Below are 54,212 nucleotides of genomic sequence, written 5' to 3' on the forward strand. Positions count from 1 at the left end.
GGTCTTCGTGACCGCGCGTCAGCGGGTCGAACGTGCCCGGGTACACGGCGACTACCATGAGACTTCTCCTCTATTCAGACAAAAGGGCACGGCAAAGCGTCCACGCGACGCATTTGACTCCGGACGCGCTGACGATAAACCGCCCGGCCCTTTTTTGGAACGCGCATTATTCCTGAATTTTGAGCGCGCCGTTCAGAGTTTTTAGTGCTCGTTGCCAAACCTGTGCCGCATCACCAACCTCAAGCGACGCCTCGACCTCTGCGACGGTCTTGAAGATTGGCAGTTCAGCTATCTCCGCAAGCTGCGCAATTTGTGTGGCGGTTGGTTTAAAGCGTCCACTGCGCCATTCCGACAGTCGGGTCTGATTCGGAAGTCCCATCTCTTTCGCGACGGTGCCGAGCGTGCGCTTTTTGCGCTTTGCAGCATCCAGAAGCTCGCCGATGTCCATTTCCACTCCTTGACTGAAATTTCTAGGCAATGTATAAATTCAGAAATTCCTACTTTTGCTAGAAATTTCTGGCAAAGCAGGTAGAGCGAAGTCTACCAGCATCACGTCGGGGGGCGATAGCGGTATGCGAATGCCGGAGCTGCTGTTTTTGTTGGTCACATCCTGCCTGGCTGCCCAAGCGGCCTTTTCTTTCTCCTACCTTTCAATCGATTTTTCGTTACCCATAACGGGAAATCCGATCTACATGGCGAGCGCTGAATGAGCCGTCGCCGACCAACTGCTACCCCGAAGGCTGGATGGGCGCCAGGCGGCTGCGAAGAGCCCGCCGCGCCGCAGCGCGTGTCGCGCGGAGCGCCGGGCGGCGCAGCCGCCCTCCCCCCGTCCGGTAATACGGGGGGAAAGTCTACCGACAGCGCAAAGGCAATCGTGGACTGGCTGCGTTTCACGTTCGAGCCGACGGGTTCGGTGCCTGACGGTTTGGAGCAGGTCCGGCGTTACCTGAAGCTATGGACGGCGATGCCGCTGAACATGGTTCCCGCGCACAAGGGCATTCAGGGCTATGCCGACAGCATGGACGTGATGACGTTCCTCGACGGCGAATGGATACGGGCGGGTATCGTCGCGTGGGGCGGGCGTAACGGCGGCGATCGGCGTATCTGTGTGGATTTCTCCGGGCGGGGCTGTGCGGTCGTAACGGACTGGCAGGCGGTCTACGCGACCATGCAGGACCTCGATGCTCGGGTGACGCGCTGCGACCTCGCTATGGACTTCCTGCACGGGGAAGTGACGGTCGAGCAGATCGACGCAATGTACGGCGCTGGGGAGTTTCACTGCGGCGGCCGGATTCCGGACTACCGGAAGATCGAGAGCGGGAATGCGTCGGCGCGTGGTTGCGGCGGTACGACGCTGGAGATCGGGTTGCGTACGAGCGGGAAGATGGTACGGGCCTACGAGAAGGGCCGTCAGCTTGGCAACGTTGATAGTGAATGGGTGCGGGTGGAAATCCAGTTCGGCAACAAGGACCGCGTGATACCGCATGAGATCGTACTCAAGACGGACCACTATTTCGTTGGCGCACACAAGGCGCTCGAGCAATTTATCGACGTGGCGGCCCTGCGGTGTCGCACAGACCAGACTGAACGCGAAACAACGCTCGAGACGGCGAAGCGGGCGATTCGGACACAGTACGGGAAGGTGATCAACCAGGCGTTGATCGAGAACGGCGAAGATTTTGCCGCGTTGGTGGTGGATGTGCGTCAGGAAGGCGTACCCCCGCGAATGCATCGTTCTGCGTTGGCAACGCACGTGCATGGCGCGCACGAACCTGCGTCGTATGTTAAGGAGTAGAAGTGATGGAAATGCTAGCGAAGGTAACGATTCGTGGTGCGAAGTATTTCACTGGAAATATCGATGGGAAGGATCTGGACAGTGCGGCGATTTTCGTTGACGTTGAGTTGCGCGGCGAGACGGCGAGCGGCGTGTGTACGAATGAATTGAAGGTTGAGAAGTCAGAGGTCGTGAAGAGCATCCTGCACAACCCGATGCCGTTTCTAGCGGAAGTGTCGATGATCCAGACGACGAACGGCAAGGCGAACGGCGACCGTAACGTCGTCACGTCGATCAGGCCGCTTGCGATGGAGCCGAAGGGCGCAAAGGTGCCGTCATGATTGAGGTTCTGGTGGCCGGCTGGCGTATCGGTGATGCAGTCAATCCTGATGAGGCACGATTGATGGTCGTTTCTCACCTGGAAGGGCTTGTGTTGAATGGTCAAGTTGAGTCGGGTCAGTGCGTCCGGGTGGTGTTCAACGGCTCTCGAAACGGCTTTGCTTCGGAATACGATGTAATTGCCAATGCTCCTTCTGGTAACGTTTTGGTGGGAGGGTAGCGTTATGTTCCAGGTCGTCGTGGCTGGCTATAACGCAGGTAAGGCACGTTCGTTCGAAGGTGCTGAGAATCTCGTTTTCGCCTACATGGAGTGGTTGGACGAGTCGGGCAAGTTCGACCTTGGCGTTACGGTTAGTGGCTTTGTCGTTGTGCCGTACGTGTTTAAGCGAAATGGGCGGGTTGTGTACGAGGGCGAGGCAAAGCTCGAAGCGGTCAGTTCGCCTGTTCCGCTCTTCATTGGTCAGGCTAACTAATTTTCGTTACGGGGGTGTGGGATGGTTGATCTCGCGGTTGTACGTCAGAGGTTCGAAGATGTGTCTGTCGCCGTTTCTGCGCTGCAGGGTTTGGCGAATGCGGCTGCGAGCGGTGCGTCTCGATTGAATGAGGGTGTCGCCGTCAGTGGGTTCGGTTACGGCGTTTCGTCGTATTGCGATTTCATCGGGGAACGTATGGAGCGGCTTTGGTCGGCACTATCCGATGTTGACAGCGGCATGCCACTTCAAACTACTAAGGCATCCGAAGTTTCGCATGCGAAATTGGCGCAGGTTCCATTGGAAGTTGGCGCGTCTGCGTGATTTTCGTTACGCGTAACGGCTTTCGTTCATGTGCTTTGTCCGTCCTCGCGACCGGCTTTTTTGTCGGTGCGATGACGCTGGAATCCGTCAAGGGCGCGCAGCGGCGAAGCGGACCCTTGACGGGCAATGAAGAGATACGCTGGTCAATGGGGAAGGGGCTGGCCTCATCTGCCCCTTCCCCATGCTGAACGCGGCCTACAGAAGCTTCGGTTGCTGGTCTAGTATCCAGCGATCTATTGCGCGCGTTACAGTGCTTCTATGGACCTTGTAGAGCTTTGCGATAGCTGTGTGGTTATAGCGATTCGTGCGCCAAAGCCTTATCGCTTCCTCCTCTTCCGGCTTTGTCAGTTTGCGTGGCCGTCCGAGCTGAATCCCGCGATCGCGCGCAGCCTGTATGCCCGCCATGCTCCTTTCTCTGATTAATTCGCGTTCGAACTCTGCGAACGCGCCTAGCATCTGTAGCATAAGGCGGCCGGCTGGACTGTTTGTATCGATTTTTTCCGTGAGGCTTTCGAAGTCGCATCCGCGGTCGTGAAGATGTTCGATGACCGTCAGTAGATTTTTTAGTGATCTGGCGATGCGGTCCAGTTTGTAGACAACTAGCGTGTCGCCTTGGCGGATGTTGCGGAGGATTTTTTCGAGAACCGGTCGGCGCAGCGTTGCGCCGGACCTTTTTTCTTCGTGGATTACGTCGACACCGGCTCTGTGAAGTGCATCAAGCTGCGCGTGTGTTTCTTGGTCCTGCGTTGACACTCTTGCGTAACCTATTCTCATTTTTGCTCACGTAACGGGTTGGCCCGCTACGGATTATGCAAATGTGAGTGTATTTCTGCTTTTTGCGCTAAACCCCTTATTTTCGCGCTGCAGCAAATGAAAGTGGACAGCGCCCGCCTTGCCTTGCCGCGTGACTTCCCAGCCCGCGAGCGGCTCGTGGGCAACCGTTTCGAGCGCCTCGCCCGCTTCGACATAGAGAAAACCGTTCGCGCCGACGAGCGGCGCCGCCACGGCCAGCGCCGGGCCGAGCAGATCGGCGCCGAACGGCGGATCGAGGAACACCACGTCGAACGAGCCGGGCGCGAGACTCGCGGCAAGACGTAGGCCGTCCGCCTCGGCGATTTCGATCGCGCGCGCCGCGAGGCGCTGCTGGTTCGCGCGCAACTGGCCGGCGGCGCGCGCATTGCGCTCCACCATCAGCACGCGCGCCGCGCCGCGCGACGCGGCCTCGAAGCCGAGCGCACCGCTGCCGGCGAACAGATCGAGGCAATGCTGGCCATCCAGACGCTGGCCGAGCCAGTTGAACAGCGTTTCGCGCACGCGGTCGGGCGTGGGGCGCAAGCCGTCCAGATCGAGCACGGGCAATGGCGTGCGCTTCCAGTCGCCGCCGATGATACGAATGGCGTGCGGCTTGCCGCCTTTGGACGAAGCGCCGGCGGCGCGTGAAGGTGCTAAACGGGGCATGCGGTTTCTTGCAGTTTCTATGACCTGGTGACGACGCCCGCGACGCGCAGGCGCGCGGACCGGAGCGCCCACGTTACCACAGGGGCGTCCCGCGTCCAGCCTGGCCGATCGGCCGATACGACGCGCCGCGGCTCGCCTGATAAAATGTGCGGCTGCCAGCGCCTTGCCTTTCGCATCGCGGCGCTGCCCTCCTTCGCCGGTCCCGTGCCGGCTGCGCGCATCGGCGCGCTCTCCAATACGCCAGATCATGTTCAGTTTTTTCAAACGATTCAAGGGTTCGAAAGAGTCCGATACCGCCGCAGACGAAGCGCAGGCGGCGCAAGACGGCGCGCAGTCCGAAGCCATCGCCCCGCTGCCCGAGGAAGCGGCGCTGCCGCCCGCGGCCGCGACCGTCTTCGAGCCGCAACCGCAGGAAGCGGCCGAGGCCGGCTTTGACGCCGAATTCGAAACCGAATTCGAAGCCGTCGAGGAAACCGTCGAAGTCGTCCCGCCGCCCGTGCAGGACGCGGGCGCGAAGCGCTCCTGGCTCACGCGCCTGAAAAGCGGGCTGTCGAAAACGAGTTCGAGCCTGACCGGCATCTTCGTTGGCACGAAGATCGACGAGGACCTGTACGAAGAACTCGAAACCGCGCTGCTGATGTCGGACGCCGGCGTCGAGGCCACCGAATTCCTGCTCGAATCGCTGCGCGAAAAAGTGCGCAGCGAGCGCCTCACCGACCCGCAGCAGGTCAAGACGGCGCTGCGCACGCTGCTCGTCGCGCTGCTCAAGCCGCTCGAAAAATCGCTGATGCTCGGCCGTGCGCAGCCGCTCGTCATGATGATCGCCGGCGTCAACGGCGCGGGCAAAACCACGAGCATCGGCAAGCTCGCCAAGCATCTGCAGAGCTTCGACCAGTCGGTGCTGCTCGCCGCCGGCGACACGTTCCGCGCCGCCGCGCGCGAACAGCTGGCGATCTGGGGCCAGCGCAACAACGTGACCGTGGTCGCGCAGGAAAGCGGCGACCCGGCCGCGGTGATCTTCGACGCGGTCGGCGCCGCGCGCGCGCGCAAGATCGACGTGATGATGGCCGACACGGCCGGCCGCCTGCCTACGCAACTGCATCTGATGGAAGAGCTGCGCAAGGTGAAGCGCGTGATCGGCAAGGCGCAGGACGGCGCGCCGCACGAGGTGCTGCTCGTGATCGACGCGAACACGGGCCAGAACGCACTCACCCAGGTCAAGGCGTTCGACGACGCGCTCGGCCTCACCGGCCTGATCGTCACCAAGCTCGACGGCACCGCGAAGGGCGGCATTCTCGCGGCCATCGCACGGCAGCGGCCGGTGCCGGTGTATTTCATCGGCGTCGGCGAAAAGGTCGAGGATTTGCAACCGTTCAGCGCCGAGGAGTTTTCGGACGCGTTGCTGGGTGTTTGAGTTGCGCTTGAGTTACGTTTGAGCCGCGCTTGATCCACACCTGATCCGCGCTCAACCCGTAGCGCGCGGGCGCTTGAGCCCGAAACCAGCAAGAGGGCACTCCACGGAGCGCCCTCTTTTCATTTCAACCCGCCGCCGATATGCCGATGCGTCGCTACGCGACATAGAGCCGAAAAGCCGCCGCGTCACTCGGCATCGGGTTGCGCACCCGGTGCCGCGCGCGCAAACGCATCGAGCTGCATCGCGTGATCGTAGATGCGCTGGATCGTCGGAAACTTCGCCGTGTCGACCTTGAAGCGGTGCGCGTTGAACACCTGCGGAATCAGACAGGCATCGGCGAGCGTCGGCGTGTCGCCGAAACACAGCGTGCCGGTACGCGCGTCGCCCGCCAGATGCGTCTCCAGCGTCGCGAAGCCCGCGTCGATCCAGTGCCGGTACCACGCGTCTTTCGCATCGTCGTCGACGCACAGCGTGTGCTTCAGATAGCGCAGCACGCGCAGATTGTTCAGCGGATGAATCTCGCACGCGACCTGTAGCGCCACCGAGCGCACATACGCGCGATCGACGGGCGTCTTCGGCAGCAGCGGCGGCTCGGGATGCGTCTCCTCCAGATACTCGATGATCGCGAGCGACTGCGGCAACACGTCGTTGCCGTCGACGAGCGTCGGCACGATACCGTCCGGATTGACTTTGCGGTATTCGGGCTTCAGTTGCTCGCCGCCGTCGCGCACGAGGTGCACGGGCACGTAGTCGTACGGCAGGTTCTTCACGTTCAGCGCAATACGCACGCGATACGCCGCCGAGCTACGGAAATAGCTATAGAGCTTCATGTTGTCTGTCTCCTCCAACCTGCCCGCGAATCGTCAGACGACGCGCACGCTGAACTCGCCGAGCCCGTCCACGCCGCCCTTCATCAGATCGCCCTGTACCACCGCGCCGACGCCCTCGGGCGTACCGGTGAAAATCAGGTCGCCCGGCTGCAACTCGAACAGCGTCGACAGATACGCCACCGTCTCGCCGACCGACCAGATCAGCTGCGACACGTCCGAGCGCTGCTTGTCCTCGCCGTTCACCGACAGCCAGATCGCGCCCTTGCCGATATGGCCGACCTTCGAAGCCGAATGGATCGGGCCGAGCGGCGCCGAATGATCGAAGCCCTTCGCGGTATCCCACGGACGGCCCAGCTTCTTCGCCTCGCCTTGCAGATCGCGGCGCGTCATGTCGAGGCCGAGCGCGTAGCCGTACACGTGATCGAGCGCGCTTTCGACGGGGATGTCCTTGCCGCTCCTGCCGATCGCCGCGACCATTTCCATTTCGAAGTGGACGTTCTTCGTTTGCGACGGATACGGAAATTCGCCGGTCACGCCTGGTGCGACATAGACGACGGCATCGGCCGGCTTCGAGAAGAAGAACGGCGGCTCGCGGTCCGGGTCATGCCCCATCTCGCGCGCGTGCGCCTCGTAATTGCGCCCCACGCAGTAGATGCGCCGCACCGCGAACTGCTCGCCCGACCCGACGACCGGCACCGCGACCTGCGGTGCCGGTGCAAATACGTAACTCATCCCGTTCTCCGTTTTCCGATTGGCTTACGATCCGCGCCGCCGACGCGGCGAGAAGCATCGAGTGTAACGCGCGGCACGGGCCAATGCGTCCAGGCGCGAGCGCCGAGGCACGGGCTCGGCGCCCCGTTCTTTCTCGCGCGAGCCCCATAGATGCGATACTCATACCGAATAGCATCCTTTGAATCAGCTGGCGACCCGCTCCAGTGCGACGCGCCACGCCGCCCGCCCCCTTACCCGATGACCGCCCCGACCGACACCGCTACCGCCGCCCCCTTCCCCTGCGCCCGCTTCATCAAGGAAATCGGCCGTGGCCCGAACGGCGCCCGCGCGCTGAGCGCCGACGACACCCGCGAACTCTACGCCGCGATGCTCGACGGCCGCGTGGCCGAACTCGAACTCGGCGCGGTGCTGCTCGCGTATCGCGTGAAAGGCGAGAGCGCCGACGAACTCGCCGCGATGCTGGCCGCCGCGCATGCGTCGTTCGAGCCGGTGCAATTGCCGCACGGCGCATATCGGCCCGTGTCGATCCCATCCTACAACGGCGCGCGCAAGCAGCCGAACCTCGTGCCGCTGCTCGCGCTGCTGCTCGCGCGCGAAGGTGTGCCGGTGCTCGTGCACGGCGTCACTGAAGATCCGGGCCGCGTGACGAGCGCCGAAATCTTCGCGGAGCTGCGGATTCCGCACGCGCAATCACTCGCCGAGATCGAAGACGGTCTCGCCGAGCGCCGCCTCGCATTTGCCTCGATCGACGTGCTCGCGCCGAAACTCGCGCATCTGCTCGCGCTGCGCCGGCGCATGGGCGTGCGCAATTCGACGCATACGCTCGTGAAAATCCTGCAGCCGTTCGCGCCCGCGGGGCTGCGCCTCGTCAACTACACGCATCCGCCATATCGCGACAGTCTCACGCAGCTGTTCAACTCGCATCCCGACGCTGCGCTCGGCGGCGCCCTGCTCGCGCGCGGCACCGAGGGCGAGGCGGTCGCGGATACGCGGCGCCAGGTGCAGGTCGACTGGCTGCACGACGGCATCTGCGAAACGCGTCTGCCGCACGAGCGTTCGTCGCCCGACGCGCCCGAAGTCGAATTGCCCGAAGCGCGCGACGCCGTCACCACGGCCGAGTGGATCGACGCAGTGCTGCGCGGCGAAGCGCCGGTGCCTGGCGCGATCGAGCGACAGGTCGAGCTGATCGTCGAGATCGCGAAAACGGCGCGCTGAAACTCGCCGAAACGTGGCAATCGCGCGCGAGGTCTGCGACGCCGTCGCGCAGACATGGCGGCCCACGCTCGCCGACAAGATGATCGTCAACCTGCCGGCGAGCGTCGAGGCGGCCACGCCGAACGTGTTCGCCGACCAGATCGAGTGGATGCACCGCAATCTCGGCTATCGCGACAGCATCGTGCTGTCGGTGCATCCGCACAACGACCGCGGCACCGCGATCGCCGCAGCGGAACTCGCGCTGCTCGCGGGCGCGGATCGCATCGAAGGCTGCCTGTTCGGCAATGGCGAGCGCACGGGCAATGTCGATCTCGTGCCGCTCGCGATGAATCTCGACGCGCAAGGCATCGATAGCGAACTCGATTTTTCCGATCTCGCGGCGATCCGGCGAGTGGTGGAGCGTTGCACGCGGATTCCGGTGCCGACACGGCATCCGTATGCGGGCGACGTGACGATGCGGATCGCCGGGGCAAGGAGCGGCGCGAACGGCGCCGCTACCGGTAATGGCAATGGCAACGACAACGCGACCGAGCGCGACGAGGCCGGCGAATGCGTCGCGGCCTGAAGCCGGGTCTCAAGCTGAGTGTGTCGTGAAAGAAGCGGAGTGAATCCGCAGCAGCAGAGCGCGTATCCCGTGCTTCGCTGTGGCCGCCGACGCGCTCACGAGGCGCATACCGCAAGCCGAGCCGGACCCGACGTGCATCCGACCCGAAGCCCACGCGAGTCCGCGGCATGAGTCCATGCGCGAATCAGACGCAAACCCAGCGCGCCCGCAAAACCTGCAAGCCGCTCGCCACATCATGCGAACAAGACGGACGTCGCCGAAAAACGCGTCACTCGATCGCGCAGCGCGTCGCCTGCCAGGCGATCAAACGCCACTGCCCATCTTCCTGCGTATGGATCGCCGTATAGGCAATCGGAAACAGCAGCGCGCCGTTGTTCGCTTCCATCTCGATCAGCGCGCGGCCCGTGACGACATACGTTTCGCGCCCGGCCGGCAGCACGTCCTGCGACTGCACCTCGATCTGCCGATAACGGCGGCGCCCCCCCGTAATCCCGTCGATGAACTGCCGCTTCGTCTCGCGTTTGCCGTTCGTGTGGACATAGCTCACGTTGTCCGCGAGCAGCGTGTCGAGCGACTGCCCGTCGCCGTCGACCATCGCACGAAAGCGCTCCCGCTCGAGCCCGCGAATCGCTTCGATCATCTTTGCCACCATTGCAGCCCCTTGCACACCGTAGGCCAAAGGCGGCCACGGTCGTCAGAAGTTATATTGCAAATATAGCTGGCTGAAATTTATACCAGGATTCGGCTCTTTGATACCGCCGTTGGAAATATGCTGGAAGCGGTAGCCCGCAACATATTGCTGATGCGTGCCGAATTGCAGCCCGACGCCCGCCATGTCGGCGAACTGAAACGCGCTGGAAAGCGTGAGGTCGGAAGAAATGCGGGGACTCGTCAGCAGCCGCACGCCGGCGCCCACCTCGACGAACGGCCGCACCGGGCCCGACATCTTGATGAAGCGGATCACAGGCGTCACGCCAACCTCCCCGATGTCGCCATGAACGTTGCCTTCGTTGGTGTGCCACCACGCGACGTGCGCCTCGCCGATCAACGCGAAGTGCCAGTCGCCGACCTGCCACCACGTCCAGTCCGGATCCCACACCATGCCCAGATCGAGCTTCTTGATGTGATGGTCGCCCACCCCGGCCGCCACCTGCACCCCGAACGGGTCGGCGAGCGCCGTACCCGCCGCCGACATCAGCAGCGCGGCCAGCGTGCCTTTTAGAGTAAACCCACGCAAAACAGTGTTTTTGTTCTTCACCTTGCACCCGCACTCACGAGCATTGAAACGATGCGTAACCGTCTGCTTATTCTAAATAAAAACTTAAGAGCGCGGATCGTATGAATAATTGTCTAAATTCGCAATTATTTACTGATAAATAGGAAAATATCAGTCGATTATGAGAACCAAGGCTATTGGGTCGGTAACTTCTACGTTCTCTGAACGACAGCGAAATAGGCTGTCTAATAGCTATTAGATAACGAATCTCAATAGGATTTCCGGGAACTCAGATGCCCCTACAGCCTCTAAGTATTAGCACTCGACAGATCAGAGTGCTAACATCCATCGCTGGAGTCCATCACTGAACACGCTATTGTCTGATTCCAAAGGAGTTTCACACGTGAGCCATGCAATGACCCTTCCGAGTACTCTGAGCCCGTCGTCGGCTAAGGCCGCTCCGGCAGGTGCACTGGCGCTCTCGCATTCCTCGCTGCTGCCCGGCCAACTGGGCAACATCGACGCCTACATCCAGGCCGTCAACCGCATTCCGATGCTGACGCCGACGGAAGAACGCCAGTTCGCCACCGAGTTTCGCGAGCACGACAACCTCGAATCGGCGCGTCGCCTCGTGCTGTCGCACCTACGCCTCGTCGTGTCGATCGCGCGCAACTACCTCGGTTACGGGTTGCCGCACGCCGACCTGATCCAGGAAGGCAACATCGGGCTGATGAAAGCCGTCAAGCGCTTCGACCCGGAGCAGAACGTGCGCCTCGTGTCGTACGCGATGCACTGGATCAAGGCCGAGATCCACGAATACATCCTGCGCAACTGGCGCATGGTGAAGGTCGCCACCACCAAGGCGCAGCGCAAGCTGTTCTTCAACCTTCGCAGCCACAAGCAGGGCCTCGGCGCGTTCACGCCGGACGAGATCGAAGGTCTCGCCAAGGAACTGAACGTGAAGCGCGAAGAAGTCGCGGAAATGGAAACGCGTCTGTCGGGCGGCGACATTGCGCTCGAAGGCCAGGTTGAAGACGGCGAAGAGTCGTACGCGCCGATCGCGTATCTCGCCGACTCGCACAGCGAGCCGACCGCCGTGCTGGCTTCGCGTCAGCGCGACCGGCTGCAAAGCGACGGCATCGCGAGCGCGCTCGAAGCACTCGATCCGCGCAGCCGTCGCATCATCGAGGCGCGCTGGCTGAAGGTCGAGGACGACGGCTCGGGCGGCTCGACGCTGCACGAACTGGCCGACGAATTCGGCGTATCGGCCGAGCGTATCCGCCAGATCGAAGCGAGCGCGATGAAGAAGATGCGCGGCGCACTCGCCGAATACACGTAAAGCCCGCCACGCCGCCGGCTGCGGCCAATACAGCCGATACAGGCTGATACAGCAGCCGGCGCCTCGCACGGGAATCACTTGCTAGTTCAAGCCCCGCCCTCGCAAGACGGCGGGGCTTTTTTCATCCTCACGCGTTCGCTCTCGCGGCGCGCCCATGCCCGCCGATTCACGATCGTGAACACTCACCGGCCGCCACGGCTTCCTTGACGTATCGCAAGTCAGATAGCAATACTGCTCAGACGCGGCGAGCTTCGCGACTCGATGCCGCACGGCCCAATTCAAGCGCGCGAGGTTCGGCTCCTACAATCGGCATGCATTCGCCAGATCTCCCGACGGCCCGGGCGGACTGGTCCAGCCGGGTTCACCGGCATGAAGTCGTCTTCGACCGAACATGACCCTAGCCCTCAATCGCCACAGCACACGCCGCTCACGCTGGCGCACCCGGTTCACCCGGTGGGTGCGCGGCCCGACACTGGCACGCGATATCGCCATCATCCTCGCCATCAAATTCGTCCTGCTGATGGCGCTCAAGTTCACCTTTTTCAATCATCCGCAGGCGCAGCACATGATGCTGCCGCCCGAGCAAGTCGCGCAGGCGCTGCTGTCGGTGCCTGTCCCGCATCCGTCCCGAGGTGATCAACATGCCCGTTAGCGAAGTCGTAGAACTATCGCGTCTTCAGTTCGCCATCACGGCGCTCTATCACTTTCTGTTCGTGCCGCTCACGCTCGGCCTCGCGTGGCTGCTCGTCATCATGGAGTCCGTCTACGTGATGACCGGCAAGCCGATCTACAAGGACATGACACAGTTCTGGGGCAAGCTCTTCGGCATCAACTTCGCGATGGGCGTCGCCACCGGTCTCACGCTCGAATTCCAGTTCGGCACCAACTGGGCGTACTACTCGCATTACGTCGGCGATATTTTCGGCGTGCCGCTCGCCGTCGAAGGGCTGATGGCGTTCTTCCTCGAATCGACCTTCGTCGGCCTGTTCTTCTTCGGCTGGAGCCGGCTCTCGAAGGTGCAGCACCTGATCGTCACGTTCTGCGTCGCGCTCGGCTCGAACCTCTCGGCGCTGTGGATTCTGATCGCCAATGGCTGGATGAACAATCCGGTCGGCGCGAAGTTCAACTACCAGACGATGCGCATGGAGCTCGACAGCATCTTCGCGGTGATCTTCAACCCGGTCGCGCAGGTCAAGTTCGTGCACACGGTATCGGCCGGTTACGTGACCGCGTCGATGTTCGTGCTCGGCGTGTCGTCGTGGTATCTGCTCAAGCGCCGCGACACCGAGTTCGCGCTGCGCTCGTTCGCGATCGCCGCCGGCTTCGGCCTCGCCTCGGCCTTGTGCGTGATCGTGCTCGGCGACGAATCGGGCTACCGCACCGGCGAAGTCCAGCAGGTCAAGCTCGCCGCCATCGAATCCGAATGGGAAACCGCGCCCGCGCCGGCACCGTTCACGATCTTCGGGATTCCGAACCAGCGCGAACAGCGCACCGATTACGCGATCCGCGTGCCGTACGCGCTCGGCATCATCGCGACGCGTTCGCTCGACGAGCCCGTGGTCGGCCTGCGCGACCTGATTGCGGAAAACGAAGGCCGCATCAAAAGCGGCATGCTGGCCTTCGCAGCGCTGCAAAAGCTCAAGGGCGGCGACGCGACCGACGCAGCGCGCGCCGCCTTCGAAGCGCACAAGGCCGATCTCGGCTACGGCCTGCTGCTCAAGCAGTTCACGCCGAACGTAACCGATGCGACGCCCGAGCAGATCTCCGCGGCGGCGCAGCGCACGATCCCGCCGGTCCTGCCACTGTTCTTCTCGTTTCGCCTGATGGTCGGCCTCGGTCTGCTGTTCCTCGCGACCTTCGTGCTCGCGTTCTGGTTCTGCGCGCAACGCACGCTGCTGCTGGAGAAGCGCCGCTGGTTCCTGCGCTGGGCCGTGTGGGCGATTCCGCTGCCGTGGCTCGCCGCCGAACTCGGCTGGATCGTCGCCGAAATGGGCCGCCAGCCGTGGAGCATCGCCGGCATCCTGCCGACCAATCTCGCCGCGTCGAGCCTGACGCCGCGCGATCTGTATCTGAGCATCGGCGGCTTCGTGCTGTTCTACACGGTGCTGTTCGTCATCGAGATCATGCTGATGTTCAAGTACGCGCGGCTTGGTCCGTCGTCGCTGCACACGGGCCGCTATCACCACGAGATCGCGCAGCCGGCCGCCCAGCCGCTGTCGCCGAATACGGCCGCGTGACGCGCCGCCGCCACTCCGTTCGAGAGGAATCGACACCATGGATTACGCAACGCTCAAACTGATCTGGTGGGCATTGATAGGCGTACTGCTGATCGGCTTCGCGCTCACCGACGGCTTCGATATGGGCGCGGCGATCCTGCTGCCGTTCATCGCGAAGACGGACGCCGAGCGGCGCATCGTCGTCAACACGGTCGGCGCAACGTGGGAAGGCAATCAGGTCTGGCTCGTCACCGCGGGCGGCGCGATGTTCGCGGCATGGCCGCTCGCTTATGCGGCGTCGTTCTCCGGCTTCTACTTCGCGATGCTGCTCGTGCTGTTCGCGCTGTTCTTCCGGCCGGTCGGCTTCGACTATCGCGGCAAGCGCGACGACCCGCGCTGGCGCAACGCGTGGGACTGGGGCCTGTTCATCGGCGGCCTCGTGCCGGCGCTCGTGTTCGGCGTCGCGTTCGGCAATCTGCTGCAAGGCGTGCCGTTCTCGTTCGACAACGACCTGCGCGTCACCTATCACGGCAGTTTCTTCGGCCTGCTCAATCCGTTCGCCTTGCTGACAGGCCTTGTCAGCGTGTCGATGCTGACCGCGCACGGCGCGGCGTTCGTGAAGTGGAAATCAGATGGCGTGATCCACGAGCGCGCGTCGAAGGCGCTGCGGCTCGCAGCGGTGTGCGCGGTCGTGCTGTTCATGGTGGCGGGCGCGTTCGTCGCGACGATGATCGGCGGCTATCAGATCGTCGACGCGCCGCCGCTCGACGCGGTCGCCAATCCGCTGCTGAAGACCGTGATCGGCGCACCAGGCCTGTGGCTCACCAACTACGCGCTGTATCCGTGGATGGTGGCCGCGCCCGTGGCGGGTCTCGTCGGCGGCATTCTGGCGGTGCTGCTCGCGCGTTCGCGCTTCGAGGCGAGCGCGTTTCTGTCGACCGCGCTGATGGTCGTCGGCGTGATCCTGACGGCAGGCTTCTCGATGTTCCCGTTCATCATGCCGTCCTCGCTCGACGGCCGCAGCAGCCTGACGCTATGGGATTCGACGTCGAGCCGCCTGACGCTCGAAATCATGCTGGTCGCCGTCATCATTTTCCTGCCGATCATCCTGCTGTACACGAGCTGGGTGTATCGCGTGATGCGTGGCAAGGTGACCGCGGCGGCCATCAAGGAAAACAGCCATTCGATGTATTGAACGGCACGACGTTTTGCGAGTCCGGTAGCATCCAGCGGTTAACGCAAGAGCGGCACCTTGAAAACAAGGTGCCGCTCTTTTTATTCACAGCCAACCGCTGCGAACCGGGGCATGGCTCACGCCAGTACCGGCTCTGCGCCGGCGCCCGCGCCGCCGCCTGGCGACAGTCGCGTCGCGAGCTTCTGCGCATAACGCGGCGCAGCCTCGCCGACCACGACATGGAACGTATCGGTCGCCACCCACGCGGTATCGAGCGAAGCGAGGCGCTGACGATCGACCGCCGACGGATCGCGCACGACGACCCGCAGACGCGTGGCCGCGACCGCATCGAGCGACACTATGTTGCCCGCGCCGCCGAACACGGCGAGCCAGCGCAGCGGATCGGGATCGAGCGGACCGCCCTGCGCGTGCTGAGCCACAGGTTGCGGCGCGGATTGCACGCTCCGCGCGGCAACCGCCGTCGGCGCAACAGCAGCAGCCACGGCAACCGGCGCAGCCCCGACCTCATCGCCGCCACCCTGCGCAATCACCGTGCGGATTTCATCGGCGATGATGTCCGCTTCCGGTCCGATGATGACCTGCACATTGGTCGCGCCGCGCTTGAGCACGCCGCGCGCGCCGATCGTCTTCAGCTCGCTCTCGGACACCTTCGCCGCATCGACCACCGACAGACGCAGACGCGTCGTGCACGCATCCACGACCGACAGATTCGCCGCGCCGCCGAGCGCCGCGATATAGCGTCGCGCACGCGGCACGGCCGCACCGGCGATCGGCGCGACGAAGCCGCCGGCCGTGAACGAATCGGCCTGCTCTTCGGCACCGGCCGGCTCGCGGCCCGGCGTTGCCATGTTGAACTTGCGGATGAAGAAGCGGAACAGCCCGTAGTACAGCACCGAGTACACGATGCCGATCGGAATCGCCCACCAGCCCCGCGTCGACAGCCCGTAGTTCAGCACGTAATCGATAAAGCCCGCCGAGAACGTGAAGCCGAGGTGAATGCCGAGCGCCGAGCAGATCGCGAGCGAAATCCCGGTCAGCAGCGCGTGGATCGCGTAGAGCACCGGCGCGAGGAACATGAAGCTGAATTCGATCGGCTCGGTCACGCCGGTCAGGAACGACGTGAGGCCCATCGAGAACAGCAGGCCGAACACCATCGCGCGGCGCTCTTTCGGCGCTTCGTGATACATCGCGAGACACGCGGCCGGCAGGCCGAACATCATCACCGGGAAGAAGCCCGTCATGAAGGTGCCCGCGGTCGGATCGCCGGCGAAGAAGCGGTGCAGGTCGCCCGTGACCGGCGCGCCGCCCGCCGGCGTGAACGTGCCGAACACGAACCACGTCAGCGAATTGAGGATGTGATGCAGGCCCGTGACGAGCAGCAGACGGTTCAGCACGCCGAACACGAAGGCGCCGAGCGCGCCCGCCGTGGTGAGCCAGTGGCCGGCCACGTCGATCGCGTTCTGCACCGGCTGCCACACGTAGCCGAACACGATGCCGAGTATCAGGCAGACCACCCCCGTGACGATCGGCACGAAGCGTTTGCCGCCGAAGAACGCGAGGTAATCGGGCAGCTTGATGTCCTTGTAGCGGTTGTACAGGAAACCGGCCACGAGACCCGCGACGATCCCCGACAGCACACCCATGTTGAGCTTGTCGTTGATGTCCTTCATCACCGCGATCTGCACCAGATAGCCGATCGCGCCCGCGAGGCCCGCGACGCCGTTGTTGTCTTTCGCGAAACCGACCGCCACGCCGATCGCAAACAGCAGCGGCAGGTTGCTGAAAATCGCGTCGCCCGCGTCGGCGATCATCTTGATGTTGAACACGTCGGGCTGGCCGAGGCGCAGCAGCAGGCCGGCGACCGGCAGCACCGCGATCGGCAGCATCAGCGCGCGTCCGAGGCGCTGAATCTTCAGAAACGGATTTCCATCCATGGGTATCTCCTGTCCTTGTCTCGTAACTGGACGTTGTGGTTAGGTTGTGTGGCGATAGGTGAGGATTGCGCCGGCCCGCGCCGCGAAGCACGGACCACGCGGCTTCAGTCGAGCGGCCAGGTGGCGCGGCTCGCGGCTCTGACGGCCTGCGCCGATTCGAGCGCGAGCGCATCCTGGGCGCGCTGACGGCACAACGGATAATCGAGCGTGCGCACGCGCGCCTTGATGCCCGGCACCGATACCGGATCGACCGACAGCTCGGTCACGCCGAGACCGACGAGCAGCGGCATCGCGAGCGGATCGCCCGCCAGCGCGCCGCACACGCCGACCCATTTGCCGTGCTTGTCCGCGCCCGCGACGGTCGCCGCGATCAGGCGCAGCACGGCCGGGTGCAGGCCATCGGCCTGAGCCGCGAGATCGGGCTGGCAGCGGTCCATCGCGAGCGTGTACTGCGTCAGATCGTTGGTGCCGATCGAGAGGAAATCGGCGTGCTGCGCGAGTTGATCGGCGAGCAATGCCGCCGACGGCACTTCGATCATTACGCCCACTTCGATCGCTTCCGTGCGGCCGGCCTCGCGCGCCAGCTCGTCGATGCGCTTGCGGATGCCGATCAGTTCGCTCGCGTCGGTGACCATCGGCAGCAGGATGCGCACGGCGCCGAGCGGGCGCACCGCGAGCAGGCCGCGCAACTGGGCGTCGAGCAGATCGGGGCGCACCTGCGCGAGGCGCACGCCGCGCAGGCCGAGCGCGGGGTTCGGCTCGGGCGGCAGCGTCAGATAGTCGACTTCCTTGTCGGCGCCGACGTCGAGCGTGCGAATGATCGCGGTGCGGCCGCCCAACGCGTCGGCAATCGCCTGGTAGCTCTGACGATGCTCGTCGGCACTCGGTGCGGCCGGACGGTGGATAAACAGCAGCTCGGTGCGCAACAGCCCGACCGCATCGGCGCCGTTGTCGACGGCAGCCTTGGCGTCGTCGAGCGTCGCGATGTTGGCGGCCACTTCGATCGCCCGGCCGTCGGACGTCGCCGCGGCCTGCTGCGAGGTCCGGCGATTCGCTTCGCGCACGTCGGCGAGACGGCTGCGCTCGCGGCGCGCGCGTTCGACGTCGAGTTCGGTCGGTGCGAATTCGAGGCGCCCCGTGCTCGCATTGACGACGACCTGGGTGCCCTCGGGAATCGCATGCAACGCATCGCCGATCGCGACCAGCGCCGGAATGCCGGCCTGGCGCGCGAGAATCGCCGCGTGCGAGGTGGCGCCGCCGCGCGCCATCACGAGCGCGGTCACGCGCGTGCGATCGAGCGAGGACAGATCCGACGGCGTGAATTCGTCCGCGGCGAGCACCGCTTCAGCGGGCAGCGTGCGCGCCGCCGCGCTCGTATAACCGAGCGCGCGCAGCACGCGCTTTTCGATGTCGCGCAGATCGGCGGCACGTTCGGCAAGCAGCGCGTCCTCGACCTTGCTCAGGACATCGATCTGTGCGCGGATCGCCTCGCGCCACGCGAATCCGGCGCTCTTGCCGAGGCTGATCAGATCGCGCGCGGCATCGAGCAGCGTCGGGTCTTCGAGCAGCACGCGGTGCACCGCGAAAATCCCCGCTTCGCCGACCGCACCGCGCTGCGACGCATCGCGCACGGTCGTGTCGAGATCGGCGTCGACGCTCGCGATCGCCTTGTCGAGCAGACGGCTTTCCGCCGCCGACGTGCCGCTCGCCTGTTCCGGCGGATCGAGGTCCGCGTCGTCCCAGCGCACGAGCTGGCCGACCGCGACGCCCGGCGCCGCGCACACGCCCGCGAGCGTGTTCGGCGCGAGCGGCTCGCCCGCGGCCCGCACCGCTGCGGCCGCCACGGACACAGCAGCGGGTGCCGGTGTAGCCTGGCGCGCCGGCTTCTGTTCGACTTCGCCGTGCGCTTCGCGCGTCAGTTCGTGAGCGACGGCATCGACCGCCGCCTGCGCTTGCGGACCGACGCCGAGCAATTCGACCGTCGCACCTTCGCCGGCGCCGAGGCCGAGCAGGCCGACCACGCTTTCGATCGCCGCCTTGCGGCCTTCGTAACGCACCTCGACACGCGCATCGAAACCGCGCGCCGCTTCGCGCGCTCGCGCGGCCGGCCGCGCATGCAGACCGCCCGCGTGCGTCAGCGTGATCTGGCGACGTGCTTCGGTCTCGACCTGGGCGGCGCTCGCCTCGCGCACGGCCTCGGTGTTCACGCCGTCGCGCGCGCGCAGCACCAGCAGCGGCGTTTCGCCGGCCTTCACCGGGCCTGCCGGCGCGCGCTCGATCACCTCGAACGCATCCGAATTGGCGATCGCGATCACCGAGACGAGGCTCGGCGCATTGAGCGCGATCTGGTCCTGATCGAACTCGATCAGCACGTCGCCGGCGTGCACGTGCGCGCCCTGCTCGACCATCGGCGCAAACCCCTTGCCGTTCAGCCCGACCGTATCGATGCCGATATGCAGCAGAATTTCCGCGCCCTCGGCGCTCGCGAGCGTGACCGCGTGGCCGGTGCGCGCGAGATGCGTGACGACGCCGTCGCACGGCGCGACCAGGCGACCTTCCAGCGGATCGATGCCGATGCCGTCACCGAACATGCCGCCCGAAAACACCGGGTCCGGCACGTTCTCAAGCGGCACGACCGGACCGGTCAGCGGTGCGAGCAAAACAATGTGATCTTCGGAATGACTCATGAGGCTGGACTTTTCGACACGTCGCATCTGCATTCTCGTCAGTGAGTTTCGGTGACTTTGTTGAGATGGCGCGGCGCATCGGGATTGCGCCCGCGCGCGGCGGCAAGGTCCGCGGCCATCACGTAAAAGGACAGGATCGCGGCGATCGGATCGAGCGCCGCGTGTGCGGTTGAAACAAGCGGCAGCGACGCGTCGGCCACGTCGTCGGGCGCGGCGAGCAGCACGCGCGCGCCGCGCGCGCGCATGTCGTGCGCGAGTTGCAGGAGGCCCGCCTGCTCCGGTCCGCGCGGCGCGAACACGAGTAGCGGATAGTCGCGATCGATCAGCTCCATCGGACCGTGACGCACTTCCGCGCTCGAAAACGCTTCGGCCTGGATGCCCGAGGTTTCCTTCAGCTTCAGCGCGGCTTCCTGCGCGATCGCGAGACCGAGGCCCCGGCCGATCACGATCATCCGTTCGATGCCGCGCAGTTCGTTCACGGCCATCGACCAGTCGAGCCGGCCCGCGCGCTCCAGCGCCTCGGGCAGCGTGTTCAGCGCGTCGAGCAGTTCGGCGTCGTTCTGCCAATGCGCGACCAGTTGCGCGGAAATCGACAGCATCGCGATATAGCTCTTGGTCGCGGCGACGCTCAGTTCGGGACCGGCGACGAGCGGCAGATGCCACTCGCACGCATCCGCGAGCGGCGACGCCGGCGCGTTCACGGCGGCGACCGTCAACGCCCCAGCATTGCGCAACGCGTTCATCGTGCCGACAAGGTCCGGGCTCTTGCCCGATTGCGAGAACGCGAGCGCAAGCTGGTCGCGCACCTGCAACGGCGCCTGCTGCAACGTCGCGACCGACATCGGCAGCGACGCGACCGGCACGCCGAGGCGGCTCATCGTCAGCGAGGCGAAGTAACTGGCGGCGTGGTCCGAACTGCCGCGCGCGACCGTCAATGCGACGTGGCGCGGCTGTTGCGCGAGCGTCGCGGCGAGCGCCGCGACGCGCGAGGTGTCCTCGAGTTGCGCGGCGACCGTCCCGGCGGACGCGAGCGCTTCTTTAAGCATATTCGACAATGGCTTCTCCTTCGACGTAAGTCGCGGTCAAGGTCAGTTCGCGATCGAACACGACCACGTCGGCCCACGCGCCGCGCGCGATACGGCCGCGGTCTTCGATGCCGAGATAGTCGGCGGCATAGCGCGACAAACGGTGTGATACATCGGCGATCGGCAAGCCGATCGAAACAAGATTGCGCAGCGCCTGATCCATCGTCAGCGTGCTGCCCGCAAGCGTGCCGTCGGCGAGACGCACGCCGCCCAGGCACTTGGTCACGTGCTGGCTGCCGAGGCGGTATTCGCCGTCGGGCATGCCGGTGGCCGAGGTGCTGTCCGTCACCACGTAGAGACGCGGAATCGCACGCAGCGCGGCGCGGATCGCGCCCGGATGGACGTGCAGCAGATCGGGAATGATTTCGGCGTATTCGGCATGCGCGAGCGCCGCGCCGACGAGGCCGGGGTTGCGGTGATGCAGCGGCGACATCGCGTTGAACAGGTGCGTGAAGCCGCACGCGCCGTGCTTGAGCGCGGCGACGGCGTCGTCGTAGGTGCCGAGCGAATGGCCGAGCTGCACGCGCACGCCGCGCGCCGCCATCTCGGAGATGATCTCCATATGGCCGGCGATCTCGGGCGCGAGCGTGACGACGCGAATCGGTGCGATCGACAGATACTTGAGCACCTCGTCCATCACCGCCGACACGGCCGCGTCCGGCTGCGCGCCGAGCTTGCCGGGGTTGATGTACGGCCCTTCCAGATGCACCCCGAGCACGCGCGCGCCGCCCGGCGTGCGCACCCGCGTGACGTTGCCGAGCCCGGCGACCACGCTCATCAGCTCCTCGCGCGGCGCGGTCATCGTGGTCGCGAGCAGGCTCGTCGTGCCGTGGCGCGCATGCGTGCGCGTGATCGTTTCGATCGCGTCGCCGGCTTCCATCACGTCGGAGCCGCCGCCGCCGTGCACGTGCAGGTCGATGAAGCCGGGCAGGATGTAGGGCGCGTCGTTCGTCGACGGATCGGCGCGCTCGCCGGTCAGTGCCGTGATACGGCCGTTTTCGTATTCGAGCGTGCCGTGAATCCACCCGTCGGTGGTGAGTATGTTTCCGGTCAGCATGAGTCTCTCTGGTGCGTGATACGTATGCAGCAAATTCGTGTGCCCCGGCTCGCGGCCCTAGCAAGCCGCGCCGCCCGGATACGCGCTTCAGGTGCGCAGTTCGGCGACGAAGTCGTAGTAGTCGTCGCGACAATAGGTGTCGGTCAGTTCGATCGCACGCTGGTCCGCGCTATAGCCGATGCGCGTAATGACCAGCAGCGCCGTGCGCGATTCGATGTCCATCAGCGCGGCGATTTCGCTCGACGCGTTGACCGCGCGGAAGTGCTGCAACGCGCGCACGACCGCCACGCCGTGCTGCTCCAGATAGCTGTAGAGCGAATCGCCGATCGCCTGCGGGTCCGGCACGATCGCGACCGGCAGCGCCGAATGCTCGACCGCCATCACGATGCCGTCCGCGCGCCGCAGCCGCCGCAGGCTCGTGACGGCCGCCCCCGGCGACAGGCCGAGATGCAGCAGTTCGTCGCGATTGGCAGCGCGCACGTCGCGCTCGAGCCACACCGAATCCGGACGGAAACCGCGCTGCTGCATCTTCTTCGTGAAGCCGGTGAGACGCGACAGCGGGTCTTCGACGCGCGGCGTGATGAAGCTGCCCGCGCCGCGCGAGCGCCGGATCAGGCCCTGCTCGACCAGCAGCTCGATCGCCTTGCGCGCGGTGATGCGCGACACGCCGATCGCATCCGACAAGGTGCGTTCCGACGGCAGCGCCTCGCCGGCCGACCAGACGCCGCAATGGATCGCCGTCGTCAGGTTGCGCGCGAGCTGCAGGTAGAGCGGCGTGACGTTGTGCACGTCAGGCATCAATGCGGACCAGCGAGTTTCCATGGGGCTCCAGGAGACGCCGCGAGCAGTGCGGCCCGGAAAAATGAGAGCCCATTATATAACCAACATAATACCAATCAATTAACTGGTCCCATGCTGGTATAGTACGTGGCAAAGCCTTGTCGGATAAGGCTCAGAGGCCGATTGGAGCGGTGTTTCGAGACGAATTGGGAGATCGGGATTTACCCGTATCCGGTGGTTGGAACCATACCAGCGGATGCTTACCTGACTTTCGCCGGGCTCGAAAAAGCAGTCTGATCGATACCTGTTTAATACCAGTTTCGATCCACCCGTGGCGTGACGGCTTTGCTCGCCGCGGGCGTTCCAATATAGTGGCCGTGTACCAATCCCAAAAAGGTCCCGGGGAGCCGCACTTGACAGATTCCGAGGCGCAGCGGCGCGCTCACGCCGTCCGCCATTTCAATCGCTTCTATACCCTGTACATTGGCGCCCTGCATGAGCGCCTGACGAAAAGCGGGTTCTCGCTGACCGAGGTACGCGTGCTTCACGAGCTTTCTCGCGAACACACGCAAACCGCGTCGGCGCTGAGCCGCGCGCTCGGTCTCGACAGTGGCTATCTGAGCCGCCTGCTGACCAGTTTCGAACGGCGCAATCTGATTACGCGCCGCCCATCCGACACCGACGCGCGCCAATCGCTGATCGCGCTCACCGAGCACGGCCATGCGACCTACGCGCCGCTCGACGCCGCCGCCACGCAGGACGCGCTGGCCCTGCTCGACCGGCTCGACATGCACTCGCAGCAGCAACTGATTGGCGCGATGAGGCTGATCGAGCGCCTGCTGCGCGAGCGGCCCAGGCACGAACTCGTCGTGCTGCGCCCGCCGCACGCCGGCGAATGCGGCTGGCTCGTGCATCGGCAGGCCCAGTGGTTCGCCGCGCAATACGGCTGGGATCAGACATTCGAAGGATTGCTCGCGCGGGTGGTCGCCGAGTACGCGCAGCGCAACGATCCGCTGCGCGAGCAATGCTGGATCGCCGAACAGGACGGTCTCGTGACCGGCTCGGCATGCATCGTCGGCGTATCGACGACGGTGGCGAGCGTGCGTTTGCTGTGGGTCGAACCGGACATGCGGCGCTTCGGCATCGGCACTCAGCTGCTCAGCGAATGCGTGCGTTTCGCGCGACGGGCCGGTTATACGAAACTCACGCTCGCCACCGCGAGCGCGTTGGCGGAACCGCGGCGGCTCTGCGAGCGCATGGGCTTCGTGCTGACCAGTGCCGTGGACACGCACCGTTTCGGCCGCGATCTGACGCTCGAACGATGGGAGCTGGAGCTCTAGCCACGGCCGCAAAAGAAAAGGCGCGGCACGACCAGTGTCGCGCCGCGCCTCGCCAGGCCGGAGATGCGTCGCTTAGAACGACGGCACCATCGAGCCCTTGAACTGCGTCTTGATGAACTGGCGCACGTCTTCCGACTGATATGCCGCGACCAGCTTCTTGACCCACGGCTGATCCTTGTCCTTAGCGCGCACCGCGATCAGGTTCGCGTAGGGGCTGTGGATGTCTTCGAGCGCGATCGCGTCTTTGGTCGGCTGAAGGCCGGCGGCCAGCGCGAAGTTCGTGTTGATGACGGCGGCGTCGACGTCCGCGAGCGAGCGCGGCAGTTGCGCGGCGTCGAGTTCGACGAACTTGATCTTCTTCGGATTGTCGACGACGTCGAGCGGCGTCGCGTTATTGCCGCCCGTGGCCGAGCCGTCCTTCAGCTTGATCAGGCCTTGCGATTGCAGCAGCAACAGCGCGCGGTTTTCGTTCGACGGATCGTTCGGCACCGCGATCTTCGCGCCCTGCGGCAGATCCTTCAGCGATTTGAGCTTCTTCGAATACGCGCCGAGCGGCGAGATATAGGTGAGACCCGCGCTGACGAGCTTGTAGCCACGCTGCTTGATCTGACTGTCGAGGTACGGCTGGTGCTGGAAGCTGTTGGCGTCGAGGTCGCCGGCGTCGAGCGCGGCGTTCGGCTGGATGTAGTCGTTGAATTCGATGACCTTCACGTTCAGGCCTTCCCGCTTCGCGACCTTGGTGACGACTTCCCAGACCTGCGCGTCCGGACCGCCGATCGTGCCGACCTTGATGACCTTGTCGTCGGCGTGGGCGCCGAGGCTGGTCAGGAATGCCGCGCCGGCGACGACCGCGGTGAGAGCTTTCAGGATGTTTCTGCGCTGCATGGGGTTCTCGCTGTTGCTGTTCGGTTCTCTGACCGGTGTCAGATCCGGATGAAAGACGGGCGATGCACCGGCCCTTGCGGGCGCGTCGCCGACGAAACCCGGAATGGTCTCATATGGCCGCGGGGTTGGGAAATACCCTGATCGCATATGGTTATGCGGCGGTGCGCCGGGCGGGTTGGCGGCGAGAGGCTGGCGTGCGTGAAATGCGCGTGGCGCGGCGGCGGGTAGCCGATAATTCAAGGCCGTGGCCGCGAATATGCGCGCAGATGCGCACCGTCATCGTGACGAACTCGTTGCGCACATGCGCCAGCCCGACACGAGCGGCCCGACTCCATTGCCTGTTGCGAGAACCTCATGTACGTCATCAACCTGATCTACACCGCCCCGCTCGACCGTATCGACGACGCGCTCGACGCGCATCGCGCCTTCCTCGCCCGGCAGTTCGACGCGGGCATCTTCGTCGCGGCCGGGCCGAAGGTGCCGCGCGACGGCGGCATCATCCTCGCGGTGCGCATCGACCGGGACAGGCTGGAGCGGATTCTCGCGAGCGATCCGTTCGCCGAGCAGAAGCTCGCGCGCTACGAGGTGACGGAGTTCAAGACGACGCGTCTCGCGCCGGGGATCAACTTCCCGGTACCGGACTGAGCGTTACGTGGAAGGGATCGCCGGGCAGGCGCGAGGGGTGCATGAGAGAGCACGCGAGGGTGCATGAGAAGCTCATGAAGGGCACATGAACGGCGCATGAGCGCTGCACGAACGGTTCGCGCAGAAAGTGCGCCGCATCATCACACGCGATATCGCCGCCAACCCGGCCGCTGCCTCGACGTATGGCCTCAGTCGAGCAGCAGCTTGATGTCGTGCACCCACGGCGTCGCACCCTGACCGTCGCGCGCGAACAGACGCAGCTTGCCGTCCGTGTCGAACACGTAGCTCGCGGCCGTGTGGTCCATCGTGTAGCTGTCGGGCGTCTTGCCCGGCACCTTCGCGTAGTAGACGCGGAAGGCCTTCGCGACCTTGGCGAGTTGCTCCTCGCTGGCCGGACGCAGGCCGACGAAGCCCGGATCGAACGCCGACGTATATTGCGCGAGCAACTGCGGCGTATCGCGCTCGGGATCGACGGTGACGAACAGCACCTGCACGCGCTTCGCGTCTTCCGGACCGAGCTGCTGCAACGCCTGCGACAGTTCGGCCATCGTCGTCGGGCAGACGTCGGGGCAATGCGTGTAGCCGAAGAACAGCACCACGACCTTGCCCTTGTAGTCCGCGAGCGTGCGGATCTTGCCCGAGGTATCGGGCAACGAGAAATCGCTCGCGAATTGCGTGTTGCCGGTGATGTCGACATTCGAGAAGGCGGGCGGCTGCTTGCCGCAACCCGCCGCGAGCAGCATGCCGCCGAGCGCGCAGGCCATCGCAGCGGCGCGCGCGACGCGCGCAAAGCGGTTCTTGAACATGGTGTTACGCGCCGATCACGACGCGCGCATAGTGGTCGATCAGTAGCGCGGCGAACAGCAGCGACAGATAGACGATCGAGTAACGAAAGGTTCTGCGCGCGAGATCGTCCGAATACGCCCGGTAGATCTTCCACGCATAGGCGAGAAACACGGCGCCTAGCAGCACCGCCGACGCGAGATACACAACGCCGCTCATGCCGGAGATGAACGGCATGAGCGTGACCGCGAACAGGATCACCGTGTAAAGCAGGATATGCAGGCGCGTGTACTGTTCGCCGTGCGTGTTCGGCAGCATCGGCAGGCCAGCGTTTTCGTAGTCCTTGCGGCGGTAGAGCGCGAGCGCCCAGAAATGCGGCGGCGTCCACACGAAGATGATCAGCACGAGAATCCACGCGTCGCCGGGCACGTGGCCCGTGACTGCGGCCCAGCCGAGCGCCGGCGGCATCGCGCCCGAGGCGCCGCCGATCACGATGTTCTGCGGCGTGGCCGGCTTCAGCAACAGCGTATAGATGACCGCATAGCCGACGAAGGTGGCGAGCGTCAGCCACATGGTCAGCGGATTGGCGAACGTGTACAGCGTCCACATGCCGAGGCCGCCGAGCACGGCCGAGAACAGCAGGATCTGCGGAGTCGTGATTTCGCCGCGCGCGGACGGGCGCCACGAGGTGCGGCGCATCTTGGCGTCAATCTGCTGCTCGACGAGGCAGTTGATGGCGAACGCGGCGCCGGCCAGCAGCCAGATGCCGACGGTGCCGCCGATCAGCACGGTCCACGGGACCATGCCGGGCGTCGCCAGGAACATGCCGATGACGGCGCAGAACACGGCGAGTTGCGTGACGCGCGGCTTCGTCAGGGCGAGGTATTGGGAAACCCGGTTGCCGGGAGTCTGGGAGAGTGTTGTGCTGTCCATGTGGGTCACGCTGGCGCGGCATCGCGCGCTGGGAGCACGGCGCGGCCGGGACGGCTATAAGCGATCCGAAAGTTTAACATAACGAGCAGCAGCAGCAGGATCGCGGCGCCGCCATTATGGGCGACGGCAATCGGCAACGGCCACTGCAGCACGATGTTCGACAGCCCGGTGATGAACTGGATCAGCACGACGAGCAGCACGCCGTTCGCGGGCCGGCGCAGCGATTCGAAGCGGCGCATTTTCAGCGCGAACCACACGAGATAGGCGATCACGACGAACGCGAAGGTGCGGTGCGTCCAATGAATCGCGACGAGCGCGTCCTGCGTGATGACGTCGCCGTCGCCCGTCATGCCGAGCGCGCGCCACAGGTGGAAGCCGTGCGCGAAGTCCATCGGCGGAATCCATTGGCCGTTGCAGGTCGGGAAGTCGGTGCAGGCGAGCACCGCGTAATTCGTGCTGACCCAGCCGCCGAGCGCGATCTGCAGCACCAGCAGCGCGAGACCGGCCAGCGCCGCCGCGCGCCAGCGCGCGGTCTCGGGCTCATCGGCCGGCAGCGGCGTGAGCCGCGCGGCCAGCCAGCCGAGCGTGCCGAGCAGCGCAAGGCCGAGCAGCAGATGCGTCGTCACGATGACCGGTTGCAGCTTCAGCGTCACGGTCCATGCGCCGAACGCGCCCTGCACGAGAATCAGCAGCAGCAGCGAGGTCGGCCACCACGGCGACACGTGCAGCGGCCGGCGCTTGATGCTCGCGGTCCACGCGATGACCGTCTGCGCGATGATCAGCACGCCGATTGCCATCGCGAAATAGCGGTGGATCATTTCGATCCACGCCTTCGTCATGCTGACGGGCCCGGTCGGCATCGCCCGATAGGCGGCGGAAATCGCCGCGTGCGCGATGAACGGCGACGACGTGCCGTAGCAGCCGGGCCAGTCCGGGCAGCCGAGGCCCGAATCGGTGAGGCGCGTGAAGCCGCCGAACATCACCAGATCGAGCGTGAGGAAGGTGGTGAGCCAGACCAGCTTGCGGAATTTGTTGTCGTCGGCCTTGGCCCACACGTAGGACAGCGGCAACAACGCGATACACAGGCCGATCAGAGCCAGTTGCAATACGAACATCTTTTTTACCCTGGTTGCGGCATCAGCCGATGCTCGACCATTTGAGCAGTTTGGTCACGTCACCCTTGATCTTGCTCGGGTTCGCGTCTTTCGGGAAACGCATCATCAGATTGCCGTTCGGATCGACCATGAAGATGTGGTCGGTCACTTGCGTGCCGGTGTCGACGGGCAGCCATGCGGCCACCTGCGCCGGATCGGCGATCAGCATGGTGGTGTCGGGGTAGGCCGTTTGTATCACGTCGGCGACCTTGCCTGCATCGGTGCGCAGCCACACTTCCACGACGCGCTCGCGTTCCGGGCCCTGCGCTGCGCGGATTTGCCGCATGAAGTAGAGCTTCGTGACGCACGCCTTGTCGCACGCGCTGCCGTCGACCGAGATCATCAGCCAGCGGCCGCGCAGCGATTCGAGCTTGAGCGGCTTGCCGTCCTCGCCCGTGACCACGAGCGAGCCGGGGATCGGCCGCTGCGGCTCGATCAGCGTGCCGTAGCTCGTGCTGCCGCCAGTCGGCTTGACCACGTAGTACATGAAATACGACACGGCGATCGGCGCCGCGCCGATGATTACCAGCAGCAGCAGAATCCAGCGGCCGCGCCGCCACGAGCCCGGTCCGTTCGGTTGACCGGGGATCGCTTTCGCGGCAGCGGGATGGCCGCCGCGCGGCGAACGGGGGGTTTGAGTCGACACTGCAGAACCTCTTCTGTTTCAATGATTTCGCGGTTTGCCCGGGCCGGTCATCGCGGAGTTGTCCGGCACCGGCGGCCGTCCCGGCCGGGCGGGGACGGTGCGCTTGCTCGGCGCTTGCCCCGCCTTTGCTTCACCTTTACTCCGCCTTTACCGCACGCGGGCTTCGCTCGCGCCCCGCTGCGGCCACGCGCCCCGCCACCTCGGACGCGCTTCTTTTCGCCCCGGCTACCCGAGCGCAGCGCGTACGCCACGCTACGTACCCGGCGCGTGCTCCTTTCGCGCCGCGCGACGCGCGGCGTACAAACCAAACCCGAGCGCCGCGACGGCCATGCCCCACCACTGGAACATGTAGCCGTAGTTGCGCTCGACGCCGGTGGTCGGCGCGGGCCAGTCGCGCACCAGCTTGTCGCCATCGTCGCTCGTTTGCTGGATCACGAACGATTGCAGCGGCAGCCCGGTTTCCGCAGCATACGCGGCGACCTCGAGATTCTGCCGGATCAGTTGATGCGCGGCCGAACCGCCCTGCCCCAACTCGAACGCGCGCGACGCATCGGCCCGCGCGATCCCTTCGATCTGGACCTCGCCTTGCGGCGTCGCGTACGGCGCGATGGTCTCGCGATTGCTCATGTTGCGCGGCAGCCAGCCGCGATTGACCAGCACGTAGCCGCCGTCGTCCAGTTTAAAAGGCATGACGACATAGAAGCCCGGCTGATCGTTATACGGACGATTATCGAGGTACACGACCTTGTCCGCGACGAAACTGCCACGCGCTTTCACGCGGTGAAATTCGATGTCCTTCAGCGCGAGCGGCGCGGCGCTCACCGGCAATGCGGGCGCGTTTTCGAATTGCGTGATGCGCGCCTCGAGCGCTTCCTTCTGATGCGCGCGGTCGCGTTGCCAGAAGCCGAGCCGCACCGTCACGACGACGACCAGCAGGATCAGCAGCGCGGGAATCAGGCGAAACTTCATTGCATGCGCTCCGGCGATGTGTCGCGAGTCACCGGCAAGCCCCGGCGAATGCCCGCATGCGGTGCGATAATGTCTGTCTTGCCACTGCGCTTTCCCGTTTCAGTTGGTTCCATGCACATTATCGTTCCCATCGCCTTTGCTCTGATCATCGCCAGCATGGTGTCGGCGCTGTATTTCATGATGCACGACAAAGGCAAGACCAAGCGGATGGTCTGGTCGCTCGCCACGCGAGTAGGCCTGTCGATTTCGCTGTTCCTGTTCATCCTGTTCGCGCACTGGATGGGCTGGATCCAGTCGACCGGTATTCCGTACGGGCGCTGAGCCTCGCCGGCCCAAACCGGCGTAGTGTGAACCGCTCATACGCCAGCGCCTGATCTGCCGGGGCTGCTTCGCGCAAGCGGGTTCGCCGATCCTACGCATTGACTCCGGGCCTTGAACCCGGCGCTTCAGGTTTCGGACCGCTCTGGTCACCGCTCAGGCCACGAACGTCAGCGATACATTTTCCGCACCGCCAAACAAAACGCCGCCCTGACAGGTCGAGGGCGGCGCTGCACAGATCCTTGCCTACTGCTCGTGCGCGCCGCCCGATAGACGTTGCGCCAACGGCCCGCGCACATCCGGCCAAGCGGTATGCGCGAGCCCGACTGCGTTACAGCCAGTACACGACGACGTACAGACCGAGCCACACGACGTCGACGAAGTGCCAATACCAGGCCGCGCCTTCGAACGCAAAGTGATGTTCGGGCGTGAAGTGGCCGCGAATCAGACGCACCAGCACCACCGCGAGCATCGTGCCGCCGAGGAACACGTGGAAGCCGTGGAAGCCCGTCAGCAGGAAGAACGTCGAACCGTAGATGCCCGAGGCGAGCGTCAGATTCAGTTCGTTGTACGCGTGGAAATATTCGAAGCCCTGCAGGAACAGGAAGCACACACCAAACACGAGCGTCGCGGCCAGCCAGGCGATCGCCTTCTTGCGATGGTTGTCGCGCAGCGCATGGTGCGAAACCGTCAGTGTCGCTCCCGAGGACAGCAGCAGTGCCGTGTTGATGGTCGGCACCGGCCACGGCTGCATCGACTTGTAGGTCGACACCAGGTTCGCGGGACCGTTGTTCGGCCACACCGCCGAGAAATCCGGCCAGATCAGCTTGAAGTCGAGGCTGCCCAACTGATGCAGCGCGATTTCACGCGCATAGAAGAGCGCGCCGAAGAAAGCGCCGAAGAACATCACTTCGGAGAAGATGAACCAGCTCATGCTCCAGCGGTACGAGCGGTCGACGTTCTTGCCGTACATGCCGCCTTCCGATTCGGCGATCGCGTCGCCGAACCAGTGCCACAGCGTAAAGAGCAGCCACAGCAAACCGACGAGCACGCCGAGCGGCGCCCACGTGTGTTCGTTGATCCAGGCCGCAAGCGATCCAAGCATGACCAGCAATCCGGCAGCGGCGCTGATCGGATGCCGCGACGGATGCGGTACGAAATAGTACGGGCTCTCGTTTTGACCGCTCATTCTTGATTCTCCACTTCAGTCCAGTTGTTCCGGAATCTCCGGCTGTATCTTCGGCGGCGCGTCGATACCGCACCGCTTCTCTCTAATTCGTGGGCTTCGCTGCCGTTGCCCTACCCGACGACCGCATGCACGACGAGAATCAGCACACCGATCAAAATCGCCGCGCCGATCAACGCCGCCACGATCACATGCAGCGGATTGAGTTGCGTGGCATCCGCTTCCAGATCGCGGCGCCTGCGCACGCCGAAAAACGACCAGAACACAGCACGCATCGACTGACCGAAACTGCTCTTGCGCGGGCTGCCGCCGTTATCGCTCATCTCACCTCGTCCTTCATCTGCGGCTTGCGCCGTCGCACCCGCATCAGACCGGCTTCGCGGAAGCAGTCTGCGCTTCCGCCTTCGGCGCCGCGTCGTCCGTGCTCGCCGCCGCCGGCGTATTCAATTCGAAGAACGTGTACGACAGCGTGATCGTTTTCACATCCTTCGGCAACTTCGGATCGACCACGAACACCACCGGCATCCGCTTGCTCTCGTTCGCATTCAACGTCTGCTGCGTGAAGCAGAAACACTCGATCTTCCTGAAGTACTCGGTCGCCTGCTTCGGCGCGTAGCTCGGAATGGCTTGCGCGTGAATCGTGCGCGCCTGTTCGTTGCTCACGTCGTACATCACCGTCGTCACTTCCCCCGGATGCACGTCGAGGCTGCGCTGCTCCGGCCAGAAACCGAGCGGACCGCGCGCGTTCGCATCGAATTCGATCGAAATCGTGCGGCTCATGTCGACCTGCGTATTCTTCGCCTCGCGCACCGAAACATCGCGCTGCACGAGGTTGTTGATGCCGGTCACCTGGCAGATCGCGCGATACATCGGCACCAGCGCGAAACCGAAACCGAACATCATCACGGCGACGACGAACAGCTTGACCAGCATCAAACGGTTGAAAGAGCGGTCGGCCGGAGCCGGCGTTTGCGTCGACATTCGAATCCTCAACAAACCTGCAAGCAGACTTCAACGGCCGCGGCCGTCAGCCTGCGCCCACCCAAACAGTCAGCTAAACCAGCACTGCTTGACGATGACGCTCACGAAAAACAGCGCCGCGACCGCGAACATCACCAACCCTATCCGCCTGTTGCCCGCGCGAATCTGCTCCGGCGTACGTCTTCCCTCTGGATTGCGCGTCATGCTCGATTGTCTGAATACGGTTCGTCACTGACGAGGCCGCCCACATGGCGGCCTCACGAAGCGCCGGGTTCCAGAGCGGCATGCCGCGCCGCCGGAATCCGGCACTTCGGAAGAGGCTTACTCGACGGTCGGCGGATGCTCGAACGTATGGAACGGTGCCGGGCTCGGCACGGTCCACTCGAGACCCGTTGCGCCGTCCCACGGCTTGTCGCCCGCTTCCACGTGCTCGCCACCGCCACGGTAAGCCGGCAGCGCCACCGCGAACAGGAAGTACACCTGCGAGAGACCGAAGCCGAACGCGCCGATCGAGATGACCTGGTTCCAGTCGGTGAACTGCGCCGGGTAGTCGGCATAACGACGCGGCATGCCCGCGAGACCGACGAAGTGCATCGGCAGGAACGCGAGGTTGAAGAAGAACATCGACGCCCAGAAGTGGATCTTGCCGCGCGTTTCGTTGTACATCCAGCCGGTCCACTTCGGCGACCAGTAGTACCACCCCGAGAACAGCGCGAATAGCGACCCCGCCACCAGCACGTAATGGAAGTGCGCGACCACGAAATAAGTACCGTGATACTGGATGTCGAGCGGTGCCATCGCGAGCATCAGACCCGACAGGCCGCCGAACGTGAACACGATCAGGAAGCCCACCGCGAACAGCATCGGCGTTTCGAAGGAGAGCGAACCGCGCCACATCGTCGCGACCCAGTTGAACACCTTCACGCCGGTCGGCACCGCGATCAGCATCGTCGCGTACATGAAGAACAGCTGGCCCGTCACCGGCATGCCGGTCACGAACATGTGGTGTGCCCAGACCATGAACGACAGGATCGCGATCGACGCCGTTGCGTACACCATCGAGCTATAGCCGAACAGCGGCTTGCGCGAGAACGCCGGGATCACCTGCGAGACGATCCCGAACGCCGGCAAGATCATGATGTACACCTCGGGGTGCCCGAAGAACCAGAAGATGTGCTGGTACATGACCGGGTCGCCGCCGCCCGCCGCGTTGAAGAACGACGTGCCGAAGTGGCGGTCGAACAGCACCATCGTGATCGCGCCCGCCAGAACCGGCATCACGGCGATCAGCAGGTACGCGGTGATGAGCCAGGTCCACACGAACATCGGCATCTTCATCAGCGTGAGGCCGGGGGCGCGCATGTTCAGGATCGTCACGACGATGTTGATACCGCCCATGATCGACGACGCACCCATCAGGTGGATCGCGAAAATCGCGAAGTCCATGCCCGGGCCCATCTGCGTGGAAAGCGGTGCGTAGAGCGTCCAGCCCGCGGCGGTCGCGCCGCCCGGCGCGAAGAACGAGCCGACCAGCAGCACGGCCGCGACCGGCAGCAGCCAGAAGCTGAAGTTGTTCATGCGCGCGAAGGCCATGTCCGACGCGCCGATCTGCAGCGGCACCATCCAGTTCGCGAAGCCGACGAAGGCCGGCATGATCGCGCCGAACACCATGATCAGTCCGTGCATGGTGGTCAACTGGTTGAAGAACTCGGGACGCATGATCTGCAGACCCGGCTCGAACAGCTCGGCACGGATCATCAGCGCCATCACGCCCCCGGACAGGAACATGGTGAACGAGAAGATCAGGTACAGCGTACCGATGTCCTTGTGGTTGGTGGCGAACAGCCAGCGGCGCCAGCCGTGCGGCGTTTCGTGGGCATGGTCGCCGTGCACGTGCTCGTGGCCCGCGACTACATCGTGTCCGATGCTAGACATGACAATCTCCTAAAGCGAATTCTGCGGTGCTGACCATGAACACGTCAGGCTGCCGGGCTGATCTGAACGCGCCGGGCTTCCTTCGCGTCGGTGCCGCCGGTGATCGTTTCCGGCTTCTTCAAAATAATATGGTCTTCGGCAATGCCGGCTGCTTTCAGTGCGTCGCGCACGGCTTGCGCACGATCCTTCGCGAGCTTCGCGTTCAGATCGGCCGAACCGGTGGCGTCGGTAAAGCCCGACAGCGTGAATTTCGCATCCGGATGCGCCTTCGCGTAGGCCGCGGCCGCCTCGACCGCCGCTTTCGCGTCGGCCGGCAGCGTGCTCTTGCCGGTCTCGAAGTAGACGTTCGCCGGCAGCGTGGCCGCCGCGCTATCCGTGGCGGCCGCTGCGTCGTTGCCCGAGGCAGCCGGCGCGGACGCCGCTTCCGCACCCGAGGCCGCGGCACCCGCGTCGGCCAGATGGTTGCCGCCTTCCGGCAGCTTGCCGTTGCGCGCGTCGGCCACCTGCTTCGGCTGGAGAATGTCGCCCGTGTGGTTGCCCCACGAGTTGCGTTCGTAGGTGATGACCGAGGCGATTTCGACGTCGTTCAGCGTCGGCGCCCACGAAGGCATGGCGTTCTTGCCCTTGAGCACGAGGCTCACGTGATCGGCGATCGGGCCGTTGGCGATCTTGCTGCCGTCGAGCGCCGGGAATACGCCCGCGCCCTTGCCGGTCGGCTGGTGGCAGACCGCGCAGTTCGCCGCGTAGACCTTGCCGCCGCGCTCCATCAGCTCGGCCATCGTGTAGGTCCTGTTCGGATCGTCCTGGCCAGCGGCCATTTTCTTCTGCTGCACCTCGACCCACTTCGCGTAGTCGTCGGCCGACAGCACCTCGACGACGACCGGCATGAACGCGTGTTCCTTGCCGCACAGCTCGGTACAGAAGCCGCGGAACGTGCCGGTGCGGTTAGCCTTGAACCACGTGTCGCGCACGAAGCCCGGGATCGCGTCCTGCTTCACACCGAAGGCCGGCACGTACCAGGAGTGGACCACGTCGTTCGCGGTGGTGATGATGCGGATTTTCTTGTCGACGGGCACCACGAGCGGGTTATCGACTTCCTGCAGATAGAGCGTGGAGATCGGCTCGCGGCCCTCGGTCTCGGCGCGCGGCGTGGCGAGCGTGGACAGGAAGCTGATGCCCTCGCCCGGACCCTTCACGTAGTCGTAGCCCCACTTCCACTGGTAGCCGGTGACCTTGATCGTGAGGTCGGCGTTCGAGGTGTCCTTCATCGCGACGACGGCCTTGGTGGCGGGCAGCGCCATCAGCACGACGATGACGAACGGCACGATCGTCCAGATGATTTCGACGGTGGTGCTTTCGTGGAAATGGGATGCCTTGTGGCCTTTCGATTTGCGGTGGGCAAAGATCGAATAGAACATCACCCCGAACACGCCGACGAAAATCACCGTGCAAAGCGCCAGCATGAACATGTGCAGGCTGAACAGCTCCTCGGCGATTCTCGTTGCAGGCGGCTGGAGATTGATCGCGTTGACGGCTGGGCCGCCAGGAGCATCGCCCACTGCCAGGGCGGCACCGGCGAAAAGCAGTCCGCTCGTCGCCAGCACGCTCGTGAGCGCTCGCTTGATTGTTTTCATAGCTTCCTTACCCAAATTTTCCATTCAAACCCATCGACCCCGCTGGCAGCGTGTCTCGCGCGCGCCCCCTTGAACGCCGCGTGTCCGGCACTACCTAACAGCGTGCCAGCCACATCCGCAGCTCGCCTGCGAACTGCGCGCGCCGATTCTGCGCGAGATGTTGCCCGATCATGATCGTCTGCCCGCGCGAGACCAGCTTGATCTGGTCGCGCGGCGTTGCACCCGGCTCGATCCGCACCCAGCGCGGATTGAATTCGAACTGCGTAATCTGCTCGGCGCTGACCTGCTCGATCACGAGCCGGCCAGGAAACAACCGGATGCGCTCGTAATCGACAGCATGACGCGCATATATTGCAAACGCGATACCTACCGCCAGCAACTCGATTCCGGTGAACGGCAGCACCAGCCAGGCGCCGACCAGAACCAGCATGAAAGCAATTGCCAGCGAGAACAACGCAAGCGACACGTACAGGCAGACAAACTGCCGCGGCGAGATCGAACAGTTGCGCTTCATGGTCCAGTCCTTGAGGACGGGCTCCGAATCCGCCAGCAGATGATCTGATGCACCCATCGCTGCCTCCTGCGAATCGCTGCTTCCGGTCCGCCTTCTTCTACTTCCTCTACTGCCCGGATGCTTCCCGCGGCCGCCGCTTTTGCCGTGCACGCCGCGCATCTTCGCGACGACTTTCGCCACCGCTTGCGACCGCTCCAACCCCTACCGCGTCACTTCATGCTGCCGTCTTGCGCCCTCGGCTTACCGCCGCGGAGGTGGGAACTCCGGGCGACAAACTGACGCATTATAGGCGCGATCCATGGCATCCACAAGCAAGCCCCGATTGCCCCGCAAGCCAGGCGCGACAAGCCTTAGCGCCATTTTGCCCAGCCTTTTGCGGCTCTTTCGAAAGGCAAATCTCAGGCATAACAGATGTCCTCTTTACCGCGTCGGCAACCCCTCTGCAAATGGGCCAAAGCACCGGTCGACAACCGCCGCGCAACGTGCTAACGACAGGCCGGCAAGCGGCCTGTGCTCCACCGGCAAGTACAGGCAAGACGCCGGCAAGACACAGGCAAAACGCCGCCAACGCGCCGGCCATCCGCTAACGGCGCTTGCCCGAACCGCGTCCGATGTCCTCGATGCGCACGATGCCATGGCCCTCGGCCGTGGTGCGCGGCACCGCTTTCCATGCATGCCCGTAGATCACCTCGAAGGTCAGCGCGATCGTGCCGTCGGCGCGCCGGCGCGCTTCGAGCGCCGCGAGGAGAGCCTTGTGCAGCCTGCGCGCGACGGCACCCGGCAGCGTCTCGCGCTCGAACGGATATGCGCCCCAGCGGCGCACGTCCGCGAGCAGCGACTCGGGCGACTTGTAGGTGATCGTGAGCGTTTCCTGGTCCATTACCGGAATCTCGAAGCCGGCTTCGACGAGCATGTCGCCGAGATCGTGCATGTCGACGAAGTCGATCACATGCTTGCGCGACGCGACGCCGTGCGCAGCCTCGATCTCGGCGTAGGCGCCGCGCAACTCCTTGAGCGTGTCGGGGCCGAGCGTGCTGAACATCAGCAGGCCGTTCACCTTGAGCACGCGCTGCCATTCGGGAAACACGAGATCGGGCCGCGAATGCCAGTGCAGCGCGAGATTGGACCAGATGAATTCGAATGCGCCGGCCGCGAACGGCAGCGCAGAGAAGTCGGCCTGCGCGAAGCGCGGACCGCGCGCGCCGAGCGCCTTGCCGAGCGAGGCCGGCAGGAAGCGCCGCCAGCTCGTGTCGCCGGCATCGTGACGCAGCGCGCGCCTGAGCATGCCGTGCGACAGATCGGAGCCGAACACCGGCGCCTCGGGAAAGCGCTCGCGCAAGGCGGGGATGTCTTCGCCCGCGCCGCAGCCCGCATCGAGCACGCTCGCCGGCGCCACCTTGATGTAATCGAGACGCTCGTTCATGCGTTGCGCGATCTCGCGCGGCAGGAAAGCCACCTCGTCGAAGGTTGCGGCGCGGCGGTCGAAAATACGCCTGAGGCGCCGGGAATCATAGGCCGGACGGCCAGATTGAGCGGATGTTGGGGACATGAGTGTCGTGCTGGCGTAGAGCTCGAAGTATACTCGTTCGTTTCCCGGCATTCAGCTTGAAAGGCTTTCGCAGCCGCCCACTCGTGCAATTCCAGTCATTTTCTTCGTCCTGTCGCAATCACCTCGCGCGTCTTTCGAAAGGCGCGCATTCGGCATGGCCGCGCGCGTTGCACGCGCTCTTGCCGAACCTTTGCGCGTTATGCGGCAATTTGTCGCATAAGACGTTGTGCGAGGGTTGCGACGCCGCCTACTGGAACGAAAGCCGCCTGCGCTGCACGGTCTGCGCGGTGCCGCTGCCGGCCACGCGCTGGGCCGCTCGCGCGCAGTATCGCTGCGCTGCTTGCGTGGCCGCGCCGCCGCCGTTCGACGCGAGCTTCGCGCTCGCCGACTATCGCGCGCCGCTCGACACGCTCGCGGTTGGCCTCAAGTTCCGCGCGCGTCTGATGCTTGCACGCGAGTTCGCGCGACGCCTCGCACGGCTCGCGCAAGATGCCTCGGCGCATGCCGCCGGCCATCCCGACGTGATCGCGCCCGTGCCGCTGGCCGGCCGCCGTCTCGCGAAACGCGGCTACAACCAGGCGTGGCAGATCGCCAGGCCGCTCGCCCGCGCGCTCGGCGTGCGCAGCGACGCCACCTTGCTGCAACGAACGCTCGACACCGCCCCGCAGTCGCGGCTCGATCTCGAGGCGCGCCGGCAAAACGTCAGCCACGCGTTTCGTGTCGCGCATGCGGTGCGCGGCCTGCATGTCGGCATCGTCGACGATGTGATGACGAGCGGCGCCACGCTCGAAGCGCTCGCGCATACGCTGAAGGCCGCGGGCGCACGGCGGGTCACGAACTTCGTCGCGCTACGCACCCCCAAAAACTAGTCTCCACGTGGTCCAGTCATGTTCAACGTCGTTCTCGTAGAACCCGAAATTCCGCCGAACACCGGCAATGTGATCCGCCTGTGCGCGAACACCGGTGCGCGGCTGCATCTGATCGAGCCGCTCGGCTTTCCGCTCGACGACGCGAAAATGCGTCGCGCCGGCCTCGACTATCACGAGTACGCGCAAATGCATGTGCATGCCGATTGGGACGCGTTCATCGCAAAAGAAACGCCGGACCTCGCGCGCATGTTCGCGTTCACGACGCGCGGCTCGGGCCGCTTTCACGACCATGCGTTCCGTCCCGGCGACTGGTTCGTGTTCGGCGCGGAAACGCGTGGCCTGCCCGATGCGCTGCTCGAACGCTTTCCGAACGAGCAGCGCGTGCGTCTGCCGATGCGCCCCGGCAACCGCAGCCTGAATCTGTCGAACACGGTTGCGGTCGTCGTGTTCGAAGCGTGGCGTCAGGCCGGCTTCGAAGGCGGCGCCTGACGGCGCGCGAGTTCGGCCGCGTAGCGCGCGAACATGGCGTCGTCGAAACAGGCGAACACCACTTCGCCGATGCGCGGCGTGCGCGGCAACATGGCAAGCACGGTCGCGATGGCGATGCGCACAGCCTCGTCGGCGGGAAAGCGATAGATGCCGCAACTGATCGCCGGAAACGCGATGCTCACGCAATGCGCATCGCGCGCGACTTCGAGCGAGCGCTGATAGCACGAGGCGAGCAGATCGGCTTCGCCATGCGCGCCGCCGCGCCATACCGGACCGACCGCGTGAATCACGTGCTTCGCGGGCAGGTGGTAGCCCGCGGTGAGTTTCGCGTCGCCGGTCGCGCAACCGCCGAGCGTTTCGCACTCGCGCAGCAGGTCCCCGCCGGCCGCGCAATGAATCGCGCCATCCACGCCGCCGCCGCCGAGCAGCGACGTATTCGCGGCGTTGACGATTGCATCGACCGCGAGCGTCGTGATGTCGACCACGCGCGCTTCGAGCGAGCAATTTCCGTGACTGAGATTGAAGGTGGGCATGGGAACCTCGCTGATCCGGGCCTTCTTATAACAAGGTGGACAGCGAGGCGGGGCCGCCGTTCAACGGCGATTCGCGAGGCGATTCACGAAGCGGCTCGCGCCAAACGGCCGGCCAATGGACGGTGGGAGACGGCAAATATGGCGAATACAGCGGACACGGCCGACGCAGCCGACAACCAGGCCGACGGAACCGGCCTGGCTTATCCCGCCTCGCTCATTCGGCCTTCGAATCGCGCCGCAGCAGCGCGCTGACCGCATCGCGCGGTGCCACGCCGTCGAACAGCACCGCGCAAACCGCCTGCGTGATCGGCATCTCGATCGCATGAGCGCGCGCGATCGCGAGCACGGCCTGCGCGCAACGCACGCCCTCGGCCACGTGACCAAGGCCGCCGAGGATGTCGTCGAGCGTACGGCCCGCGGCGAGTTGCATGCCGACCGTGCGGTTACGCGACAGATCGCCGGTGGCGGTCAGAATCAGATCGCCGAGGCCCGTCAAGCCGGTGAACGTTTCCGCGCGTCCGCCAAGCGTCACGCCGAGACGCGACATTTCGGCGAGCCCGCGCGTAATCAGCGCGGCGCGTGCATTGAGACCGAGGCCGAGGCCATCGGCGATACCGGTGGCGATCGCCAGCACGTTTTTCACCGCGCCGCCCACTTCCACGCCGACGACGTCGTCGCCGGTATAGATGCGCATCGCGCCGTGATGGAACGCCGCAACCGTCCGTTCGCGGCACGCCGCCGACGCGCTCGCGACAGTCAGCGCGACCGGCAGGCCCTGGCCGACTTCGCGCGCGAAGCTCGGCCCCGACAACACGCCGTTGCCGGCATGATCCGGCAGCTCGGCCGCGACCACCTGATGCGGCATCAACTGCGAATCGGCTTCGAAACCCTTGCACAGCCACAGGACATGCGCCGGCACCTTGCCCGCATTGCGCATCGCCTGGAAGAGACCGCGCAGGCCGGCGACCGGCGTCGCGACGACGCACAGCGCGTCTTCGGCGAGCGCATGATCGAGCGCCGCACCGAAGTCCGCTTCATAGCGAAGCGCCGGCGGCAAGGCAACGCCCGCCAGATAGCGGGCGTTTTCGTGCGCAGCGGAAAGCTCGGCAACGAGCGCGGCCTCGCGCGCCCATAGCACCGTGTCGTGCCTTAAGGCGAGATGGCCGGCGAGGGCGGTACCCCATGCGCCGGCGCCGAGAACGGCAACTTTCATAGCCGGCACTGCGTGCGGCGCCTTAATGCGTGACGCCGTTTTGCACCGCGCCGTCCTGCTGAGCCGCGCTCATCTGCGCGAGACGCTGCTCGTACAGCGCCTGGAAGTTGATCTCGGCGAGGTGGATCGGCGGGAAGCCGGCACGCGTGATCGCGTCGGCGATGTTCGAGCGCAGGTACGGGAACAGGATGGTCGGGCAAGCGATGCCGACGAGCGGATCGATCTGCTCGGCAGGAATGTTGCGAATGTCAAAAATTCCGGCCTGCTTCGCTTCGATCAGGAACGCGACCTTGTCCGCGACCTTGGCCGTGACCGTGCCCGTCACGAGGATTTCGAACACGGATTCGGCGAGGCGCTCGGCCTTCACGTCGACTTCGACTTCGACCGACGGCATTTCCTGCTCGAGGAAGATCGCCGGCGAATTCGGCTGCTCGAGCGACATGTCCTTCAGGTAGATGCGCTGGATGTTGAAGAACGGCTGGTTATTCTCGTCGGACATGATTGAGTGATTCCCTGATAGGTATGCATGGCGGCGGCCCATGCTGACATAGGTCGCCAGATTGTTGCGACGGATCGCGCGCCCCGGCGGAGCGCGCATGCGCCGGCTTGTCGAGTCGTCCGCCCGCTCGCGCGACGCGAAAGCCCGCGAACTCAGGCTGCTGACTCAGGTAGCTGACTCAGGCAGCTTCGAGCAGCGGCATCAGACCGCCCGCGCGATCGAGCGCGGAAAGATCATCATAGCCGCCGACATGCGTCTCGCCGATGAACACCTGCGGCACCGTGCGACGACCGGTGCGGGTCATCATCTCATCACGACGGGCCGGGTCCTTGTCGATCAGTACTTTCTCGACGTGCTCGACGCCGCGCGACTTTAAAAGACGTTCGGCCATCTGGCAATACGGGCACACCTGGGTGCTGTACATGATCACTTTGTTCACTTGACTGCTCCTTGTTTCACAACCGGCATGCCGGCTTTCTGCCAGGCGTCGACACCGCCTTCGAGAACATGGACTTCGGCGTATCCCGCTTCCTGTACGAGACGCGCGGCCTTGTTCGACTGCTGGCCGGTCTGGCACACCAGCAGCACCGGGTTGTTCTTGTTCTTCGCGAGTTGCGCGACCTTCGCCGGCAGCTCCGCGAGTTCGAAATGCCGGGCCGAGGGCAGATGGCCTCGGGCGTAATCGGCGGACGGCCGCAGGTCGATGACCGCCGCGTTGCGCCGGTTGATCAGCTGGGTGGCTTCGGCCGCCGACAGGCCGCCGCGGCCGCGCCGGCTGATGGTCGGCCACAGCAGCAACCCACCGGAAATGAGGACGATCGCGATCAGTACAAGGTTTGTGTAATCAGTGAAGAACTTCACGGAAAATCCGCCGGAAAGAGAGAAATCGGAAAGGGCAATCCAGCCATTATAAAATAACCGTCTGACGCGATGGCGGCACACCTCTGGACGAGCCGCCCGACGCTTTACCGCTTCCTTACTACCGACCGGCAATTCTCATGTACAAACTCGTTCTCATCCGCCACGGCGAATCGACGTGGAACAAGGAAAACCGCTTCACCGGCTGGGTCGACGTCGACCTCACCGAGCAGGGCACCCGGGAAGCGCAGCAGGCTGGCGTGCTGCTCAAGGAGTCGGGCTATACGTTCGACATCGCGTACACCTCGGTGCTGAAGCGCGCGATCCGCACGCTGTGGCACGTGCAGGACCAGATGGACCTGATGTACCTGCCGGTCGTGCATTCGTGGCGTCTGAACGAGCGCCACTACGGCGCGCTGTCGGGTCTGAACAAGGCCGAAACCGCCGCGAAGTTCGGCGACGAGCAGGTGCTGGTGTGGCGCCGCAGCTACGACACGCCGCCGCCCGCGCTCGAACCGACCGACGAGCGCGCGCCGTACGCCGATCCGCGTTACGCCAAGGTGCCGCGCGAACAGTTGCCGCTCACCGAGTGCCTGAAGGACACGGTCGCGCGCGTGCTGCCGCTGTGGAACGAGTCGATCGCGCCGGCCGTCAAGTCGGGCCGCAAGATCCTGATCGCCGCACACGGCAATTCGATCCGCGCGCTCGTCAAATATCTCGACAACATCTCGGACGGCGACATCGTCGGCCTGAACATTCCGAACGGCGTGCCGCTCGTCTATGAGCTCGACGAAAACCTGAAGCCGATCAAGCACTACTATCTCGGCGACCAAGACGCGATCGCGAAGGCGCAAGCCGCGGTCGCGAGCCAGGGCAAGGCGGGCTGATTGCGCGAACCGCATGCGGCCCCGCGCGGCGGACCATGCGCGGGGCCGCACAGCGCAATCCCGGACGACCGGGAAATACTGTTTTGTGAGTAGTAGCCGGAGTCGCCGGCCGTGCGGGGCGGCTTCGCCAGGCGGTTTCCTTTATCCACCCGGTTGAGCGGCTTCCTGGGCGGACGCGCCGGTGGTCTTTGAGGGTGGCTTGCGGCAGTATGGGCAGCCGGCCGTCGAATGCACCGGCGAAGCATTCACCCTGCGCGCTCCGGATCTCACGAACCCGGGCCGTCCTGTACTGTCGAAGCACGATTATCTGCGCCACGCCCTGAGCAGGCGGGTGTGCAGTTATACTTGTCCGTCCAATCTTTATCGACGCTGCCACGCGCTTCCGACCCGCAACAGACTCTATGCGAAAGAACCTGAAAAATATCGGCCTGATTGCCGCGGGCCTTGCTACCGGTGTCTTTGCCACCCTGCAGTTCTCCGCCTCGGCCGAGCAACCCGCCAGCGCCGTGGTTGCCCCGCTGCCGTTAGACCAGCTCAGGCTCTTCGCTGAAGTGTTCGGGCAGATCAAGCACGAATACGTCGAACCGGTCGACGACAAGAAGCTCCTCACCGCCGCGATCAAGGGCATGGTGTCGAGCCTCGACCCGCACTCGTCGTACCTCGACAAGACCGATTACGAAGAGCTGCAGGAACAGACCAAGGGCCGCTTCGCGGGCCTCGGCATCGAAATTTCGTCGGAAGACGGCCTGATCAAGGTGATTTCGCCCATCGAAGACACGCCCGCGTTCCGCGCCGGCATCCGTCCGGGCGACCTGATCACGCGCATCAACGACAAGCCCGTGCGCGGCATGACGCTCGATCAGGCGGTCAAGCAGATGCGCGGCGATCCGGGCACCAAGGTCACGCTCACGATCTTCCGCAAGACCGACGACCGCACGTTCCCGCTCACGGTCACGCGCGCGATCATCAAGGTGCAGTCGGTGAAGGGCAAGATCGTTGCGCCGGGCTTCGCCTACGTGCGCATCACGAGCTTCCAGGAACGCACCACGCCCGACCTCGCCGCCAAGCTGCAGGACCTCGCGCGCCAGGAGCCGAACCTGAAGGGCCTCGTTCTCGATCTGCGCAATAACGGCGGCGGTCTGCTGCAAAGCGCGGTCGGCGTGGCCGGCGCGTTCCTGCCGCCGAACTCGGTGGTGGTGTCCACCAACGGCCAGATTCCGGATTCGAAGCAGATCTATCGCGACACCTACGATAACTACCGTCTGCAATCGTTCGACAGCGATCCGCTCAAGGACGTGCCGGCCATCTTCAAGACCGTGCCGATGATCGTGCTGACCAACGCCTACTCGGCGTCGGCCTCGGAAATCGTCGCGGGTGCGCTGCAGGATCAGCACCGCGCGCTGATCGTCGGCAAGACCACGTTCGGCAAGGGTTCGGTGCAAACCGTGCGGCCCATGACGGCCGACACCGCGCTGCGCCTGACCACCGCGTACTACTACACGCCGAGCGGCCGCTCGATCCAGAACAAGGGCATTCGCCCCGACATTCCGGTCGACCAGTACGCAGACGGCGATCCGGACGACGCGCTCGTGACCCGCGAAGTCGACTACTCGAATCACCTTGCGAACACGCAGGACCCGAACGAGAAGAAGGAAGCGGAGCAGCGCGAGCAGGAGCGCATGGAACAGCTGCGTCTGCTCGAAGAGCAGAACGACAAGAAGACGCCGGAACAGCGCCAGAAGGATCGCGACCGCAAGCCGGTCGAATTCGGCTCGGCTGACGACTTCATGCTGCAACAGGGGCTCAACAAGCTCGAAGGCAAGCCGGTTCAGGAATCGAAGTCGCTGATGGAGCGCCGTCTCGCGCAGAACAAGCCGGCTACGTCGGCTTCGGCGCCGGTCGCGGTGAAGCCGACCCAGCCGGTGCCGGGTGCCTCGGGACCGGCTCCGGTTCAGGCTCCTGCCTCGGCTCCCGCGCCTGCATCGGCGCCGGCCACGCAAGGCAAGTAAGCCGTCCGCATGTGTCTTCGCAGCGCCTCGTGCTGCGAAGACACACTGTGAAGCCACACCGCGAAGCCTTCGCAAAAGGCGTCGCTCAACCGGCGATGTGCCAGCCCTTGGGTTACGGCAAGCTGAGCCACGGCAAACCGCTCTCCCCCGCGCGATTAAAATAACAGCCACGAATGCGCGCCGCGGACCACCAGTCCGCCTTTCCTCGCGCGACACAGCGACACACTCACGCGCTCCCGCCATGAATGACGATCAACTCCTTCGCTATTCCCGCCATATTCTCGTCGACGAAATCGGCATCGAAGCGCAGCAGCGTTTTATCGACGCCCACGCGATCGTCGTCGGCGCGGGCGGTCTCGGTTCGCCGGCGGCGCTCTATCTCGCGGCCGCGGGTGTCGGCCGCCTCACGCTCGTCGATGCCGACACGGTCGACCTCACGAATCTGCAGCGGCAGATCCTGCACGTCAGCGCATCGGTGGGGCGCAAGAAGGTGGAGTCCGGGCGCGACATGCTCGCGCAGATCAACCCCGAGGTCGTAGTCAATGCAGTGGCCGAGCGCGTCGACGATGCATGGCTCGCTCGCGAGGTACCGCACGCGAGCGTCGTGCTCGATTGCACCGACAACTTCGCGACGCGTCACGCCATCAACCGCGCGTGCGTCAAGCATCGCGTGCCGCTCGTGTCGGGCGCGGCGCTGCGTTTCGACGGCCAGATCAGCACGTTCGATTTCCGCGACGAAGCATCGCCCTGCTACGCGTGCATCTTTCCCGAAGACCAGCCGTTCGAAGAAGTCGCGTGTTCGACGATGGGCGTGTTCGCGCCAACGGTCGGCATCATCGGTTCGATGCAGGCCGCCGAAGCGCTCAAGGTGATCGGCGCGATCGGCACGCCGCTCGTCGGCCGCCTGACGATGCTCGATTCGCTGCGGATGGAATGGAACACGATGCGCATCGGCCGTCAGCCCGATTGCCCGGTGTGCGGGCAAGCTCATGGGGCTTGATGCATCGCTGCACCGATACCTCTGCACGGATACCTCGATACCCGCTCGCGCTAACGGGCGCCGAATAAAAAGACGCAGCACTCAGGCTGCGTTTTTTTATTGAAAGAGGCGTCGACGAAACCTCACGAACTCAAGCCAGCGCGACCCGCTTGAGCGCCGCCTGCACCTCTTCCGGCTCGAACGATGCCAGCACGTCGGCCACCGGCTTCTCCAACGTCTTCAGATGCGAGCGCAGCACTTCCTGCTTGACCTCGAGCAACTGGCTCGGATGCATCGAAAACTCGGTGAGTCCCATGCCGAGCAACAGCCGCGTCAACGCCGGATCGCCAGCCATCTCGCCGCACACCGAGACCGGCACGCCCGCGCGCTTCGCCTCGCGCAGCGTGAACGCGATCAGATGCAGCACCGCAGGATGCAGCGGGTCGTACAGATGCGCGACGGCGTTGTCCGCGCGATCGATCGCGAGCGTGTACTGGATCAGATCGTTGGTGCCGATCGACAGGAAATCGAGTCGCTTCAGAAACAGCGGCAACGCAATCGCGGCAGCTGGAATCTCGATCATCGCGCCGACCTGCACGTTCGGATCGTAGCCGATGCCCGCGTCGTCGAGCTGACGCTTGGCTTCGCGGATCAGATCGAGCGTCTGGTCGATTTCCTGCGCATGCGCGAGCATCGGAATCAGAATCTTCACCTTGCCGAACGCCGACGCGCGCAGGATCGCGCGCAACTGCGTGAGAAACATCTGCGGCTCGGACAGGCTCCAGCGAATCGCGCGAAGCCCGAGCGCCGGATTCGCCGCGGTTTCGTAGCCATCGCCGCCGCCCATCGAATCGAGCGGCTTGTCGGCACCGACGTCGATCGTGCGGATCGTGACCGGCAGGCCATTCATCAACTCGACCGCACGGCGATACGCGCAGAACTGCTCCTCTTCTTCGGGCATCCGGTCCTTGTGATTCATGAACAGGAACTCGGTGCGGAACAGCCCCACGCCGGTCGCGCCGGATTCGACGGCCGCGCGCGCATCTTCAGGCAGCTCGATGTTCGCGCACAGTTCGATGCGCGTGCCGCATAACGTTTGCGTCGGCGAAAACTTGAGACGCTGCAGCTTGCGCTGCTCCAGTTCCTTTTCGCTTTGACGGTACGAATACTCTTCGAGCACGATCGGTGCGGGATCGACGATCACGATGCCATGATCGCCGTCGACGATGATCAGGTCGTCCTGGCGAATCAGCGCGCTCGCATGCTGCACGCCGACCGCGGCCGGAATGCCGAGGCTGCGCGCGACGATCGCGGTATGCGAGGTGCGCCCGCCGAGATCGGTGACGAAGCCCTGGAACGTCTGCGTCTTGAACTGCATCATGTCGGCCGGCGCGATGTCGTGCGCGACCACGATCATCTCGTCGCATGCACCGTGCACGCCATCGAGACCGGACGCACCCGCGAGCGCCTTGAGCACGCGCTCGACCACCTGCTCGATGTCGGCCTTGCGCTCGCGCAGGTACTCGTCTTCGATATCGTCGAAATGGCGCGACAGGCGCTCGAGTTGTTCGGTCAGCGCCCACTCCACGTTGTAGCGGCGCGTACGGATCAGGTCGATGGTTTCCTGAACGAGCATGGCGTCGTTCAGGATCATCGTGTGAACGTTGATGAAGGCGCCCATTTCGCTGGGCGCGTCGGCGGCGAGATCGGCACGCAGCGTATCCAGTTCCTCATGAACGCGTTGCTGGGCCGCGCGAAAGCGCTCGACCTCCCCTTCGATCTGGGCAGGTTCGATCAGATAGTGGTCTACGTCGAGTGCAGCCGGGGCGATCAGATAGGCCCGCCCGATGGCGATACCGCGTGACACGGGAATTCCATGCAGCGTGAACGACACGCGCACCTCCTCTAGTTGTGTGATGCCGCGGCAAACCGCTGCAATGCTCTCAGACTGTACTGGGCATTATAAATTCCGCGCTCTGGCGAAGTATGTCGAAGGTGTGTGCGGCGCAGCACGAATTGTCGGCATCGCGGGCGGCGCAGGATGGGTGTGCCCGTATGGCTGCACATCGTGGACGACGCCTCGCGCGCCGCAAACCCGTCTCGCCTTACGCACCCTTGTCGCGTGATTAACCGTACACGTGCCGCCGATACGCCTCCCGCCGTTGTTACCCGTTGAAATACCGGCGGCAAAAAAAACGCCGCGGACGAGCCGCGGCGCTGTCGTATCAGCCGATCGCTGAATACGCCGGATTATTGGCCCTCGCCGAATTTATCGGCGATCAGTTTCAGCAGCGCGTCCATCGCCTCCTGCTCGTCGGAGCCTTCGGTTTCGATCAGCACCGTGCTGCCGATACCCGCTGCCAGCATCATCACGCCCATGATGCTCTTCGCGTTGATGCGGCGGCCGTTGCGGCTCATCCAGATTTCCGCCTGATAGTTACCCGCGAGTTGCGTCAACTTGGCCGACGCACGCGCGTGCAGCCCCAGCTTGTTCACGATAGTCGTTTCCTGTTGCAGCATGTGATGGTCCGAAGCGCGCGTAAATGGGATGGTAAAAGTTGAAACGGCAAACCCGTTGCAATGCGTTTGAAGCCGCCGGCGACACGCCCCGCCGCCGACGCTTCGCCTATGTCTACAAGCTCTACAAGCCGGCCGAACCCGCCTTCTGCGCCAGATCGGCGTCGGCGGGCAACGCGGGAATGCAGTCGCCGGGCGCGACGGTCGCCGGCAAGGCCTGCGGGCAATCGCACGGCGCGGCCGGTGCCGTGGAGGCTTCCGGCATAGCGGGCCCGATCGCCTGAATGCCCTTGGTCGCGCCGGCGAGCGCCTTGTCGACGAGCGTGTCGAGCGGCATCGCGCGATAGCAGACCGAGCGCACGAGCATCGGCAGATTGACGCCGCACAATACGCGCACGTCCGGCACCGTGGCAAGCCGGCCCGCGATATTGGCCGGTGTCGCGCCGAACATGTCGGTGAGCACGAGCGCGCCGTTCTCTTCCTTCAGACGCGCGATTTCCGCATTCGCAAACGCCACCACTTGCGCGGGATCGCAATCGGGCGACACGTCGATCACGCCGATGCGCGCCGGCAAACCGCCGTAGATGTGGGAAATGCAATCGCGCAACGCGGTGGCGAAGGGAGCGTGCGCAATGATCAGAATGCCTGCCATGTCAGCCTTACTGCAAAAAAACGGCCCCGAACCATGGACCGGGACACAGCCCGGTTCGTCAGCGCCCTTGACCGGCCGTGGGTCGCAAGGGCGGGAACGCCTCGTCAGGCGAGCGGTTCGCGGCGCCTCGCATGAGGTGGGCGCCTGCGGGAACCCTGCCCGTTGGTTGTCCGCAATCCGCGCGGGCGGCACCGGTTACGGCCGGCGATCTTGCCGGTGGCTACCGAATGCCTTGCGCGGGCGAGCGGGCATTGTAACAGGCTCATTTTCGCGCCAAAGCGCGAGGCGCGCCCGACGCAACGCCCAATGCCGGACCTGACGCGGATTCGCTACACAGGTTGGGGGCCCGGCCCGGCATTCAAGGCCGTGGCATCAGCCCGCCGCGCGCTCCAGCGCGTCGACGAACATCCCGGCCACGTCAAAGCCGGTCTGGTCCATGATCTCGCGGAAACACGTCGGGCTCGTGACGTTGACTTCGGTGAGCCAGTCGCCGATCGCGTCGAGCCCGACCAGCAGCAAACCGCGCGCCGCCAGCACGGGTGCGAGCGTATCGGCAATCGTGCGATCGTGTTCGGTCAACGGCCGCGCGACGCCGAGGCCGCCCGCCGCGAGATTGCCGCGCACCTCATTGCCCTGAGGAATGCGCGCGAGCGAATATGGCACCGCTGCGCCGCCGATCAGCAGGATGCGCTTGTCGCCGTCCTTGATCTCGGGGATGAACTTTTGCGCCATCACCGAGCGCGCGCCGTCGTGGCTCAGCATTTCGATGATCGAGCCGAGGTTCATGCCGTCCGCCTTCACGCGGAACACGCCCATGCCGCCCATGCCGTCGAGCGGCTTCAGGATCACGTCGCCGTGCTGCTCGTGGAACGCGCGCAGACGCGCGGCGTCGCGCGTGACGAGCGTGGGCGCGACGAACTGCGCGAATTCGCCGATCGCGAGCTTTTCCGAATGATCGCGGATCGCCTGCGGCTTGTTGAAGATGCGCGCACCGTTACGCTCGGCGATTTCGAGCAGCCACGTCGACGTCACGTACTCCATGTCGAACGGCGGGTCCTTGCGCATCACGACCGCGGCGAAGCTTTTCAGCGCGCGCGGCGCGGCGGGGTCGGCGGCGAACCAGACGTCGCGATGCAGATCGGCGGTGTCGCCGACGATCGCAATACGCTCCACGTTCGCCTCGACGTCACCGCCCGTCCACGCCAGATGCTTCGGCTCGCAGGCGTACACCGTGTGACCACGGCGCGCCGCCTCGGCCATCATTGCGTAGGTCGTGTCCTTGTAGATCTTGAACTGGCCCAGCGGATCGGCGATGAAAAGAATGTCCATGAAAGTCCCGGTGCGCCCTGAGTGGCGTGACAGTGTTCGTCAATATAGTCTTTGAAGACGGCAATGGCGGCACGCATGCCGCCATCCCGCCGCGCGAGGTGGCTCAGACCTGGATCGCTTCCGGATCGGTCTTTTCGAGTTCGACCGATGCGGCGAGCAGCCCGAGCCGCGCGACCACGCCGTACATGTAGAAGCGGTTCGGCGGCGCCGCGCCGGGCTTCGCGTGCGCGTCGGGCAGCGCCGTATGCTCGAAGCCGAGCGGCACGAAGTGCATGCCGGGCGCGTTCAGGTTCTGATCGCGCTCGCGGCTGCCGTGCACGCGATAGAAGCCGCCCACCACGTAGCGGTCGATCATGTAGACGACCGGCTCGGCCACTTCCTCGCCGATGCGCTCGAACGTGTACACACCTTCCTGCACGATCACGTCATGCACTTCGAGGCCGTCTTTGGTGGCTGCCATGCGCACGCGTTCGCGCTTCGTGAGCGCGGCCACTTCCGAGGCGTCGTGCACGGTCATCACGCCCATGCCGTAAGTGCCCGCATCGGACTTGATGACGACGTACGGCTTCTCGGAGATGCCGTACTCGCGGTACTTGCGGGCGACCTTCTTGAGCACGCCGTCGATCGCATCGGCCAGCGCTTCCTCGCCGGTGCGCTCCTGGAAATCGACGCCTTCGACGCGCGCGAAGTACGGGTTGATCATCCACGGATCGATCTCGACCATCTTCGCGAACTTCTTCGCGACGTCGTCGTAGCAGGAGAAATGCGTCGACTTGCGGCGCACCGCCCAGCCCGCATGCAGCGGCGGCAGCAGATACTGCTCGTGCAGATTTTCGAGCACGGGCGGAATGCCGCCCGACAGGTCGTTGTTGAGCAGGATCGAGCACGGGTCGAAGTTCTTCAGGCCGAGGCGCCGCGGCGAACGCTCGAGCGGTTCGAGCACGAGCTTCTGCCCGTCCGACAAGGCGATCGTGACCGGGCCGTTGATGGTTTCGTCGAGCGTGCCGAAGCGCACGTTCAACCCGGCCTGGCGCATGATCGACGCGAGCCGGGCGACGTTTTCGAGGTAAAACGCGTTGCGCGTGTGGCGCTCGGGAATCACGAGCAGGTTCTTCGCGTCCGGGCAGATCTTTTCGATCGAGGCCATTGCGGCCTGCACCGCGAGCGGCAGCACTTCCTGTGGCAGATTGTTGAATGCGCCGGGGAACAGATTGGTGTCGACCGGCGCGAGCTTGAAGCCCGCGTTACGCAGATCGACGGAACAGTAGAACGGCGGCGTGTGCTCCTGCCATTCGAGCCGGAACCAGCGTTCGATAGCGGGCGTGGCGTCGAGGATCTTCCGCTCGAGGTCGAGCAGCGGGCCGTTTAACGCCGTAACTAGGTGCGGAACCATTGATCACTCGCAAACTGGAGAAAAAAGATTGTAGAGCAAATACTTTGTCTATTTGGGGACGGTTTCTCCATTCGCAAGCAAACTCGAATGTATTCTCCCTATCACGATAATAGGCCCGGTAAATGGCCGTTTCCAGACGCGCCTATCCGCGGATTTGCCGCAGTGTTTTTTGCCGCAGTTTTTCACCGCGTTTTTTCATCGGGATTTTTTCAAGCGGCTTTTTCATCCGGCTGTTTCATCTGGCTTTTTCAGCGATAGCCGGCCGGCTCGTCATTATCTCCCACCGATCCGCCAGCCATTTTGCGGACGTTGTCAGGCGGCTTCCCTGCTGTTTTCCGCCGGAGCTATTTCCGTCGTCTTCGAGACGGTTCCTTCGACGCGCCCATTCGCGCAAGACCCTCAACCATTCCGCCGGAAATCCGGCAAAAAAAAGCCCGCCATGAAAGCGGGCAAAATCGCCGTGCTGGATGCCTGATCCGTCACCGCGCTCCATGCTCCGGCGAGCCCGCAAGCGCGGGCTCGCGCGAAGGCACTGCGAGCAGCGGCGTTATTCGACGTGTTCGCCGTGCAGGCTCACGTCGAGGCCCTCGCGCTCCTGCTCTTCGGTCACGCGGATGCCCATCACCATGTCGATCACCTTCAGCAGGATGAAGCTCACCACGCCGCTGTAGATCAGCGTCGTCAGTACGCCCTTCGCTTGCAGGATCACGCTGCCGTCCGCGCCGCCGATGTCCTTGACCGCGAATACGCCGGTCAGCAGCGCACCGACGATACCGCCGATGCCGTGCACGCCGAACGCGTCGAGCGAATCGTCGTAACCGAGCTTGTGCTTGAGCCACGTCGCCGACCAGAAGCAGACCACGCCGGCAACGATGCCGATCACGAGCGCGCCGAGCGTGCCGACGAAGCCCGAAGCCGGCGTAATCGCGACCAGACCCGCGACCGCGCCCGACACGATGCCGAGCACCGACGGCTTACCCTTGGCCGCCCATTCGGCGAACATCCACGCGAGCGCGGCCGCCGCCGTCGCCACTTGCGTCGCGAACATCGCGAAGCCGGCACGGCCGTCCGCCGCGACAGCCGAACCCGCGTTGAAGCCGAACCAGCCGACCCACAGCATCGCGGCACCGATCAGCGTGAGCGTGAGGTTGTGCGGCGCCATCGCTTCGCGGCCGTAGCCGACGCGCTTGCCGAGCACCAGACAGCAAACGAGGCCCGCGATACCGGCATTGATGTGCACCACCGTGCCCCCCGCGAAGTCGAGGATGCCCGCGCTGGCGAGCCAGCCGGTCGGCTCCCACACCATGTGCGCGATCGGCGCGTAGACGATGATCGACCACAACGACATGAACACGAGCATCGCCGAGAACTTCATGCGGTCGGCGAACGCGCCGGTAATCAGCGCCGGCGTGATGATCGCGAAGGTCATCTGATAGACGAAGTAGACCGTCTCGGGAATCGTCGGCGCGAGGTGGCTCACGGTCAGCGTCGTGGCCTTGTCGCCCTTGATATAGGTCATGCCCGCCATGAACACGCGCGAGAAGCCGCCGATGAACGAGCCGCCCGGCGTGAACGCGAGGCTGTAGCCCACCACGGTCCAGATGATCGTCACGAGACAGGTAATCGCGAAGCTTTGCATCAGCGTCGCAAGCACGTTCTTCTTGCGGACCATGCCGCCGTAGAACAGCGCGAGACCGGGGATCGTCATGAACAGCACGAGCGCGGTCGAGGTCAGCATCCAGGCGGTGTCGCCGGAATTGATCTTCGACGAATCGACCGAGAACGGCGCGGTCGGCGCAGCCGGCGCGGCTGCGGCTGCCGAGGTGTCGGCGGACGCCGGTGCGCTTGCGGCCGGGGCGGCGGGTGCCGACGCCGCGGCCGCA

The 54,212-nt window shown here is 64.6% G+C and carries 57 protein-coding genes and 1 pseudogene (1 of these 58 cut by a window edge); 20 read left to right on the forward strand and 38 right to left on the reverse strand.

Annotated features, from left to right (window positions below):
* On the reverse strand, window positions 1–58 hold the 5' portion of the coding sequence (gene coaD, locus F3J19_RS26435; RefSeq protein ID WP_167048352.1) for a pantetheine-phosphate adenylyltransferase. Its footprint begins 458 nt before the window's first position; the window shows 58 of its 516 coding nt (coding positions 1–58); its start codon is at window positions 56–58; its stop codon lies off the left edge, out of view.
* Window positions 59–166: 108 nt separating this feature from the next.
* The gene (locus F3J19_RS26440) at window positions 167–448 is read right to left on the reverse strand and encodes a hypothetical protein (RefSeq protein WP_167048354.1); all 282 of its coding nucleotides are present in this window, start codon (window positions 446–448) and stop codon (window positions 167–169) included.
* 426 nt (window positions 449–874) lie between these two features.
* On the opposite strand from F3J19_RS26440, the gene F3J19_RS26445 reads away from it, so the two are divergent.
* The 4 genes from F3J19_RS26445 to F3J19_RS26460 are packed head-to-tail and all read left to right on the forward strand — an operon-like array spanning window position 875 to window position 2,586.
* A complete protein-coding gene (locus F3J19_RS26445; protein WP_167048356.1) occupies window positions 875–1,795 on the forward strand; it encodes a replication initiation factor domain-containing protein in 921 nt (306 codons plus the stop codon).
* Window positions 1,796–1,800: 5 nt separating this feature from the next.
* Entirely contained in the window at window positions 1,801–2,115 is a 315-nt protein-coding gene (locus F3J19_RS26450) for a hypothetical protein (protein WP_167048358.1), read from the forward strand.
* Entirely contained in the window at window positions 2,112–2,333 is a 222-nt protein-coding gene (locus F3J19_RS26455; RefSeq protein WP_167048360.1) for a hypothetical protein, read from the forward strand. Before F3J19_RS26450 ends, F3J19_RS26455 begins: the two co-directional genes overlap by 4 nt.
* Window positions 2,334–2,337: 4 nt before the next feature.
* Complete coding sequence (locus F3J19_RS26460) at window positions 2,338–2,586, forward strand: hypothetical protein (RefSeq protein WP_167048362.1); 249 nt, start codon at window positions 2,338–2,340, stop codon at window positions 2,584–2,586.
* 516 nt (window positions 2,587–3,102) lie between these two features.
* Here the strand turns inward: F3J19_RS26460 and F3J19_RS26465 are convergent.
* Together F3J19_RS26465 and rsmD are read right to left on the reverse strand one after the other, a co-directional pair.
* On the reverse strand, window positions 3,103–3,681 hold the full coding sequence (locus F3J19_RS26465) for a recombinase family protein (protein WP_167048364.1): 579 nt from the start codon (window positions 3,679–3,681) through the stop codon (window positions 3,103–3,105).
* A gap of 33 nt (window positions 3,682–3,714) precedes the next feature.
* Window positions 3,715–4,365, reverse strand: a complete 651-nt coding sequence (rsmD, locus tag F3J19_RS26470; protein ID WP_167048366.1) for a 16S rRNA (guanine(966)-N(2))-methyltransferase RsmD — start codon at window positions 4,363–4,365, stop codon at window positions 3,715–3,717.
* A gap of 247 nt (window positions 4,366–4,612) precedes the next feature.
* Between rsmD and ftsY the strand changes: the two genes are divergently transcribed.
* Window positions 4,613–5,779: a signal recognition particle-docking protein FtsY gene (gene ftsY, locus F3J19_RS26475; protein WP_167048368.1), complete on the forward strand. Its 1,167-nt coding sequence runs from the start codon at window positions 4,613–4,615 to the stop codon at window positions 5,777–5,779.
* Window positions 5,780–5,964: 185 nt separating this feature from the next.
* Here ftsY and maiA read toward each other — a convergent pair whose 3' ends face one another.
* Window positions 5,965–6,609 (reverse strand): maleylacetoacetate isomerase, encoded by a 645-nt coding sequence (gene maiA / locus F3J19_RS26480; RefSeq protein ID WP_167048370.1) that lies wholly within the window; start codon window positions 6,607–6,609, stop codon window positions 5,965–5,967.
* 33 nt (window positions 6,610–6,642) lie between these two features.
* Entirely contained in the window at window positions 6,643–7,341 is a 699-nt protein-coding gene (locus F3J19_RS26485; RefSeq protein WP_167048372.1) for a fumarylacetoacetate hydrolase family protein, read from the reverse strand.
* A gap of 237 nt (window positions 7,342–7,578) precedes the next feature.
* Here F3J19_RS26485 and ybiB point away from each other — a divergent pair, with 237 nt between their 5' ends.
* Entirely contained in the window at window positions 7,579–8,556 is a 978-nt protein-coding gene (gene ybiB, locus F3J19_RS26490) for a DNA-binding protein YbiB (RefSeq protein WP_167048374.1), read from the forward strand.
* 13 nt (window positions 8,557–8,569) lie between these two features.
* A pseudogene (locus F3J19_RS26495) lies at window positions 8,570–9,043 on the forward strand (hypothetical protein); the annotation flags it as partial.
* Between the two features lie 346 nt (window positions 9,044–9,389).
* Here F3J19_RS26495 and F3J19_RS26500 read toward each other — a convergent pair.
* Entirely contained in the window at window positions 9,390–9,773 is a 384-nt protein-coding gene (locus F3J19_RS26500) for a nuclear transport factor 2 family protein (RefSeq protein ID WP_167048376.1), read from the reverse strand.
* A gap of 42 nt (window positions 9,774–9,815) precedes the next feature.
* Window positions 9,816–10,379, reverse strand: coding sequence for an acyloxyacyl hydrolase (locus F3J19_RS26505; RefSeq protein WP_206000689.1), 564 nt, complete (start codon window positions 10,377–10,379; stop codon window positions 9,816–9,818).
* 361 nt (window positions 10,380–10,740) lie between these two features.
* Here F3J19_RS26505 and rpoH point away from each other — a divergent pair, with 361 nt between their 5' ends.
* The 4 genes from rpoH to cydB all read left to right on the forward strand — a co-directional run bounded on the left by rpoH (window position 10,741) and on the right by cydB (window position 15,087).
* The gene (rpoH, locus tag F3J19_RS26510; protein WP_167048378.1) at window positions 10,741–11,676 is read left to right on the forward strand and encodes an RNA polymerase sigma factor RpoH; all 936 of its coding nucleotides are present in this window, start codon (window positions 10,741–10,743) and stop codon (window positions 11,674–11,676) included.
* A gap of 391 nt (window positions 11,677–12,067) precedes the next feature.
* Window positions 12,068–12,328 carry a cytochrome oxidase putative small subunit CydP gene (gene cydP, locus F3J19_RS26515; protein ID WP_167048380.1) on the forward strand — a complete coding sequence of 87 codons (261 nt, stop codon included), beginning with the start codon at window positions 12,068–12,070 and terminating at the stop codon, window positions 12,326–12,328.
* A complete protein-coding gene (locus F3J19_RS26520) occupies window positions 12,318–13,913 on the forward strand; it encodes a cytochrome ubiquinol oxidase subunit I (RefSeq protein ID WP_167048382.1) in 1,596 nt (531 codons plus the stop codon). The genes cydP and F3J19_RS26520 overlap by 11 nt, the downstream gene beginning before the upstream one ends.
* 37 nt (window positions 13,914–13,950) lie before the next feature.
* Complete coding sequence (gene cydB, locus F3J19_RS26525) at window positions 13,951–15,087, forward strand: cytochrome d ubiquinol oxidase subunit II (RefSeq protein ID WP_167048384.1); 1,137 nt, start codon at window positions 13,951–13,953, stop codon at window positions 15,085–15,087.
* A 116-nt stretch (window positions 15,088–15,203) separates the two neighbouring features.
* Here cydB and nagE read toward each other — a convergent pair whose 3' ends face one another.
* The 5 genes from nagE to F3J19_RS26550 form a co-directional block, all read right to left on the reverse strand.
* Entirely contained in the window at window positions 15,204–17,021 is a 1,818-nt protein-coding gene (nagE, locus tag F3J19_RS26530) for an N-acetylglucosamine-specific PTS transporter subunit IIBC (RefSeq protein WP_167048386.1), read from the reverse strand.
* 104 nt (window positions 17,022–17,125) lie between these two features.
* The gene (gene ptsP / locus F3J19_RS26535) at window positions 17,126–19,708 is read right to left on the reverse strand and encodes a phosphoenolpyruvate--protein phosphotransferase (protein WP_167048388.1); all 2,583 of its coding nucleotides are present in this window, start codon (window positions 19,706–19,708) and stop codon (window positions 17,126–17,128) included.
* Window positions 19,709–19,746: 38 nt separating this feature from the next.
* Entirely contained in the window at window positions 19,747–20,763 is a 1,017-nt protein-coding gene (locus tag F3J19_RS26540) for an SIS domain-containing protein (RefSeq protein WP_205193257.1), read from the reverse strand.
* Entirely contained in the window at window positions 20,747–21,850 is a 1,104-nt protein-coding gene (gene nagA, locus F3J19_RS26545; RefSeq protein WP_167048390.1) for an N-acetylglucosamine-6-phosphate deacetylase, read from the reverse strand. The genes F3J19_RS26540 and nagA overlap by 17 nt, the downstream gene beginning before the upstream one ends.
* An 87-nt stretch (window positions 21,851–21,937) precedes the next feature.
* Complete coding sequence (locus tag F3J19_RS26550; RefSeq protein ID WP_167048392.1) at window positions 21,938–22,672, reverse strand: GntR family transcriptional regulator; 735 nt, start codon at window positions 22,670–22,672, stop codon at window positions 21,938–21,940.
* A 371-nt stretch (window positions 22,673–23,043) separates the two neighbouring features.
* Between F3J19_RS26550 and F3J19_RS26555 the strand changes: the two genes are divergently transcribed.
* Entirely contained in the window at window positions 23,044–23,970 is a 927-nt protein-coding gene (locus F3J19_RS26555) for a bifunctional helix-turn-helix transcriptional regulator/GNAT family N-acetyltransferase (RefSeq protein WP_167048394.1), read from the forward strand.
* A 72-nt stretch (window positions 23,971–24,042) separates the two neighbouring features.
* On the opposite strand, the gene F3J19_RS26560 is transcribed toward F3J19_RS26555, so the two are convergent.
* Window positions 24,043–24,855, reverse strand: a complete 813-nt coding sequence (locus tag F3J19_RS26560) for a MetQ/NlpA family ABC transporter substrate-binding protein (protein WP_167048396.1) — start codon at window positions 24,853–24,855, stop codon at window positions 24,043–24,045.
* 354 nt (window positions 24,856–25,209) lie between these two features.
* On the opposite strand from F3J19_RS26560, the gene F3J19_RS26565 reads away from it, so the two are divergent.
* Entirely contained in the window at window positions 25,210–25,500 is a 291-nt protein-coding gene (locus tag F3J19_RS26565) for a YciI family protein (RefSeq protein WP_167048398.1), read from the forward strand.
* 188 nt (window positions 25,501–25,688) lie between these two features.
* Here F3J19_RS26565 and F3J19_RS26570 read toward each other — a convergent pair whose 3' ends face one another.
* The 5 genes from F3J19_RS26570 to F3J19_RS26590 all read right to left on the reverse strand — a co-directional run bounded on the left by F3J19_RS26570 (window position 25,689) and on the right by F3J19_RS26590 (window position 29,985).
* Window positions 25,689–26,306 carry an SCO family protein gene (locus F3J19_RS26570; RefSeq protein WP_167048400.1) on the reverse strand — a complete coding sequence of 206 codons (618 nt, stop codon included), beginning with the start codon at window positions 26,304–26,306 and terminating at the stop codon, window positions 25,689–25,691.
* A 4-nt stretch (window positions 26,307–26,310) separates the two neighbouring features.
* Window positions 26,311–27,216, reverse strand: a complete 906-nt coding sequence (gene cyoE, locus F3J19_RS26575; RefSeq protein ID WP_167048402.1) for a heme o synthase — start codon at window positions 27,214–27,216, stop codon at window positions 26,311–26,313.
* Window positions 27,217–27,221: 5 nt separating this feature from the next.
* Window positions 27,222–28,331 (reverse strand): COX15/CtaA family protein, encoded by a 1,110-nt coding sequence (locus tag F3J19_RS26580; protein ID WP_167048404.1) that lies wholly within the window; start codon window positions 28,329–28,331, stop codon window positions 27,222–27,224.
* Between the two features lie 22 nt (window positions 28,332–28,353).
* Complete coding sequence (locus tag F3J19_RS26585) at window positions 28,354–29,016, reverse strand: cytochrome C oxidase subunit I (RefSeq protein WP_167048406.1); 663 nt, start codon at window positions 29,014–29,016, stop codon at window positions 28,354–28,356.
* Between the two features lie 252 nt (window positions 29,017–29,268).
* Window positions 29,269–29,985 (reverse strand): SURF1 family protein, encoded by a 717-nt coding sequence (locus F3J19_RS26590; RefSeq protein WP_167048408.1) that lies wholly within the window; start codon window positions 29,983–29,985, stop codon window positions 29,269–29,271.
* Between the two features lie 111 nt (window positions 29,986–30,096).
* On the opposite strand from F3J19_RS26590, the gene F3J19_RS26595 reads away from it, so the two are divergent.
* Window positions 30,097–30,306: a twin transmembrane helix small protein gene (locus tag F3J19_RS26595; RefSeq protein ID WP_008921867.1), complete on the forward strand. Its 210-nt coding sequence runs from the start codon at window positions 30,097–30,099 to the stop codon at window positions 30,304–30,306.
* 328 nt (window positions 30,307–30,634) lie between these two features.
* On the opposite strand, the gene F3J19_RS26600 is transcribed toward F3J19_RS26595, so the two are convergent.
* The 8 genes from F3J19_RS26600 to F3J19_RS26630 form a co-directional block, all read right to left on the reverse strand.
* A complete protein-coding gene (locus F3J19_RS26600; RefSeq protein ID WP_167048410.1) occupies window positions 30,635–31,492 on the reverse strand; it encodes a cytochrome c oxidase subunit 3 in 858 nt (285 codons plus the stop codon).
* Window positions 31,493–31,602: 110 nt separating this feature from the next.
* Window positions 31,603–31,812 (reverse strand): DUF2970 domain-containing protein, encoded by a 210-nt coding sequence (locus F3J19_RS26605; RefSeq protein WP_167048412.1) that lies wholly within the window; start codon window positions 31,810–31,812, stop codon window positions 31,603–31,605.
* Window positions 31,813–31,855: 43 nt separating this feature from the next.
* On the reverse strand, window positions 31,856–32,470 hold the full coding sequence (locus F3J19_RS26610; protein ID WP_167048413.1) for a cytochrome c oxidase assembly protein: 615 nt from the start codon (window positions 32,468–32,470) through the stop codon (window positions 31,856–31,858).
* Between the two features lie 69 nt (window positions 32,471–32,539).
* Window positions 32,540–32,674, reverse strand: coding sequence for a cytochrome oxidase small assembly protein (locus F3J19_RS32795; protein ID WP_240159255.1), 135 nt, complete (start codon window positions 32,672–32,674; stop codon window positions 32,540–32,542).
* Between the two features lie 117 nt (window positions 32,675–32,791).
* The gene (ctaD, locus tag F3J19_RS26615) at window positions 32,792–34,405 is read right to left on the reverse strand and encodes a cytochrome c oxidase subunit I (protein WP_167048415.1); all 1,614 of its coding nucleotides are present in this window, start codon (window positions 34,403–34,405) and stop codon (window positions 32,792–32,794) included.
* 44 nt (window positions 34,406–34,449) lie between these two features.
* On the reverse strand, window positions 34,450–36,063 hold the full coding sequence (gene coxB, locus F3J19_RS26620; RefSeq protein WP_167048417.1) for a cytochrome c oxidase subunit II: 1,614 nt from the start codon (window positions 36,061–36,063) through the stop codon (window positions 34,450–34,452).
* A 70-nt stretch (window positions 36,064–36,133) separates the two neighbouring features.
* A complete protein-coding gene (locus tag F3J19_RS26625) occupies window positions 36,134–36,610 on the reverse strand; it encodes a DUF2244 domain-containing protein (RefSeq protein WP_167048465.1) in 477 nt (158 codons plus the stop codon).
* Window positions 36,611–37,136: 526 nt separating this feature from the next.
* Window positions 37,137–38,102, reverse strand: a complete 966-nt coding sequence (locus F3J19_RS26630) for a methyltransferase domain-containing protein (RefSeq protein WP_167048419.1) — start codon at window positions 38,100–38,102, stop codon at window positions 37,137–37,139.
* A gap of 83 nt (window positions 38,103–38,185) precedes the next feature.
* Here F3J19_RS26630 and F3J19_RS26635 point away from each other — a divergent pair, with 83 nt between their 5' ends.
* Window positions 38,186–38,971: a ComF family protein gene (locus F3J19_RS26635; RefSeq protein ID WP_167048421.1), complete on the forward strand. Its 786-nt coding sequence runs from the start codon at window positions 38,186–38,188 to the stop codon at window positions 38,969–38,971.
* Window positions 38,972–38,989: 18 nt separating this feature from the next.
* Window positions 38,990–39,460, forward strand: coding sequence for a tRNA (uridine(34)/cytosine(34)/5-carboxymethylaminomethyluridine(34)-2'-O)-methyltransferase TrmL (trmL, locus tag F3J19_RS26640; protein WP_167048423.1), 471 nt, complete (start codon window positions 38,990–38,992; stop codon window positions 39,458–39,460).
* On the opposite strand, the gene F3J19_RS26645 is transcribed toward trmL, so the two are convergent.
* The 5 genes from F3J19_RS26645 to F3J19_RS26665 all read right to left on the reverse strand — a co-directional run bounded on the left by F3J19_RS26645 (window position 39,433) and on the right by F3J19_RS26665 (window position 42,566).
* Entirely contained in the window at window positions 39,433–39,993 is a 561-nt protein-coding gene (locus F3J19_RS26645) for an O-acetyl-ADP-ribose deacetylase (protein ID WP_167048425.1), read from the reverse strand. The two genes, trmL and F3J19_RS26645, sit on opposite strands and share 28 nt — an antisense overlap.
* Before the next feature lie 214 nt (window positions 39,994–40,207).
* Window positions 40,208–41,206 (reverse strand): NAD(P)H-dependent glycerol-3-phosphate dehydrogenase, encoded by a 999-nt coding sequence (locus F3J19_RS26650; RefSeq protein WP_167048427.1) that lies wholly within the window; start codon window positions 41,204–41,206, stop codon window positions 40,208–40,210.
* 22 nt (window positions 41,207–41,228) lie between these two features.
* The gene (gene secB, locus F3J19_RS26655; RefSeq protein WP_167048429.1) at window positions 41,229–41,705 is read right to left on the reverse strand and encodes a protein-export chaperone SecB; all 477 of its coding nucleotides are present in this window, start codon (window positions 41,703–41,705) and stop codon (window positions 41,229–41,231) included.
* 178 nt (window positions 41,706–41,883) lie between these two features.
* A complete protein-coding gene (gene grxC, locus F3J19_RS26660; protein WP_167048431.1) occupies window positions 41,884–42,144 on the reverse strand; it encodes a glutaredoxin 3 in 261 nt (86 codons plus the stop codon).
* A complete protein-coding gene (locus F3J19_RS26665) occupies window positions 42,141–42,566 on the reverse strand; it encodes a rhodanese-like domain-containing protein (RefSeq protein ID WP_167048467.1) in 426 nt (141 codons plus the stop codon). Before F3J19_RS26665 ends, grxC begins: the two co-directional genes overlap by 4 nt.
* A 137-nt stretch (window positions 42,567–42,703) precedes the next feature.
* On the opposite strand from F3J19_RS26665, the gene gpmA reads away from it, so the two are divergent.
* The 3 genes from gpmA (at window position 42,704) to moeB (ending at window position 46,459) form a co-directional block, all read left to right on the forward strand.
* Window positions 42,704–43,450 (forward strand): 2,3-diphosphoglycerate-dependent phosphoglycerate mutase, encoded by a 747-nt coding sequence (gene gpmA, locus F3J19_RS26670; RefSeq protein WP_167048433.1) that lies wholly within the window; start codon window positions 42,704–42,706, stop codon window positions 43,448–43,450.
* A 401-nt stretch (window positions 43,451–43,851) separates the two neighbouring features.
* Entirely contained in the window at window positions 43,852–45,459 is a 1,608-nt protein-coding gene (locus F3J19_RS26675) for a S41 family peptidase (RefSeq protein ID WP_167048435.1), read from the forward strand.
* A gap of 241 nt (window positions 45,460–45,700) precedes the next feature.
* Window positions 45,701–46,459, forward strand: a complete 759-nt coding sequence (gene moeB, locus F3J19_RS26680) for a molybdopterin-synthase adenylyltransferase MoeB (protein ID WP_167048437.1) — start codon at window positions 45,701–45,703, stop codon at window positions 46,457–46,459.
* A 130-nt stretch (window positions 46,460–46,589) separates the two neighbouring features.
* On the opposite strand, the gene ptsP (F3J19_RS26685) is transcribed toward moeB, so the two are convergent.
* From ptsP (F3J19_RS26685) to gshA, 5 genes are all read right to left on the reverse strand, one after another.
* Window positions 46,590–48,332 (reverse strand): phosphoenolpyruvate--protein phosphotransferase, encoded by a 1,743-nt coding sequence (gene ptsP / locus F3J19_RS26685; protein ID WP_167048439.1) that lies wholly within the window; start codon window positions 48,330–48,332, stop codon window positions 46,590–46,592.
* Between the two features lie 356 nt (window positions 48,333–48,688).
* Window positions 48,689–48,958, reverse strand: coding sequence for an HPr family phosphocarrier protein (locus F3J19_RS26690; RefSeq protein ID WP_167048441.1), 270 nt, complete (start codon window positions 48,956–48,958; stop codon window positions 48,689–48,691).
* A gap of 121 nt (window positions 48,959–49,079) precedes the next feature.
* Entirely contained in the window at window positions 49,080–49,607 is a 528-nt protein-coding gene (locus tag F3J19_RS26695) for a PTS mannose transporter subunit IIA (protein ID WP_167048442.1), read from the reverse strand.
* 372 nt (window positions 49,608–49,979) lie between these two features.
* Entirely contained in the window at window positions 49,980–50,936 is a 957-nt protein-coding gene (gene gshB / locus F3J19_RS26700) for a glutathione synthase (RefSeq protein ID WP_167048444.1), read from the reverse strand.
* A gap of 103 nt (window positions 50,937–51,039) precedes the next feature.
* A complete protein-coding gene (gene gshA / locus F3J19_RS26705) occupies window positions 51,040–52,329 on the reverse strand; it encodes a glutamate--cysteine ligase (protein ID WP_167048446.1) in 1,290 nt (429 codons plus the stop codon).
* 169 nt (window positions 52,330–52,498) lie between these two features.
* Between gshA and F3J19_RS26710 the strand changes: the two genes are divergently transcribed.
* Complete coding sequence (locus tag F3J19_RS26710; protein WP_167048448.1) at window positions 52,499–52,804, forward strand: hypothetical protein; 306 nt, start codon at window positions 52,499–52,501, stop codon at window positions 52,802–52,804.
* Window positions 52,805–52,876: 72 nt separating this feature from the next.
* On the opposite strand, the gene F3J19_RS26715 is transcribed toward F3J19_RS26710, so the two are convergent.
* Window positions 52,877–54,212, reverse strand: a 1,336-nt coding sequence (locus F3J19_RS26715; RefSeq protein ID WP_167048450.1) for an ammonium transporter, incomplete at its 5' end; no start/stop codon positions are given.

The organism is Burkholderia sp. Ax-1724, assembly GCF_011752995.1.
In the GTDB taxonomy this organism is placed as follows: Bacteria; Pseudomonadota; Gammaproteobacteria; order Burkholderiales; family Burkholderiaceae; genus Paraburkholderia.

Coding starts and splice junctions, on each gene's coding strand:
- cyoE (WP_167048402.1), bottom strand. CDS start 27,216: ATGGACAGCACAACACTCTCCCAGACTCCCGGCAACCGGGTTTCCCAA.
- F3J19_RS26485 (WP_167048372.1), bottom strand. CDS start 7,341: ATGAGTTACGTATTTGCACCGGCACCGCAGGTCGCGGTGCCGGTCGTC.
- ptsP (WP_167048388.1), bottom strand. CDS start 19,708: ATGAGTCATTCCGAAGATCACATTGTTTTGCTCGCACCGCTGACCGGT.
- F3J19_RS26675 (WP_167048435.1), top strand. CDS start 43,852: ATGCGAAAGAACCTGAAAAATATCGGCCTGATTGCCGCGGGCCTTGCT.
- cydB (WP_167048384.1), top strand. CDS start 13,951: ATGGATTACGCAACGCTCAAACTGATCTGGTGGGCATTGATAGGCGTA.
- F3J19_RS26550 (WP_167048392.1), bottom strand. CDS start 22,672: ATGGAAACTCGCTGGTCCGCATTGATGCCTGACGTGCACAACGTCACG.
- moeB (WP_167048437.1), top strand. CDS start 45,701: ATGAATGACGATCAACTCCTTCGCTATTCCCGCCATATTCTCGTCGAC.
- F3J19_RS26565 (WP_167048398.1), top strand. CDS start 25,210: ATGTACGTCATCAACCTGATCTACACCGCCCCGCTCGACCGTATCGAC.
- nagE (WP_167048386.1), bottom strand. CDS start 17,021: ATGGATGGAAATCCGTTTCTGAAGATTCAGCGCCTCGGACGCGCGCTG.
- F3J19_RS26455 (WP_167048360.1), top strand. CDS start 2,112: ATGATTGAGGTTCTGGTGGCCGGCTGGCGTATCGGTGATGCAGTCAAT.
- F3J19_RS26605 (WP_167048412.1), bottom strand. CDS start 31,812: ATGAGCGATAACGGCGGCAGCCCGCGCAAGAGCAGTTTCGGTCAGTCG.
- F3J19_RS26695 (WP_167048442.1), bottom strand. CDS start 49,607: ATGGCAGGCATTCTGATCATTGCGCACGCTCCCTTCGCCACCGCGTTG.
- F3J19_RS26595 (WP_008921867.1), top strand. CDS start 30,097: ATGCACATTATCGTTCCCATCGCCTTTGCTCTGATCATCGCCAGCATG.
- gshB (WP_167048444.1), bottom strand. CDS start 50,936: ATGGACATTCTTTTCATCGCCGATCCGCTGGGCCAGTTCAAGATCTAC.
- F3J19_RS26650 (WP_167048427.1), bottom strand. CDS start 41,206: ATGAAAGTTGCCGTTCTCGGCGCCGGCGCATGGGGTACCGCCCTCGCC.
- F3J19_RS26520 (WP_167048382.1), top strand. CDS start 12,318: ATGCCCGTTAGCGAAGTCGTAGAACTATCGCGTCTTCAGTTCGCCATC.
- rsmD (WP_167048366.1), bottom strand. CDS start 4,365: ATGCCCCGTTTAGCACCTTCACGCGCCGCCGGCGCTTCGTCCAAAGGC.
- F3J19_RS26625 (WP_167048465.1), bottom strand. CDS start 36,610: ATGGGTGCATCAGATCATCTGCTGGCGGATTCGGAGCCCGTCCTCAAG.
- F3J19_RS26465 (WP_167048364.1), bottom strand. CDS start 3,681: ATGAGAATAGGTTACGCAAGAGTGTCAACGCAGGACCAAGAAACACAC.
- F3J19_RS26580 (WP_167048404.1), bottom strand. CDS start 28,331: ATGTTCGTATTGCAACTGGCTCTGATCGGCCTGTGTATCGCGTTGTTG.
- secB (WP_167048429.1), bottom strand. CDS start 41,705: ATGTCCGACGAGAATAACCAGCCGTTCTTCAACATCCAGCGCATCTAC.
- cydP (WP_167048380.1), top strand. CDS start 12,068: ATGACCCTAGCCCTCAATCGCCACAGCACACGCCGCTCACGCTGGCGC.
- F3J19_RS26590 (WP_167048408.1), bottom strand. CDS start 29,985: ATGAAGTTTCGCCTGATTCCCGCGCTGCTGATCCTGCTGGTCGTCGTC.
- coxB (WP_167048417.1), bottom strand. CDS start 36,063: ATGGAAAATTTGGGTAAGGAAGCTATGAAAACAATCAAGCGAGCGCTC.
- F3J19_RS26570 (WP_167048400.1), bottom strand. CDS start 26,306: ATGTTCAAGAACCGCTTTGCGCGCGTCGCGCGCGCCGCTGCGATGGCC.
- F3J19_RS26610 (WP_167048413.1), bottom strand. CDS start 32,470: ATGTCGACGCAAACGCCGGCTCCGGCCGACCGCTCTTTCAACCGTTTG.
- gshA (WP_167048446.1), bottom strand. CDS start 52,329: ATGGTTCCGCACCTAGTTACGGCGTTAAACGGCCCGCTGCTCGACCTC.
- F3J19_RS32795 (WP_240159255.1), bottom strand. CDS start 32,674: ATGACGCGCAATCCAGAGGGAAGACGTACGCCGGAGCAGATTCGCGCG.
- F3J19_RS26440 (WP_167048354.1), bottom strand. CDS start 448: ATGGACATCGGCGAGCTTCTGGATGCTGCAAAGCGCAAAAAGCGCACG.
- maiA (WP_167048370.1), bottom strand. CDS start 6,609: ATGAAGCTCTATAGCTATTTCCGTAGCTCGGCGGCGTATCGCGTGCGT.
- F3J19_RS26500 (WP_167048376.1), bottom strand. CDS start 9,773: ATGGTGGCAAAGATGATCGAAGCGATTCGCGGGCTCGAGCGGGAGCGC.
- F3J19_RS26690 (WP_167048441.1), bottom strand. CDS start 48,958: ATGCTGCAACAGGAAACGACTATCGTGAACAAGCTGGGGCTGCACGCG.
- ftsY (WP_167048368.1), top strand. CDS start 4,613: ATGTTCAGTTTTTTCAAACGATTCAAGGGTTCGAAAGAGTCCGATACC.
- trmL (WP_167048423.1), top strand. CDS start 38,990: ATGTTCAACGTCGTTCTCGTAGAACCCGAAATTCCGCCGAACACCGGC.
- F3J19_RS26560 (WP_167048396.1), bottom strand. CDS start 24,855: ATGCAGCGCAGAAACATCCTGAAAGCTCTCACCGCGGTCGTCGCCGGC.
- F3J19_RS26630 (WP_167048419.1), bottom strand. CDS start 38,102: ATGTCCCCAACATCCGCTCAATCTGGCCGTCCGGCCTATGATTCCCGG.
- gpmA (WP_167048433.1), top strand. CDS start 42,704: ATGTACAAACTCGTTCTCATCCGCCACGGCGAATCGACGTGGAACAAG.
- ybiB (WP_167048374.1), top strand. CDS start 7,579: ATGACCGCCCCGACCGACACCGCTACCGCCGCCCCCTTCCCCTGCGCC.
- F3J19_RS26600 (WP_167048410.1), bottom strand. CDS start 31,492: ATGAGCGGTCAAAACGAGAGCCCGTACTATTTCGTACCGCATCCGTCG.
- nagA (WP_167048390.1), bottom strand. CDS start 21,850: ATGCTGACCGGAAACATACTCACCACCGACGGGTGGATTCACGGCACG.
- F3J19_RS26450 (WP_167048358.1), top strand. CDS start 1,801: ATGGAAATGCTAGCGAAGGTAACGATTCGTGGTGCGAAGTATTTCACT.
- F3J19_RS26460 (WP_167048362.1), top strand. CDS start 2,338: ATGTTCCAGGTCGTCGTGGCTGGCTATAACGCAGGTAAGGCACGTTCG.
- ctaD (WP_167048415.1), bottom strand. CDS start 34,405: ATGTCTAGCATCGGACACGATGTAGTCGCGGGCCACGAGCACGTGCAC.
- F3J19_RS26645 (WP_167048425.1), bottom strand. CDS start 39,993: ATGCCCACCTTCAATCTCAGTCACGGAAATTGCTCGCTCGAAGCGCGC.